Here is a 57,671-nt window from a genome sequence, read left to right as displayed (position 1 = left end):
ATGTTGATGAAGCATCACGAGTTTATTTTTTAACGGCCGAGAATGCGGCCTTAAAGGCACAATTGAAAGCTTTCCAGACCTTAGACGATAGTAATACATTCAACGACGAATGGATTCTACAAGAGTCAGGAATTTACCGCTACCACCATCCTTTAGAGAACGCTGCTGCCTACCAAGGCCGTCTTCAGGAATTGAGTGCCCAGATTGCTGAAATAGTGAAATCGGGTAGAGCAATCGAGAAATCTGAAACATTTACTTTTGACAATTCTCTGGCGAAAGGGAGGAAGATGACAAACGACCTCGCTAAACTGATGCTAAGAGCCTACAACGCTGAAGCAGATAATAGTATCAGGGCGCTAAGAGCTGGAAACGTGCTGGCGGCCAAGAAGCGGATGGAACGCTCGAGAGAAGCTATCGCTAAATACGGCAACCTTATGCAGATGCACATAAGCGATGCTTTTCATATGCTTCGCCTGCAGGAAGTTGAGCTGACTGCGGATTTTCTTATGAAGAAGCAGGAAGAGAAAGAGGCAGCACGTGAAGAAAGAGAAAGACTCCGAGAGGAGAGAAAAGTTGCGGCAGAACTGGCTGCAGAACGACAGCGTCTGGATAAGGAACGTAACCATATCCTCAATGCGCTAGCAGCTTTGAGGGCGTGCGGAGGGCAGGATATAGAGTTAGAAAATAAACTCGCTCAGATTGATGAAGTAATTCAGCACAATGATTACCGGATTGCAAATATCAGAGCAGGTTATGTTTACGTCATTTCTAATCGTGGGGCTTTTGGTGAGGGCGTTGTCAAAATCGGTTTAACCAGAAGACTTGAGCCTCGCGACAGGGTAACAGAACTCGGTGGAGCTTCAGTGCCATTCAGGTTCGACATCCATGCACTTTTCTTCTCTGAAGATGCCGTTAGCCTAGAGGCTAATCTTCACACTCACTTTACAAGCAAGCGAGTAAATATGGTTAACGAACGAAAGGAGTTCTTTTTTGCGAGTCCAGCTGAGGTTCGTGAGGCTCTTCTTTCTAAGGTTGGGAATCTGTTGGAGTTTACTGAGAATAGCGAATCTGTGGAATTCCTTCAAAGTCGCCATTACTGGCCTGAAAGCTTAGTTGTTGGGCCTAGCTGAGTAAACTGTATTAGCTATGAGCAGGTATTGCAGTTAATAGTTCCTGAATTCAGATAATAACCGCAACACTCATGTAAGGGGATAGGTCGAAGGGAGGTCAGCTACCGACTTCATACGGAAGGCTTGCTTTTCAACCAAAAAACAGGTTTCAACATGAGTTATCGGCAGCTTACCGAGGGACAACGATACCAGATTTCGGCGTTCCTCCCACAGGAATTTTCACAACAACAAATTGCGAGAAGGCTGAATGTTGCACCTTCGACCAACCATGTGGAATTGCGACGTAATAAAGATAAAACGCAGTCGTATGAGCCTGGAGTGGCTCAGCAGCGCACGTTATCGCGCTGTTTAAAGCCAATGCTGAGGCGCATTTGTGACAACACCGTATGCGCGGTTGAGTTCATGCTCCAGCTCAATTGGAGCCCTGAGCAGATTTTAGCAATTTGCACCAGACTGGGTTACTCGGTCAGTCACGAATGGATTTATAACTATGTCCGGGCTGACTTTAATAATGGTGGCTCGTTGTTTGAACACCTAAGGCACAAGCTAAAGCGCTATAAACGCCGCTTTGATAAGCAACGTGGCCGCATACTGAATAGACGCTCTATTCACGACCGACCATCGATTATTGAGCAGCGTGGTCGTTACGGCGACTGGGAAATCGATACTATCATTGGTAAACAAGGCACAGGCGCGATGGTCACCTTGTTGGAGCGAAAAAGTAGCTTTTATCTTGTTAAAAAGGTGTCCAGTAAGCAGGCCGACGTCGTGGCAGACGCCACGATAGACATGGTGCAGCCGTTTAAATCGCTGGTACACAGCATTACGAGCGACAACGGTAAAGAATTCGCCGAGCATCAACGCATCGCTCGCGAGCTTGATACCGATGTCTACTTCGTTGACCCATATGCATCATATCAGCGGGGTGCCAACGAGAACGCAAATGGCTTGCTAAGGCAGTATGTGCCTAAAGGCACCGACTTGCGGACAGTAACGCACAGACAAATTGAGGCGTATAAAGCCCGGCTGAACGAAAGACCCAGATAAAAGCATGGGTACCTTCAGCCGGTGAATATTTCTACAGAGCAATTGCAATTAGCTATGAGCGGGTGTTGCAGTTAATAGTTGAATTCGGGCAATAAATTATGCATGTGATAGGATTGCTGTATTTTTTAAGAAAGTGGTCAGAAAATATAATTTTGTGGATAATAAGGATTTTCAATGAATAAGTATGAAAGCTTAGTAAATATACTGGATCGACTGAGATATGAAGCTCCTCTTGAGTTTAAGCGGTATAGACCAAGCGATTCAAGTGAAGAAGCTTTGAATCAAGCTAGATCAAGAACCCTCATTCACCTTTATTTAAAAGTGAACTTCGGGATATTGGATTTTAAATCACGAGAAAGATTGATAACTGATAAATCTCATGATGCAGGAATAGATGCGTATTATATTGACACTGAGAACAAGCGCGTTATTTTGCTTCAGGCAAAATTTAGGACGTCTCGTGAAAATTTTGAGAATAAAAATATTTCGTTCGATGAACTTCTTAAAATGGAAGTATCCAGAGTAATTGATGGAGAATCGAACGATGAGGAGGGCCAAGAGTACAATGGAAAAATAAAGCAGCTACAGCGTGAAATTAGTGAGTTGCCTGATGTTGGTCGGTATAAATATGAGGTTGTCATTCTTGCAAACGTTAAAGCTTTGAAACTAAGTCAGTTAACAAGACTTACAGGTGGCTTTCCAGCGGAAATATTTGATAATGAAAGAGTATATAAGGAACTCGTATTTCCCGTGGTTACAGGCACATTTTATAATAGTGCAGAGCTTTCAATCTCTCTTAATCTAGTAAATAAAAGTACCTCAGCTGCACGGATAAGTTACAGTGTGGAAACTGAATACGAAGATTGTGATATCACCGTGGTATTCGTCCCTACTGAAGAGATAGGGAGGATACTTCACACATATCAAAATTCTATCTTGAAATATAATCCAAGGTGTTATCTTGAAATGAAAACGAGCTCCGTTAACAAGGGTATTTATGACACAATTAAAACGAAAAAAACCAACGAATTTGCACTTTTTAATAACGGCTTAACTATGCTTTCTGATGACACTGCGTTTAACGAAAGAATAGGGCAAAAAGATCGAGCTCAAATAATAATTAATAACCCTCAGCTTATCAATGGTGGGCAAACGTCGTATACCCTGAGTCGTATTTTTTCAGAGTGTCTTGATAATACGGAGTGCAGCTCCGTTTTTCAGGGTAAGGAAGTTTTGCTGAAGATTGTCACTTTTGGGGAGTCGACTTCAGGTAATGAATCAAACAAAAGAAAACTCATTGAAGATATATCAAAAGCAACTAACCGTCAAAGTGTTGTATCTGATGCAGATAGACGCTCGAATGATAAAGTTCAAGTTGATCTTCAAGAAATTCTATTTGACGAATTTGGTTGCTATTATGAAAGAAAGAAAGGTGAATTTTCGAACGGAATAAGGGAAAAGTACATTAGCAGGAAACAAATTGTTGATAGAGATACAATACTAAGAGTAGCAGTATGTTTACACCTTCAACCTTCAATTACGAGAACTAGCATCAACAAGCTTTACACTGATGAGAATTTTTCAAAATATATGCCGAATGCTTCACGGTCGTCCGAATTATATTATGGATATTTGGTATTGGAAGGTGTTAGAGATATGCTAAAAAAAACAAATCAAGATAGTAACGATAGGCATGGTATTTCTTCTTATGGTTACGCACTCCGCTATGGACACTATTCTTTAGTTACGGTTTGTATAGCTAAATACTTTGAGGATAAAAATTCTATTCATCATGTTAGCGAGCATCTGAGAGAGGTTCTTGGAGTTTGGGCTAAATTTGAAGAAACGATTATGAAAAAGACGAGAAATAGTGCTTACTTTAGATATTACGAAGATCCGGAAACTCTAGAGAAGAGATCAGAAGTAAATTTCGAAGGATATTATAAGGGCAAGACATTAAATTCTGATTTAATTGAATACTTTAAATTAAACAAGACTTTTTAGTGGCGTATTACAATACTTACTTTCGACTTTCGATTTGAACAGGCACTCTTTATTTAAGCGATAGGTTTAAGCCTATTCTTAGTGAGTGCCCGTGGAGTGTTCGGGACTTTATTAGCTATACAAGTTGGTCTTTCTTGTATCACCCAACCAACCTAACCACCAACCCCTTCAAATACAACCCCTCAGGGTAGGGTAGTGACACAGGGTGGTCGGCGGCTTGGAATGTACGCTCGATGATTTGCATCTCGCGGCCTGCGTCCAACACGCCGTCGGCGACGACTTTCTGGAACAGTTCTGCGCTTAACAGACCTGAACACGAGAAGGTCATTAATATGCCGCCTGGATTGAGCAGTTTTGCGGCCAAGCGGTTAATGTCTTTATAGCCACGACATGCGCGGGTTAGGCTGGCTTTGGAGTCGACGAACTTGGGCGGGTCGAGCACGATGACGTCAAACTTTTCGCCGCTTTGGTAGTCGCGTAATAACTGAAACACGTCGCCTTGCACGTGCTCAACGTTGTCGCTGTTCAAACCATTGAGCTCAAGGTTGCGCGCTGCGATGTCCAGTGCCGGTTGTGACATATCCAAATTGCGTACAAAGCTTGCGCCTGCGCTGGCGGCATACAGACCAAAACCGCCGGTGTAACTAAAGCAGTTCAGTACGCGTTTGCCTTTGGCGTATTTCTTAATCGCCTGGCGTGCGTCGCGTTGGTCAAGGTAGTAACCGGTTTTGTGACCGGACACGATATCCACGTATAGCTTCAAACCGTTTTCTTCAATCACCAAATCTGCCGGTGGCTCAGTAGGGCCATGCAACACGCCGGTTACTTGCTCCAAACCTTCTTTTTTACGCACATCGACGTCTGAACGCTCGTATACATTGTGCTCTGGGAACACGCTGCGTAGGGCTTCAACAATTACACCACGTTGCAATTCGGCACCGGCAGACAATAGCTGGCACACAATCCAATTGGCATAGATGTCGATCGTAATGCCAGGTAAACCATCGGATTCACCGGCAATCAGGCGATAACCTGTGGTGCCTTCGGGCAACACCGCTTGGCGCATACGCAGGGCGCGTTCGAAGCGGCCTTGAAAGAATGCGAAGTCGATCTGTTCGTTGGCATCGAAGGTCCAAACCCGCGCGCATATTTGCGAGTGTGGCGAATAGGCGGCACGGCCTAGAAAGCTGCCGCGTGTGTCGAGCACGTCGACGGTATCACCCAAGCCTGGCTTGCCTTTAATTTTTGCCACAGCGCCGGTGAATACCCACGGGTGCTTTCGTAGCAGGGCTTTTTCTTTGCCCTGCTTAATGATGATTTGTCCGGCCATTAACTAACTCGCATGCCTGGCTCTGCGCCATCGTGTGGGTTCAAAATATAGATTTCTTTGCCACCTGGGCCTGCGGCCATCACCATGCCTTCTGACATGCCGAAGCGCATTTTGCGTGGCTTCAGGTTCGCGACCATTACGGTAAGCTGACCGATTAAATCGTCTGGGTTGTACGCAGATTTAATGCCGGCAAACACTTGGCGGGTTTCGCCGCCTAAGTCTAGGGTCAATTTAATTAGCTTATCGGCGCCTTCAACGTGTTCGGCGTTGGCAATTTTCGCCACGCGTAAGTCAATTTTGGCAAAGTCGTTAAACTCAATTTCTTCGCTAATTGGGTCGTTCGCCAAATGCGGGTTCGCAGGTGCTTGCTGTGCTTGCATTGCGTCTTTTGAGTCTTCGATCATCGCTTCAATGTTCTCCATAGGTACACGCTGTAACAGCGCTTTGAACTTGCTAATTTTGTGTCCGGTCAGCACTTGCTTGGCGCTGTCCCAGGTAAAGTCGTCGTTTAAGAATGCTTGAGCTTGTTTTGACAGCTCTGGCACCACTGGGGTGAGGTAAATCATCAGCGTGCGGAACATATGAATGCCCATTGAGCAGACGTCTTGCACGTCTTGTGCTTTGCTGTCGTCTTTGGCTAACTGCCACGGCTCTTTGACTGCGATATATTCGTTGGCGCGGTCGGCCAAGGTCATGATGTCGCGCATGGCACGGCTAAATTCACGCTTTTCAAACGCTTCAGCCATGGCATCAGCGGCGTCGGTAAATTGGGCTAACAACTCGGGTTCTGCCACGGTGTCAGACAATTGGCCGTCAAATTTCTTGGCGATAAAGCCTGCACAGCGGCTGGCAATATTCACTACCTTGCCGACTAAGTCCGAATTCACGCGCTGGGCGAAGTCGGTGAGGTTGAGGTCTAAATCGTCAATGCGCGAGGTTAACTTCGCCGCGAAGTAGTAACGCAGGTACTCAGGGTTAAGATGGTCTAAGTACGTGCGCGCCATAATGAAGGTGCCTTTTGACTTCGACATCTTGGTGCCATTGACGGTAATAAAACCGTGCGCCCACACGTTCGTTGGCTGGCGGAACTGCGCGCCTTTTAACATGGCAGGCCAAAATAGGCTGTGGAAGTAAATGATGTCTTTACCGATGAAGTGGTAGACCTCGGCTTCGCTATCAACTTTCCAGTAATCGTCGAAGTTCAGGCCGTTCTTCGCGCAGTACGCTTTAAAGCTACTCATGTAACCGATTGGCGCGTCGAGCCAAACATAGAAATACTTGCCCGGTGCGTCTGGAATTTCAAAGCCGAAGTAGGGCGCGTCACGGCTAATATCCCACTGCTGCAAACCTTGCTCGAACCATTCGTTGAGCTTGTTGGCCATTTCGTCTTGCAGTGAACCTGAGCGGGTCCATTCTTTGAGCATGTCGCCAAACGCAGGCAAATCAAAGAAGTAATGCTCTGATTCGCGCAATACAGGGGTAGCGCCTGAGACCGCAGATTTCGGGTTTTTCAAATCAGTCGGTGCATAGGTGGCGCCGCATACGTCGCAGTTGTCGCCATACTGATCTTCGGCACCGCAATCTGGGCAGGTGCCTTTAACGAAACGGTCAGGTAAGAACATTTCGCGTTCTGGGTCGAATAGCTGCTCGATGGTTTTGGTGTTAATAAAACCGCCGTCACGTAAGCGCGTGTAAATCAACGACGCTAACTCGCGGTTTTCTTCTGAATGGGTTGAGTGGTAGTGGTCGAAACGCACGCCAAAGTCGGCGAAGTCGGCCTGATGTTCCAGGCTCATTTGCGCTATCATGGCTTCAGGTGTCATGCCCAATTGCTGGGATTTCAGCATAATTGGCGTGCCGTGCGCATCGTCAGCACAGACAAAGTGACAATCGTGACCACGCATTTTTTGAAAGCGGACCCAGATATCGGCTTGAATATAGCCAAGCATGTGGCCGATATGGATAGGGCCATTGGCATAAGGAAGCGCATTGGTGACCAAAATTTGTCGTGTAGTTTGTGCCATAGGGTGTGCTCGTATTCTGGTTAACGATAAGTAATTTCGAATTGCGCACATAGTAGCGAAATTCATGCGGGGTTTCTATGTCTCATCCTCTGACAAATGCATTTAAAGCGCATTGTAGTGCGCTTCGTAGCGACATTTTTGACCAAGGCTTGTTGCCGCAATGGTTACAAGTGTCAGGGCCGAAGGTCACCCTAAGCTTGCCATTCGCGGCGGCGATTGAAGCGCGGCGTCTGATTGCCAGCGATCCGTTGCTCAAAGGCTACCAGTGGCAGATTGAACAGCGCATTGAGGCGCTGCCACGCAGCCAAGCGCTGCAAGTGCCTGCGGCGGCGCGTAATGTGATTGCGGTGGCGTCGGGTAAAGGCGGTGTGGGTAAATCGTCGGTGTGTGTCAATTTGGCATTGGGCTTGGCGGCGACGGGGGCGCGCGTGGGTATTTTAGATGCCGATATTTATGGCCCGTCGTTGCCGTTAATGCTGGGTAATGAAGGCGAAAAGCTGATCTTTGATGAGCAGCGCAACATGCAGCCGCTTAAGCAAAAAGGTTTGCAGGTCAATTCGTTAGGTTATTTGGTGGATAAAGACGACGCGACGGTGTGGCGCGGCCCGATGGCCAGTGGCGCGTTGCAGCAACTTTATAACGATACCTTGTGGCAAGATCTCGACTATCTGCTGATTGATATGCCGCCTGGCACCGGCGATATTCAGCTGACGTTGGCACAAAAGCTTCCATTAACCGGCGCGCTGATTGTTACTACGCCGCAAACCGTGGCTTTGCGCGACGCTCAGAAGGGCATTGCGATGTTTCGCAAAGTGAATGTACCTATTGTCGGTGTGCTGGAAAACATGAGTGGCTTTATGTGTAGTAATTGCGGCCACGAAGACGATATTTTTGGCCGCGATGGTGCGGTTGACGTGGCCGATAAACAGGCGGTGCCGCTGATTGGTCAATGGCCTTTGGCAACCGCATTGCGTGAAAGTATGGACGCTGGTGAGCCATTGGTGCACGCGCAGCCTGATCACCCGTATAGCAAACTAGTGCTTGAAAGTGCGCAGCTGTTGGCGATGAATGCCTGGGCGCTATTAACGGAATCGAGCACCGATTAAGCTGTTGCAGTGTAATTTCGCATTGCCTCAGGCGTTTGAGCCTGACAAACTAATGATATCCATGTAATTTCGTCGCTTGTAGACGTAATTTGAAAGCCTTATGACGGAGCACGCATGCGTTTAACCGATGCACAGATTGAAAAAGAACTAGCCGCTGGCACCATTGCCATTGAACCCGCGCCAGATACCAACAACATTAGCGGCGTGACGGTCGATATCCATTTGGGGCATTCGTTTCGAGTGTTGCAAGACCATGCTGCGGCCTACATTGATTTAAGCGGCACGCGGGATGAAATTAACCACGCCATTGCTCGCGTGACTGGCGATGAAATATTGCTGACCGAGAAAGACCAGTTTTTTATTCACCCAGGTGAGTTTGCCATTGCGGTTACCCATGAATCGGTGACATTGCCTGCTGACATGGTGGGTTGGTTAGACGGCCGTTCGTCACTGGCACGCTTGGGTTTGATGGTGCATGTGACGGCGCACCGGATTGATCCGGGTTGGTCTGGGCAAATTGTGCTGGAGCTGTTTAATAGCGGTAAATTACCGTTGGCATTGCGCCCATTGATGAAAATTGGTGCACTGAGCTTTGAAACCTTGAGCGAGCCATGCGCACGCCCATATAGCGCGCGTAAAGACGCCAAATACAAAGATCAGCGCGGCGCCGTCGCCAGCCGCATCAGCGCCGACGGTTCATAACCACCAGCGGTTGCACGCCGTGCGTTGGTTCGGCGTTGAATTTGGGGTTTGCGGTGCGGCATGCACGGCATGCCCTGTTAAATAATATTTAAGGGACTAATGATGAAAACATGGATTGTAGGATGCATAACTTTACTTGGTTTAATGGGTTGCGCGACAACCGCGCAGCAGCCTGCTGAAGAAATATACCAACATCGTGAAATCTTGCGGACAATGTGGCCAGGGTACGACCCAGTTGCGCGTGGCGTAGGTTTTTACAACAGCAGCGATGGTTACGTTACGATCGCGCTAGAAGCCGACACGCCGCCATCCCACTTTAGTCCACTTAGCCCCGGTGTGTGGCGCAGTCATGATGTGTTTCCACAGTTGCGTCAAAGTTTCTACATTAATACTTTTATACAAGACACTCGTGCAACCTTAGTTGCTTACCCTCTTTCAGACCCTGACCCGTTCACGCTGTTATTTCATGAAGACTTTCATGGCTATCAGTTGGACAGCTTTGCAACTCGAGAAGGCAACACTTTGGCACGCTTCGAAGCGGGTGAAATGCCTATCAATACTTTGGTGGCAGCCGTGCGCATGGAACGGTCACTACTTATCGCGGCGCTGGAAGCTGAAACTCAACAAAGTCGTGAGCAAGCACTACGCAATTATGCAGGATTACGCGTATGGCGAGAGGCACAGTTGCCAGCTAGTACAGTTATGATCGAGCGGAACAATGAAACCCATGAGGGGACGGCTAGCTGGATTGGACATCGAGCTGCAAAGTTGCTGTTAGGTCGAACCGAGGATGCTTTTTTGGAACAACGAAAAAGTGTATTGGAGTTTGATTATGAGGCTATGGAAGCAAGTACCTCAATCCGTTTGATGACTGCAAGGGTCTATAGCACGGGCGCTGCCTTAACCGAATTGTTGCCGCAAGTGACTAATTTGGAATGGCACACGCTTATAGAAGACCGTTCGACCACACTTTTCGAGATGTTGATACTCGCTTTTGATTGGTCATCAGACTTCTTGGAGGGAGTTGGACAGGAAATATCAAATTCACAAGAGTTTGCTCGTGCCATTAACACTGCATCGACATTAAGTTGGCCAGAGAGTGACGAGGCTGTATTGGCGCGAGTAGAAAGTGAGCACCGCTGGAAACTCAGTATCGATATGCCTGCTGGATCTGAAGGAGGGTTTAGCGCCGTGGGTGGAACGATTACGCAACTCACCGACCATGCGCTGTTATTGCACCCGGTGCAACAATACGATGTTGAAACGGACAACTTAAGTGTGGCGCTCAGAAACCGGTACATTGTGCTTAAAAATAGTGCGCACTTGCGCACCAGCGACAACGAAGAGAACGGTGAAGCAAGTGGTCGCGTCTTGACGCTGTATCTGAACGAAATGAATGATTCGTTGCGCTGTGCCGATGGCGAGACGGTTTGCGAAGGAAGCCTGACTGAGCTCACGCAGCGCGGTGTCGACATTCAAAGCGAAACCCAGTTGCCATATCGATTAGAGCGCATAAACCAATAGCCAACACCATCGGTGGGTATGTAAACAAGGGCAGGCTTTGCCTGCCGCGCCACATTATTGGTTGTAACGGTCGAACCAATCGACGATGCGATTAAGGCGTTCGACGAGGTTAATTGGACGGCCGCTGCGTGACAGGCCGTGGCCCTCTCCGCGAAACACCGCCATTTCGGTTTCGACGCTATTGGCTTTTAGGGCGTAAAACCATTCTTCACCCTGACCAATCGGGGTGATGTGGTCGTCGGTGCTGTGTATGATTAGCGTCGGGGTGGTGACTTGATCCGCATATTTGAGCGGCGAACGCCCCCAATAATAATCAAAGTTGTCCCAAATAGTGCCACCAAACTCTACGCGCATGGAAGCAGGCGGGAACGCTTGGGTGCCAGCTTCGCTAATCCAGTTACTGACACTGCGCTGGGTCACCGCTGCTCTGAACATATTTGTTTGGCTGGTAATCCAGTTGGTTAAGAAGCCACCATGGCTGCCACCGGTAATAAACAAACGGTCGCTGTCTATCCAGTCAAAGTTTTCCAGCACGTACTCCACCGCAAGCATGTTGTCTTGGTAATCAGCACCGCCGTAATCAAGGCGAACCTGGCTGCTAAAATCATGACCTGACCCTGAACTGCCGCGATAATTCACAAATACCACGGCGTAACCACGCGCCGACATCAATTGCATTTCCTGCATAAATTGATGCCCCCACATGCCACCTGGGCCACCCTTGATATTCAAAATGAGCGGGTAACTTTGACCGCGCTGACGATTCATCGGCTCCAGGAAAAAGCCATCGGTGGTATGTCCGCTGTCACCGCTAACGGTGAAGCGCTGATAGCGTTGCATGTCCAATGCATTCGCTAACCCACGGTTAAAATCGCTAATACGTAAAGGGCTCTCACCAAACGCATGAAAGTAAAGCTCTGGCATCATGGCTTCATGTTCACGGGTGGCAACAAAACCATGCTGATTGATATCGAGCTGGCCTAAACTATAGCCTTCGCCGTCAACACGGCTGATTTCAAGCGTATCCAGGTTCAAGCGTTGCAATGGGCGGCTGCCACGTTCATCAGCAACAAAGTACAAGGCACCATCGACCACATGAAGACCCGCTGGCTCTAATTCCATCTGGGCAATCAATTCTTCGGTATCACCCGAGTCAACATTCATACGCTGTAAGCTAGTCGGTGCGTAGGCTTCAGCCGTATGCAAATACACCACGCTGCTGTCATTCAGCCAACGCGCTTGGCTGGCACGGCCATCAGCGGTATCTAACGTAGTTTCATTGCCTTGCAAATCGACTACAAACAAACTTTGTGAATAAGCGCCTTCTAAAGCGTCAGGGTGACGATTACTGGCAAACAACACACGGCTGCCGTCTGGTGATATTTGTGCATCATTCGCGTCATAGCCGTCGCCGTGGGTGAGGGCACGTAACTCAGCGTTGGCAATGTCATACACCCACAAACTGCGTTCGCTGCTGTGGTCGATGTAGCGCCCTTGGGTTTTGTACACCGCGTGACGGGCTTCCATCACATCAGGCTCGTCGTCTTTGTCGTCAGCTTTCACCATCGGGTCTTCGACATCGGTGTCTAAGCTAATGGTGAGCAGCAAATGTTCGCCTGATGGAAGCCACTGGTAATCACTAATACTACCTTGCTCAAGTTTGAGTACCGGCTGGGCTTCGCCACCGCGCATGCGCAGCTGGTATAAACCGGAGCCGTCTCCGCGGCCGCTGTTAATTAATAAGCGGTCGCCATTTGGGCTCCATTTGGCTTGGTAGTCAGCGTTCGAATAGGTAAATTGGCGCAGTGAACTGGGGTCATTGACGTTCGCGACCCAAATATTGCTGTTGAATCCACGTTTGTCGTCTTTCACGCTGCGCTGAGTCAGTACCACGTAATCGCCATTTGGCGACAGTTGCGGGCTACTGATCTGCACCATCGCATAGTAGTCATTCGCCTCAATGCCGCGTGTATCTGAGGCATTGGTCGTAGCACAAGCGCTGGTAATCAGCGCCAAGCCAGTCAAGCTTAAGGTATACGGTGTTTTCATCGAATAGTCCTAATTCTTTGCTAATTAACGCACTGGTTGGGCTTGGGCTGCACCACGGAAAATCGCATTCATTAAGAACACGTGCATGCCATCCACATAGGCGCGATAGTTTGGCTCCTGGGTGAAGCTAATCACCATACCGCGACCTTGCGGTTGCACCATAACCAAAGGTTTGTAAGCGATTTGATGGCGGTTATCTTCCCACAGGTAGCCACTTGCTAATACTTCGTCGGCGGCGGCGAAGTTGGCGACGTTACGCCCGTGGTTAATCGTTAATGGGGTATAAATATCGCGGCCGATAAACATGCTATGCACACGCTCAGGAACCCCAGCGGTCAACCAATGTTCTTGATCAACATTCACGCGCGCAATCACGCCGCTCACCCAATCAGGGTCAGCACTCGCGTCCTGAATACGATGGTTGTACTGGGCATCCGACGTGATAATTTCAGCCACCGAGGTGTCACGCCCACTGACTTCAGACGGCTGCGCTTTGGGCTCTAAGCTTGATTGCAGCAGAGGTTGCTCACCTTCAACTACAAAGCGGGTAGCATTACCTAGGGTAATCAACACCCCACCGCGCTGTACCCATTGGCGCAAGTTTTCGCGGCCACTTTCGCCTAGCGCTTGGCTGTAACTGCCACCCGCAGTCGCAGGAAGTAACAACACTTGGTATTGGCTTAAGTCAGCACTGCGCAGCTGGGCAGGGCGGATTGCGGTCACTGGATAGTTCGCTTCGCGTTCAATCACGAAGCGCGTGCTTCCGGCGGCGAGTACGTTGGCAGGCTCGTCCCATAACATCGCAACATTCGGGCGATGCATGGTTTGCACGTTGGCTGAACCGACGTTCGGGCCGCTGCGCATCCAACTGGAGTCTACCCCTTGGACATGCGCGCCACTGGCTTCAGCAATACGCTGAACCTGTGCGGTTAAATCATCCGGGTTGCCAGCGCGGCTGACAATTAAGCTACCGGCTGGATACTGGATTTCATCGTCATGGGTAAATGGCAGATCACTGGAGCGTACATGTAAACCTGCTTGTAACGCGGCACTTAAGAAGCGCACGCCGGCCATGTCACCCCAAGGCACAATGTACCCGAAGCTAGCGTCAGGTGCTGCGACTGACCCTCGGGCAATGCGTTCACCTTCAAAGCGCTCAAGCGCCACGCGTGGTGCGCGATTACAGGTGTTCATATCGAGGTTAAACATTAATGGCAACGACCACGCGGTAACATCGTAGATTTGGTCCGGCAGGTTATTGGCGCGCAGACGTTCCTGTTCGGCAATAAAGTCATCGTCCATCGGTACATTGTCGTCTAACAAGGTGCGAATTAAATGGTAGGTCGGCTGCGCCGCATTGACTACAAACGCGCCTTCACTGTAGTCATTGCCACAGGCGCTAAAGTTGGCAGTGGCGCGGTGTACTTCAATGCCTTGTTCACTTAATACCGCGGCTAGCTTTTGGTGCCCAGCGGCGTCGCGTGTGGCAGGGAACAGATAGCTACGTACATCACCACGGCTGCCTTGTTCAACTGCATTCTTGCGATAGTCATAAAAACGCTGCTTTAATTCATTACCACGCTCAGCGGCCAGCTCAATGGTCGACATAAAGGCGACAAAGTTTTGCTGAACAGTGTCGGCATAGGTTAATACTTTGCCATCGCGGGTACGGAATTGGTGGCCTCGAGACGACCCCATTTCGTAGGTCATCGAAATCGAGCCATGGTACAGAGGCCAGCTTGCGCCATAACCTGGGTAGAAGGCATCGAATATTTCACGGGTAAAGTAGTCATAGCCGAAGCGGTCGAACCAACCGGCGTTATTACGTCCAACCCATTCCAAGACTTCGCGTTGCGGCTGGGTAATGTGCGGGTTAAACGGGTGTGCTTCGGGGCTAAAGTAATAAGGTAAATCGCCACCCATTTCGTGTGAATCGACGAAAATAAGCGGAAAGCTTTGTTGTAAGGCGGCAATGCGGCCGCGCGTTTCTGGTTGCGTCAACGCCAGCCAGTCACGGTTCATGTCGAACAAATAATGGTTGGTGCGCCCATTTGGCCATGGCTCGTTCTGCTCGGCTGATAAGCGATCTGCCGAGTGATCGAGGCCAACGGTCGCGTAATAGCGGCTGACGAAGCGCGCGCGGCCATCAGGGTTTTGTAGTGGGTCAATGTACACCACGGTATTTTCAAGCAACTGCTGAGTTTTGCTGCTGCGGTCAGCAAGTAAATGGTATGCCAACGCCATCGATGATTCTGCGGGGCTAATTTCATTGCCATGCACGCTATTGGCAATCCAGACACTGGCAGGGGTGTCGCGCATTAATTCGCGGGCACGGTTATCGTTAATCTCACGCGGATCGGCCAGCGCACGCATGTTGCTTTCAATGCTATCTAAGCGTGCCAAGTTTTGTGGGCTTGAAATCACCACATAATACAGTTCGCGACCTTGCCAGCTTTCGCCATATGGCACTAGGCGAATGGACTGCGAGTGGGCAGAGGCTAAGTAATCGTAATACCGGCGAATTTGCTCAGGGCTTGAAATACGCGTACCTAACGGATAACCAAGAATATCTTCGACACTTGCCACGCGGGCTTGATAATCGCTGTCAGGAAAGTCTGGCACTATTTGGTTGGCTGCCGCTGTGGTGCAAAGCGTGAGCGCAGCAGTGACTGCCACCCAAGCGGATGACTTACGAAAAACAGACTTACGTGAAAGGCGAGGTTGCATAACAGTGTCCTATGGTCGAGGTGCTATTTCTAATTGTTCGAGTGCCCGTTCAATGGCGTGCAGCAAACTATTACTCTCGTGTCGGTGTGGCATACCAGGTTCGGCGACCACACCACTAATCACTGGCAGTGGGCCGGTGTAAGCTTGTTTATCTGCGGTAATGACCAGATCAACAAGCTGGGTATTTAACTGCTTAGCCATCCAACTCAGCTTCTGCTCTACACTTAAGTTGCCTGCAGGGCTTTGTTCTTTCAGCAGATTATCGATAAAAATTACTTTTGCGGAGCTTTCCGCGATAGTTTGCGTGATTTCTGTGACCAAAAGCGGCGGCATGATTGAAGTGAGGAAGCTTCCTGGGCCAATAATGACCACGTCACTTTGACGAATATGGCGGATAGCCTCGGGTGTCGCTTTGACTGGCGGCGATAGCATCAAGCGTTTGGGCATGTTTGGCAGCTCATCGACACATAACTCACCTAAGCAATCAAAGGCTTCATTGCTGGCTCCAGCCAAGTCGGTTGGCGATTCACTCATGGGTAGCACCCGAGATTCGACTTTAAGTAAGCGACTTAGGAGTTGAATGCCGTCTATGGGGCGCGCGCTGAGCTCATCTAAAGTGTACAGCAGCAAATTGCCTAGGTTATGGCCATGCAGTGCAGAGTCGGAGTTGAACCTATAGTTCAACACCTCTTTCGCCAATGGTTGATTGGCAAGTTGTGACAGGCAATTGCGAATGTCGCCCCAAGCAATGCATTGGTGCGCGTCGCGTAACAGGCCAGTCGCGCCACCATTGTCGGTGGTCGCCACGATACCAATCAGGCGATGGCGTAAAAATGAGAGTGTCGCCATCAGGCGGCCAAGGCCGTGGCCCCCGCCAATCGCGGTCACTTTGCGTAATTGTTGTAGTTGCATGACCGCATTGTACGGTTTTAAACGTAGAATGCATAGAATTGCTGTGCGGCCTTTGGCATCATAGGCGCAGCAAGGTTTTAGCGGGCGCAGATACGTGCTGTGTGAAAACCAAAGTTCAGGAACAGGTGGTATTGGTGACGACAAGACATTTATCAGGCGGCTGGCTACGTGCGTTGTATAGCGCACTCATAACCTGTGCGGTGCCCTTTATATATGCCTATTTATGGTGGCATGGGCGCAACAACCAAGCTTACCGTAAGCGCTGGGCGGAGCGAGGCGCTTGGCAATCGGTGCCGGCCAATGTGCGCCGTTGTGTCGTTTTTCACTGTGTCTCAGTAGGTGAGTTGATGGCAGCAAGGCCATTGATTGAACAGTTTATTCAGCTAAACCCGCACCAACCAGTTGCCATCACCACAACCACGCCAACCGGCTCGGATTTAGTCCGCTCTATTTTTGGTGAACGGGTATACCATTGTTATCTGCCCTTTGACACGCCTTTAGCAGTGCGCCGGTTTATTAACCGTTTACGCCCGCGGGCGATCATTATTCTTGAAACTGAGTTGTGGCCCAACTTAATTAGCCAATGCTACCAAGCCAATATACGTTTGATGCTACTGAATGCCCGCATGTCGGAGCGCTCTGCACGCGGTTATCAACGTGCGCGGGCATTAATGCGCCCAATTTGGCAGGCGCTGGATGGTGTCGTAGCGCAAGATAATGCCAGTGCTGAACGCTTTATCCAGCTTGGGTGTCTGGCCGAGCGTGTGCATGTGCCGGGGAATATTAAGTTTGACGTGCAAGTGAATAGCAGCACAAAGCAAGCCATTGATGGCTTCAAGCCGCTGTTGAACGGTCGGCAGGTGATTACCTTTGGGAGCACCCACGAGGGTGAAGAAACCATTGCACTGGCAGCTTTTAAACAAGTACTGAAATCAAAACCACAAGCGTTGCTGATTTTGGTGCCTCGTCACCGCGAGCGTTTTGACAGTGTAGCTCTAATGGTCGAAGACTCGGGTTTGAGCATGGTACGGCGCAGTAGTGGTCGCCCCGTGACCCCTGACACACAAGTGCTGTTAGCCGATTCAATGGGTGAAATGTTGCTATGGTTTGGTGTCTCCACCCTTGCTACTATCGGGGGAAGCTTAATTGAGCGCGGTGGCCATAACCCACTGGAAGCGATGGCTTTTGGCCTGCCGATTGTGTCGGGCCGCCATGTGTTTAATTTTGAAGATGTCTACCGCCAGTTGGATGCACGCCAGGCGGTGCGCTGGGTCAGCAATGAAGACCAGCTGCGCGATACTTGGCTGGGTTTGTTGGTTGAAACTGGCACTGCACAGCGTATTGGTGCGCAGGCACAGCAACTATTTGCGCGCCATCGCGGCGCGACCCAACGTACCCTAACATTGATAGCTCAAACTATGGCCGCGGGGTCGTCTGGGCGTACACAAGGAGAGCTCGCAACGATGCGATTTGATCAAGCGCTGGTTACCCAGCAGCCACAGCAACAACACTTTAATGTCGAGTTTTGGCAGCGATTAGGCCAACAGCACGGGCATGCCGGTGGTCGTAACCTGGCTTATTTTATTCAGGCCGAGAATGCATTGAGCCCGCTGCCTATGGTACTGCGTCATTATTATCGTGGCGGTTTAGTGGGTAAAGTGAATCGCGATTGGTTTTTGCATGCCGGTTCAAAGCCCGCGCGTAGCATTGCTGAATTCGAGCTTTTGCAATGGATGTACCAGCAAGGCTTGCCAGTGCCGCGTCCGATTGCTGCGCGGGTACATAAGGTTGCGCTTTGGTACCGCGCTGATATTTTGATTGAGCGTTTGCCCTGTGACGACGACGTATTTGGGCGTTTGAAGCAAGCGCCATTGCAAGAGGCTGTGTGGTTTAAAATCGGCCAAACGATTCGCCAGATGCATGATCACGGGGTTTACCATTCGGATCTGAATTGCCACAACATTTTGGTGCGCGAAGCAACGCAGGACGTATGGCTGATAGATTTTGATAAATGCGAACGCCGTAATAAAGACCAAAGTGCAGGCGAATGGCAACAAAGTAACTTAGACAGGCTAAGACGTTCATTTGACAAAGAGTCAGGCTTGCACCAAGGTTTTCACTTTAGTGACCAAGATTGGAAGCAACTGATGCAAGGGTATCAGACGGGTAAAGCCAGCACATCGCAGCAACCGCCAATCCAGCCAGAAGGTAGCGCATGAAAACTATGGGTATCTTACCGTTTAAACTGACCGCATTAACAGTGGTTAGCCTGCTGATGGCAGGCTGTGCTCAGGTAACACCTGCCCAAGCAAGTGAGTTGCCAACTCAAGCCAACCTGTGTCTGGCGTCTGCGCCTGGTGCTGATGCTGTGGCGATGATTGATAGTGAACTGGCGTTAACTGATGAAACTCGGGCGCGCGGCTTAATGCATCGCCAGCATTTGGCGCCAGACGCGGGCATGCTGTTTTACTATCCAAACACCCATTATCGCAGTTTTTGGATGTTTAATACTTTGATACCGCTAGATATCGCTTACTTAAGTGATGAGGGCGAAATTACCCAAATTATTACCATGGAGCCTTGCTTGCATGACAACCCAGGGCGTTGCCAAAGCTATCCGTCTGATCGCCGTGCCCGCGCCGCGTTAGAGTTAAATGCCGGCGCATTTGAACAGCTCGGTGTGAGTATCGGTGACTATGTACTCGAGCAAAGTTGTCGCCAGGCACCTTGGGCAACTGGTTGGTAAACTGACGAAAGAGGGGGAATAAGATGGCTCTTCGAAGCGTTCGCTGTGCGGTTTGTCTGGGAGCGTGCATCCTGATACTTACCGGTTGCACCACAACAACGCGCAGCGTCAATGAATCGCCGCGCGACCCCCAAGCGCAGCGTACTACGTCATCGACTCCCTCAGCGCCACGCCAACGCAACACCAGTCGTACTAGTCCAGTGCAGGCGCTGACTGCAGCGCAAATGGACACGTTGAGCCAAGCCGATGTGGACAGTTTGCTGGTACGTGAACGTACCAGTAGCACCCAGGTGGCGCAAATATTCGGTCGCCCCCATTCCACAACACGCAGCGGCGACGAGTTATACTGGAATTATACCCATCAGTTTCGTGATGAGCGCCGTCGTGTCGGTGGGCTCAAGAGCCTCACTATCTTGTTTGACCGCGCCGGTCGCGTGCTCGATTACGACTTTCAGGACAATACTTTTGACCTTCCGTAAGGCTTAACTTGGAATACGCAGCGTATTTATTCGGCGCGTTAGCGCTTATCACCAATTTTATTGGCTATCGCCAAAACACGATTAATCGCTACCGTTTGGTCGCGGCGTTTGCATTGGCGTTTTTAAGTGTGCACTTTTTTATTCTTGGCGCGATGGCTGCGGGCATTAGTTTAGCGCTGGGCGCAGTGCGCAATATTGTTGCCATGCGCTATCGCCAACGCTGGATCTTGTACTTTTTTATCGCACTGAATATCGGTTTTTGCTTATTTGAATGGTTCGTGCTGCAAAACAGTGCGTGGCTGTTTGTCGCCTATACCTCTGCGCTTATTTTTACCGTCGGTTCGATTGTGCTGGAAAGCGCGCAAAGCATTCGCCGTTGGTTTATCGCTGCCGAATTGCTAGGTATGGTGTACGCATTAAGTGTTGGTAGCGTATTCGGCGTGCTATTTAACATCAGCAACCTGACCAGTATCGGCCTAAAACTTCTCAGTGAACGCCGCCGCGCTGCTGCGACGAAGAAGGGGCCAGTCGCCAGTGCTCAGGACTGGCAATGACGTTGGTCGCAACGAATAGGGGCATGGTCGTGGGTTAACTCGACATTGGTGGTTTTTAGTGGTTAAGTGTCCGCACTTATAAGCAAAAATAATCACAGGGGAAACCATGATCCGCACTTCACTTTTGGCAGTTAGCGTCGCGATGGCGCTGGGGACTGTCGCTTGTTCTGATTCCAATCAGTCATCTTCCGCACCATCCGCTGCATCAAATGAGCAAACTTCACAGCAACAATATGCCGTATCCGGTGTTGAAGTCGGCAACATGGACACCAGTGTGCGCCCGCAAGATAACTTTTTCCGTTATATGAATGGGCAATGGCTCGAGCGCACCGAAATTCCAGCAGACCGTGCGCGTTGGGGCAGCTTTGATGAATTGCGTGAGCGAGCTGAGCAACAAGTCTTAGATATCGTGCACGAGTTTGCGGCGAAAGACGCAGAAGCAGGTTCAGACGAGCAAAAAATTGGTGATTTATACCGTTCGTATATGGACGAAGACACCATTGAAGCGCGCGGATTAAGCCCATTAAATGAAGCCTTGGCGCAAATCGATGCCCTGCAAAGCCATGACCAATTGGCAAGTTTCTGGGGACAACAGCAGCGTCGCCGCGCAGGCGTGCCTGTCGGTATGTTTGTTGGCCAAGACCAAATGCAGTCTGACCAACATATTACCAGCATTAGCCAATCTGGCTTAGGCCTACCTGATCGTGATTACTATGTGAGTGATAGCGAGAGCAACCAAACCTTACGCCAGCAGTACAGCAGCTTTATTGAAGCACTGTATGACGCTGCCCAATGGGAAAATGGCGCTGAAGCGGCCGCCACGATTTTGGCGATTGAAACGCAATTGGCACAATCACAGTGGACACGCATTCAAAACCGCGACCGCCAGGCCAGCTACAACAAAATGAGCATCGACGAGTTATCTGAAGCAGCTGCTGGTTTTGACTGGCAAGCATTTTTTGTAAGCGCTGGTGTCGAGATTGACGACGTTGTCGTGCGCCAACCAAGTTATATGTCTGACTTTGCGGCGATGTATCAAGATATTAGTATCGAAGACTGGCAAACCTATTTGCGTTATCACACCTTGCGCCAAGCGGCGAACTACCTGCCTAGTGCGATTGCTGAAGTCAGCTTTGATTTTTACGGCCGCACGCTACAAGGTTTAGAGCAGCAGCGTGAACGTGAAAAACGCGCGGTATCAACGGTTGAAAGTGTGCTTGGTTTCATGGTTGGGCGTGAATATGTCAATCGTCATTATCAGCCTGAAGCAGCTGAGCGCATGGAAACCATGATCGACAACCTGATGGTGGCGTTCGAGGAAGCTATTGACGATTTAGAGTGGATGAGCGACGACACGAAGCAAGAAGCGCAGGCAAAGTTAGCCACCTTCACTACTAAAATTGGTTATCCAGCGGTTTGGCGTGATTATGATTGCGTCGAAATTGCGGCGGATGATTTGGCCGGTAACTTGGCACGTTCTGCGTCCTGCGAATATGACCGCATGATTGCGCGCTTAGGTGAAGAAGTCGATGCGGAAGATTGGGGCATGACACCGCAAACGGTGAATGCCTATTATCGTTCGACGATGAACGAAATCGTGTTCCCTGCAGCAATTTTGCAACCACCATTTTTCAACGTGGAAGCGGACGATGCGGTCAACTACGGTGCCATTGGTGGCGTAATTGGACATGAGATCACGCACGGCTTTGATGACCAAGGTCGCCGCTCTGACGGTGAAGGCAATTTGCGTGACTGGTGGACTGCAGAGGACGAAAGTCAGTTCCAGGAGCGTGCCCAGCGCATGATCGACCAGTTCAGCAGCTTTAACCCGATTGATGACTTGTACTTACAGGGCGCATTGGGCTTAGGCGAGAACATTGCGGATTTAGGTGGCCTAACGGTGTCTTACCGCGCGTACCAGAACTCATTGGGCGGTGAAGCTGCACCTGTGATGGATGGCATGACCGGTGAGCAGCGTTTCTTTGCCGGTTGGGGCCAGATTTGGCGGATTAAATTCCGTGATGAAGCCTTACGTCGCCAAGTGATCCAAGGGCCGCATTCGCCAGGTAAATACCGTGTGTTGGGCACTTTGTCGAATATGCCTGAATTCTATCAAGCATTTGATGTGGAACCAGGTGACGGCATGTATCGTGATGAAGACGTGCGAGTGAAAATCTGGTAAGCGGATTTAGCACACATGAAAAAGCCGGGCTCAAGCCCGGCTTTTTAAATCAACAACTTAGAATTTATCCGTTTTTGTGCTGACTGACTGAAAATGCAGCCCAAATCGCAGCGGGTGCCCAGCCAATTACGGTAAGCTGCAAAATAAGGCAAATGATGCCTGAAAATGGGCGTCCAATGGTAAAAAATGCAAGCCAAGGTAATAAAATCGCGATAAATAAGCGCATGCTTAGTCCTCTTAATCGTAGTCAGTGTATAACTACAAGATAGTACATATTGGCAAAACTGCATATTTACACCACTGTTTTAACGAAAGAATTACAAGGAGCTTACGTGGAAGTGATTGATTTTCGCTCAGACACCCTGACTAAACCGACCCCGGACATGCGCGCCGCTATGGCAAGTGCTGAGGTTGGCGACGACGTTTACGGGGAAGATCCGACAATTAACGCCCTCGAGCAACGGGTTGCGGCCATGCTGGGCAAGCCAGCTGCCTTGCTATGCACGAGTGGTACGCAAAGTAATTTACTAGGTATTTTGAGTCATTGTCAGCGCGGCGAAGAGTATATTGTGGGCGCGCCTTACCATACGTATAAGTATGAAGCGGGTGGGGCAGCCGTACTTGGTGGCGTGGTGCCGCATACGGTGTCCTTAGAAGCCGATGGTAGTGTTGCTGCGGCTACTTTGCGTGGCGCGGTGAAAGCTGATGACCCACATTTCCCGATTTCTCGTCTAATTGCATTAGAGAACACGCATTTAGGTCGCGTGATAAGCCAAGCACAGATGTGGCAGGCTCGTGAGGTCGCCGATGAATTCGGTTTGCGTTTGCACCTCGACGGCGCACGTTTAGCCAATGCCAGCGTGGCGACAGGCTTATCACTCGCAGAGCTCGCGCAACCTTTTGATTCAGTGTCTTTGTGTTGCTCAAAAGGCTTAGGTGCACCTGTAGGTTCGTTGCTGATTGGCTCAGAAGAACTGATTGGACGCGCCCGACGTTGGCGAAAAATGCTCGGTGGCGGTATGCGCCAAGCGGGTGTAATCGCAGCCGCGATTGATTATGCGCTGACCCACCATATGGCGAGATTAGCCGATGACCATACCCATGCAGAGGGTTTATCCCAGCAGTTGGGTACCAGGCTAGCGTCGTTGGCCGAACACGTGCAGGTTGCGCCGGCGCATACCAACATGGTGTATTTAAATTTTGCGGACCCGCAAGTGGCACAACAGGTAAGCACAGCTGCTCGTGAGGCCGGTATTTTGGTGCCAGCGAGTGCCGCCATGCGCTTAGTCACCCATCTTGACATAACTTCACAGATGATTGAAAAAACAGTAGATATACTGACTAAAGTGATAACTGAAACTGTCCAAGCGCGTTAAAGCTGCTAACCTTAAATGACTTAACTGACCAAGGATAGAACGTGACCGACCGCCCGACATTGCATATCGAACGACAAGCTGAGATGACACAAGTGCAATTGCAGGGCGATTGGACACTGGCTTTCTATCACGATGCAAAAGCTGCGTTGGCTGAGTTTGACCATGCGCCTGACGAGGTCACAGTGGATGCCAGTGGGCTAAGCCGCCTAGACAGTTCTGGTGCGTTCCTTCTGCACAAAAAGCTTGGCGCCAAAGCGCTCGATAACGACAGCTTTAGCGCCCAACAAAGTAAACTGATTCAACTAGTCACCCAAGCATGCGAACGTAAAGTCCCAGCGGCACCCAAATCTGCGCATGGGGTGACAGAAGTCGTGGCGCAAGTAGGGGCATTTTGTACCAATGCATGGCAGCAACAAAAGAAGCTATTAGGTTTTACCGGCCAGGTGCTACTTGAAATAGTCAAGGTTGGGGTGAATCCGCGGCGTTGGCGTTTTACTGCATTAACTGCGCAAGTCGAGCAAATAGGCTTAAACGCGATTCCAATTGTGGCTTTACTGACGTTTTTAGTCGGTGCGGTGGTTGCTTTTCTCGGTGCCACCGTGTTGGCAGAGTTTGGAGCTGACATATACACCGTTAATTTAGTCGGCTTTTCTTTCCTGCGAGAATTTGGCGTGCTGCTCGCGGCTATCTTATTGGCTGGGCGCACGGCATCCGCGTTTACTGCCCAACTTGGTTCAATGAAAGCCAACGAAGAAGTCGACGCGTTGCGCGCTCAAGGCCTTAACCCAATCGAGGTGCTGGTGGTGCCGCGCGTGGTTGCGATGGTGATTAGCTTACCCGCATTGACCATCTTAGCTATGGCATCGGGTGTGGCGGGCGGCCTCATGGTGTGCTGGCTCGCTCTGGATATTTCACCACAATTGTTTTTACACATTTTTACCCGCGACATTTCGATTACACATTTTTGGGTGGGGTTAATCAAAGCCCCTGTATTTGCCATCGTGATTGCGCTGATTGGGTGTTTGGAAGGTTTCAAAGTATCCGGAAGTGCGCAGTCAGTGGGTGAGCACACCACTTCAGCCGTGGTGCAGTCTATTTTTATGGTGATTTTGCTTGATGCATTGTTTGCCTTGTTCTTCATGGAGATTAACTGGTGAGCGAATGGATGATTGAAGTCAGTGCGTTGCGTAACCAGTTTGGCGACCATGTGGTACATCAAGACTTAGGCCTTAAAGTACGCAAAGGTGAAGTGCTTTGCGTTGTCGGCGGTTCAGGCTCTGGTAAGTCGGTACTGATGCGCAGCATTATTGGGCTGCACCGTCCCAGTGCTGGGCAAGTGACCATTGACGGGGTCGATCTATTGCATGCTGACGATACCACTCGCCAAAGTATTGAACGGCGGATGGGAGTTTTGTTTCAAAAGGGCGCGCTGTATTCGTCACTGAATGTGCTGGAAAACGTCATGTTCCCGCTAAAAGAGTACACCGACTTAAGCCAGGACGATATGACTGAGTTGGCGATGTCCAAATTAGCCTTGGTCGGGCTACAGCCGCAGGTAGCGTTTAATAGCGTGCAGTCGTTGTCAGGGGGAATGATTAAGCGCGTTGCGTTAGCCCGTGCTTTGGTGCTCGAACCCGAACTGCTGTTTTTAGATGAACCTACGGCGGGCTTAGACCCAGTTGGCGCTGATGATTTCGATGAACTGCTGCTGACTGTGCAGCAAGCCCTTGGGCTAACGGTGTTTTTGGTCACCCACGACCTTGATAGCCTGCATAAAATAAGCGACCGCATTGCGGTGCTGGCGCAAAAAAAAGTATTGGTGGTGGATACCCCGCAACGTGTTGCTGAGTATGACGACCCGTGGATTCAAGATTATTTCAATGGCCCGCGTGGGCGTGCAGCGCAAGCGACACAGCGTGAGCATATAACAGAGCGAGGTGAAGGCAATGGAAACTAAAGCCCATCATGTCATGGTTGGCACATTTGTACTCGCTGCGGTAGCAGTGCTGATTGGCGCCATTTTATGGCTAGGCCATGGTGCGGCCGACCGTGATATGCAATTTTATGAAATTGTATTTGACGATGAAGTCAGTGGTCTAACACCTGGCAGTCCGGTTGAATATAGCGGCATTACTGTGGGGGATGTGCAGAACCTGCGTTTAGATGAGAACGACCCGCGGGTGGTGCGCGTGCGGATTCGAGTCAATGCCGATACGCCAGTACGTGAAGATACCGGCGCGCGGCTTGGTCTTGCCAATATCACGGGGTCGTCATTAATTCGTTTGTATGGTGGTAGTCCCGACAGTCCTCGGCTTAGCAGTGACCCGAACGACCCCGCAGTGATTCGTGCTGATCGCAGCGGTATTAATCGCTTGTTAGCGAACAGTGAAAGCTTGTTGGGCGACGTGAATTCATTGGTGCAAAACATTAACAATTTGTTTTCCGATGAAAATACCACCCGAGTTGGCAACACCTTGGACAACGTTGAGCAAATCACCGCAATGTTGGCTGAGCAGCGCGATGATTTCGACCTGTTGGTCAAAGAGATGCGCGAAGGCTTACGTAGTTTTAGTCAGTTGGCAGAGCAAAGTGCGCGGCTGATAGAGCAAGAGGGTACGCAATCCCTGACGCAGGTGCGCCAAACCATGGCCGCGTTCGAGCAAACCAGTCGTGAGTTGACCGATATGCTGCGCACTAACGCACCTGCGATTGAACGTAGCGTAGAAGGATTGCAGGGCGTAGGGCCTGTGACTGATGAATTGCGCCTAACTTTGCAAACCATGCAGCGTTTAGCGCGTAAGTTAGAGCAAGATCCGCAAAGTTTATTTTTACGCCGTGAAAGCATTGAAGAGGTGAACCCAGAATGAGAATCCGTTATCAAATCAGTGTTATTGCGGCCGTGTTGTGGCTAAGTGCCTGCAATGTGATTCCTGAACCCGAACAAACACGGGTGTACCCATTACCGCAGGTGTTAGCGCCTATGCAGTTAGACACTTATGCTGGCACTTTGCGGGTTGCACAGCCAAGCGCGCTGCAGGCCCTTGACTTGCCTCGGGTGGCGGTGATTCAAAGTGACGGCCGTCAAGCTTACTGGCAAAGTCTGCGCTTACAAGATAGGTTACCGCTTGTGGTGCAGGATGCCTTGGTGCGGGGCATGCAAGATAGCCAAATCGCTACGCATGTGGTGCGGGATAGCTCAGCCAGTGCGTTTCACGTTGAGCTACAAACACACATTGAACAATTTGCGATTATCAATGCTTCGTCACCGCAAGCGCGTAGTGCTGCGGTAGTGATACGCGCGCAATTGCGCCGTGCCAATGATCGCCAAGTGATAGCGACGCAACGCTTTGAAGCACAATATGAAGGTCTAGGTAGCGGTGAGGCGGCTGCCTTGGCGGGGTTGGCCGAGGCGTTGGCCAAGGTGCAGCGCGATATGATGATGTGGGCGAACCTGGCATTGCAGGATAAATAATGGATGAGTAGTTGCGCGGCAAACGCCCCCGGGTGTACACCGCGCAATTTTACATGCACGCGTTGGTTTAAATCGCGTCTAACACCACTTGGTGGTGATCTTTGGTTTTGAACTTATCAAATACGTGGCTGATGGTGCCGTCTTGCTCAACTAGAAAACTAATCCGATGAATGCCGTCGTATTCACGGCCCATGAATTTCTTTAAGCCCCACACCCCAAACGCCTCGGCGACTTGATGGTCTTCATCACCCAATAAGATAAAGTTCAATTCGTCACGCTCTGTAAACTTGGCTAGACGCTTGGGCGCGTCGGGGCTAATGCCGACAGCGATTGTATTTTTGTCGGCGAGCGCTGCTTTATGATCACGCAGTTGTTGTGCCTGTACGGTACAGCCTGGCGTCATAGCTTTGGGATAAAAGTAAACTAGTACACGGTGCTTTTTCAGCAAATCCGCTAAAGCAACCGAGCTGCCGTTTTGGTCAGGTAAGGTAAAGTGCGGCGCTTTATCGCCAACTTGTAGGGTCTTCATACGAACTCCTCAATGAAATTTTCCAGCACGGGTGTTATCTAAACATAAGGTAAAGCGTTCTGCCAGTTTCCTTTGCAACCCTTGTGTTTAAGCGGCTTGCCAAGTAAGATTGAGCACTTAAAAAAAGCTGGGAGAGATTATGCTTACAGGTAGTATGGTTGCCTTGGTGACCCCATTCACCAAGCACGGTAACGTCGATTATAGTTTGCTCGCCGAATTGATTGAATTACACATCAAACAAGGCACCGATGCCATTGTTGCAGTTGGTACAACGGGCGAGTCACCTACTTTAAGCCATGATGAGCATGTTGATGTGGTGCGAGCCACCGTTGAAATTGCCAATAAACGTATCAAAGTTGTTGCCGGTAATGGTTCGAATGCAACGGCTGAATGCGTGCAATTGACAGAGCGCATGGCCAACTTGGGTGTTGACGGCTTTTTAAATGTTACGCCTTACTACAATAAGCCTAGCCGCGCTGGCTTAATTGCCCATTACACTGCCGCTGCTCAAGCCAGCGATGTGCCGCAAATCTTATACAATGTGCCAGGTCGCACATGCTGTGATTTGTCGACCGAGATGGTCGCAGAATTAGCTAAAATTCCCAACGTTGTCGGTATTAAAGAAGCTACGGGCGATGTGTCGCGGGTGAAAAAGCTGAAAGACGCTTGCGGCCCGGATTTCATTTTGCTCAGCGGTGATGACCCGACCGCGTGTGAGTTTTTACTCCAAGGCGGTGACGGTGTGATTAGCGTCACGGCTAACTTAGCCCCGAAAGCGATCAAAACGTTGGTCGATGTCGCGCGTCGCGGAGATCGTGAACAAGCTGAATCCATCGACGCGCCACTACGCGGTTTACATGACAAATTATTTATTGAAGCAAACCCAATTCCAGTCAAATGGGCAATGGCGCGTTTGGGCTGGATTAATGAATTTTATCGTTTACCGCTGACTTCTCCGGAACTTGCGAGTCAAAATGCCATCGAAACAGCGTTAAAGAATGCTGGATTATTAAAATAACGGAGTTTGCATGAAGTTTTGGCGAGGCTTTGCCATTGCGGCAACAGTAGCTGCAGTGGCTGGATGCGCATCACAGCGTGACCAAGCACAAGGTGGCTTTGATTACCTGGAAATTGACGAACGTCCACCTTTGTTGGTGCCTGAGGGGATGACTGCAGTTGCGCAGAACCCTAATTTTCGAATCCCAGAAGCGGCAAGAACCGATGGGCCTTTAGGTCCGTCAGCCACGATTCGGTCACCACGCCAAGTTATGCCGTTGGTGCCTGGTAGCCGGGTAGAAGAGGGTAGCCGTGCAGCCCGTATTTGGTTTGATGCGATAGAAGACATGAATAATGTCGCAGACTGGGTATGGGAAGAGCTGTTAGCCTTGGTAGAAGATCAAGGTTATGGCATCGAAGACATGCAAGAGAAAGATTACCTGCGCACGCAAATGATTGAGCGTGACCAAGGTTCACGTGCCAGAGCTGGGTTTTTCAACCGCTTACGCCGTGACCGCATTGATTTTAGTGCGGAATATAGTTTGTTTGTAAATATGCAAGCTCCAACCCATGGCCGCAGCGCTATGTTAGAAGTGGATGCGAGTAATATTCGCTATTTCGAAGACGGCAGTGAGCGCACCCTACCTATGTTTTTGCAACGCGAGCTTGAAGCGTCATTTTTAAATGATTTAAGCATTCGCATGCAACGTAACTTCGAGCGTCAACGCGTTGCTCAGGTGCGTTCAACTCGCGCATTGCGTCATGCTGAAAGCCCGCAAGGTGACCCAGCTTTCGCCCTTGATACAAGTTTTGAAGCGGGCTGGGTGATGATGCCTGGGGTGTTTGAATACCTTGGTTTTATTGTTGAAGACTTGAACCAAACTGACGGTGTTTACATGGTGAATTATCAGCCAGGTGGCCGTCGTGGTTTCTTCAGTCGTTTAGCATTTTGGCGTTCAAGTGACCGTGGTATGCTAGACCTGCCACGCGGTGATGATTACGAATTCCAGCTGGATGCGCGTGATGGCGTACTGTATGTCGTGATTCGTTATCGTGACGAGGTATTAGACGAAGAAACAATGGACCGTATATTCCCTGTGCTTGCTGAGGCTTTCAGCGAGTACGCTGACTAACCCAAGCAGTGAGACCAACGACGACCATGGAAAAACGTGAAGAGCTGTACCGCGGCAAAGCTAAAACTGTGTTCACCACTGACGATGCTGACCGCTTAATTTTGCAATTTCGCAACGACACTTCGGCCTTTGATGGTGAGAAAATCGACCAGCTTGAGCGTAAAGGGATGGTGAACAATAAGTTCAACCACTTCATTATGCAAAAACTCGAAGCCGCTGGGGTGCCGACGCAAGTTGACGCGTTGTTGTCTGACACCGAATCATTGGTGAAGAAGCTCGATATGATCCCGGTCGAATGTGTGGTGCGCAACCGTGCTGCAGGTTCGTTGGTTCGTCGCTTAGGGGTAAAAGAGGGCATTGAGCTTGACCCACCGACGTTTGAGTTCTTTTTAAAGAATGACGCGTTGCATGACCCTATGGTTAATGAATCCCATATCATTACCTTCGGTTGGGCCACGGAAGCGCAAATTGCACAAATGAAGCAATTAACTTTCAAGGTCAATCAGGTGCTAAAAGATGTGTTCGGCAATGCTGGTTTGGTGTTGGTGGATTACAAGTTGGAGTTTGGTGTATTTAATGGTGAAATCGTGCTGGGTGACGAATTTACGCCAGATGGATGCCGTCTATGGGACGCAGAAACCCTGACTAAGATGGATAAAGATCGTTTCCGTCAAGGTTTAGGTGGTGTAGTTGAAGCCTACGAAGAAGTAGCAAAACGCATTGGCGTTAGCTTGTAACCGAGCTATCACGACAAGACATCCAACAAAAAAGGTGACTCAGGTCACCTTTTTTTATGCTGCATACAATGGCTGACTAAGTCACTCGTTGCACATAGCGTTCAAGCAGCGAGTCAACATGTGTAACCAACCAGTCGTGGCGCGCAGGCGGCGATGCTTGCCACGCACCGAGCAAGACATCGCGATTCATTTGCGCTAAAAATGACTGCGCCAAAGGCCGGTAGCTTAAGTGCCAGGGTTCAACTGCAACCCCACCGAGATCACGCGCATATGGCCAGTCAAAACCAAAAGATTGCGCATGTTGCTGTAGCCACAGATAAAGGGGATGCATTGGCCCGTTAGCGGCATACTCCCATGGTTCTAATTGCAATGTGGCGTCACCTAATGCGCTGGGGTCGTATACATCCATGTCTGTGCCCCAGTGGTGACGGCTAGCCCCAGGCATCGCTGACCAACGCAAGATAGCGTGTAATGCGTCATCCAGCGCTTCACCAGCGAGTGTTTTAGTTGCTTCGCACTTACGCTGCCATATCGCCTGCTGGCGGGCATAGTCACGAAAGCCACTGGCAATCTTCAGATCAATCCCATCGTCAGCCGCTGCTTGTTGCATCGACATAAACGCGCCCAAGCACTGGGCATGAATGCGCGGTGCTTGGGGGTTTTCAACGTTAACCGGCAGCACATGCGTATCTGTCTGCCCAGTTAAAAACGCAGGGGTTAGGTCGTTTAGCAGTGGCTCATAAGTGCTCATGCACGGGTTACCAAGAGTTCAATCAAAGTTTGCTCGTACATATCGGTTAAGACAATTAAGTCGTCGTGGCTGACATGCTCGTTGACTTTATGAATAGATGCATTGACTGGCCCAAGCTCGATCACTTGGGCGCCTGTGGGCGCAATAAATCGGCCGTCTGATGTGCCACCAGCGGTCGACAGTACCGGCGCGTTGCCAACCACTCGAGTCACTGCGCTTTGCACGGCTTCCACCAAGCTACCGCTATCGGTTAAAAAAGGTTGGCCGTTGAAGGTCCAGTCAATCTTGTACTCAAGTTCGTGGCTATCTAATAATTGCGTAATCCGTTCAATCAGTGCTTGATCGGTGGTTTCGGTGCTAAAGCGCAGGTTAAATTGCACATTGAGTACGCCAGGAATGACGTTGCCCGCGCCGGTGCCTGCGTGAATATTCGAAATTTGAAAACTGGTGGGCGGAAAATAGTCATTACCTTGGTCCCATTGCGTTTGCGCAAGCTCGTGTAACGCAAGTGCAGCTTGATGCACAGGGTTGCGCGCCAAGTGGGGGTAGGCGACATGACCTTGAATACCTTCAACCACCAGATCACCAGTCAGGCTGCCGCGGCGACCGTTCTTAATAATATCGCCGCAATACTTGGTACTTGAAGGCTCACCAACGATGCACCAGGTAATTTTCTCGTTGCGTGCTTCAAGGGTATCAATGACTCGCGTGGTGCCATTAATAAAAGGTCCTTCTTCGTCACTGGTAATCAAAAAGCTGATACTCCCGGCATGCTCAGGGTACTGGGCAATGAAGCGTTCCGTGGCAACCACCATGGCCGCTAAGCTGCCTTTCATATCTGCTGCGCCACGACCGTATAACACACCGTCAATGTCTGTCGGCGTGAATGGCGGTGTCTGCCATTTGCTTAGGTCGCCAGCAGGCACCACATCCGTATGGCCCGCAAAACAGAATAAGCCGCCTGCTTGGCTATCACGACGCGCCCATAAATTGGTGGTGTCCTCAAATACCATGGATTCAAGGTTAAACCCTAAGGCACTGAGGCGCTCGCCAATCAGTTGCTGGCAACCTGCGTCTTCTGGCGTGACTGAAGGGCGTGCAATCAACTCACGGGTTAGCGCTATAGTTGGGTGATCAGACATTGAAAAGATCCTCATATACAGCAGGCTTAAACCCACAAGTCAAACGGCCGTCGTGCTTCAATAACGGGCGCTTAATTAATGTAGGTTGCTGCTCGATGAGCTCAACCCAAGTCTCAATATCTTGGGCTTGTTGTTGTTCTGGGGTAAGTTGACGAAAGGTGGTAGAGCGCTTATTGACCAAAGTGTCCAGGCCAACAATTTCAATCCAACTGTGAATGCGCTCGCGGTTTGGCTGCTCGTCACGAAAGTCTGAAAATTCGTAGGCAATATCATGTTGCTCTAACCAACGGCGCGCTTTTTTGACGCTGTCACAATTTTTTATCCCAAATACTACAGTGGTCATACTTCAATCCTGTTTCTACGGCAATAAGTATCTCTTGTGGCTTATCGCTCAAGGGGTTGATAGATTCGAATAATTCGGTCCTGGGCGGCGCTTAAATTGCCTATCATCGCACTCGCCGCATAACGCACAATGGCTTGCCCTGCAGCTTGCTCGACACAGGTCATCACGATGGGTTGTTGCCGCATAGCGCTGGTACTGATGCGCATCAGTTCAGTGCCGGCGTCAACGATATCGCCCGCACGTAGTGTCCAGCTAGCGCGCGGCAATGGGCTGTGAACATGAACAAATAGATGCATACGCAGATGTTTATTCAGTGCAAATTGCCAATGGCAGCCGTCCTCGCTGATAGCGATAATTTTGGCTCGAATAGGTGCCTGTACACGTTCCAAGCGCGGCGTTTGATATACACCCAGGCCATATAACTGCATGCGGTCAGTGGCGTTGGGACTGTCGGTAAGTGCACGCGCAATGCCGTGCACCGGTGCCATCAAGTCAAAGAGTGTGGTCGGCTGCACCTCAATTGGCACGGTTTCAAATGGCACTTGTAACCAATTGATAGTAGGCTGCTGCTGACGGCTGCTTTGATCTGTGGGTAACTCTGAATGCTGTGCCGATGTCTTAGCCAAAACCAACCTCATTAAGCCAAAGCCGCGATAATACGTGGGGTGTAGGACTTCGAGTGTGACAAAATTGAGATGATTTGGCAACTTTCCTCAATGTATTCAGGCTTGTCCCCAATTTCTGTGGATAACTTTGTTAATTAGCTGACCGCAAAAATGTAAGTTGATGTTTTTATTGGCTTTAATGGGGTGCGCGTTTAATCACCACTCGCTTGTACTTGGTGCCGTGCCCCGCGTACAATGAGGCGATGACAGCAGTAGGAGAACAACGTGGGTTTACTTCGCACATTCAAAGATGGCGCTCAATATTTAAAGCTGTGGCCGAATCATGCCGTGTTAGGTGGCCTACCGGAAGCGCAAGTGGTGCCGTTAACACGTTTGATTACCTGGGCATTACCGATTGCGGCAGTGGTGAATTTTGCAGTGCAGTGGACATGGCTTGGTAGCGAACACATGGCAAGTATTATTACCACGTCGTTATTTATCGCACTGTTACCACTGCAGGCCTACTACTGGCTAGGTAAACGCGCGATGAGTGAATTGCCGCTGAGTTTGCGGGCTTGGTACTTTGAATTACAGGGGAAACTATTGCAATCAGGTATGGATGTGCGTTTGCCGTCTCACCGCAAAGGCCCATGCTACATTGACTTAGCCGTAATGGTGCGTAAAGCCCTCAGCGTGTTACCGCCCGAGGACTACTAAGCGCAAACCCTTGGCTCAGGGCTTGCGCTCAGATAATACAAAGCCTTGGTCGCTATGCTTTCAAATCAAAAGTAGACCAAATAGGGGCGTGGTCAGAAGGTTTATCGATACCACGTAACTCGTAGTCGATACCACAATCGGTGCAATGTGGTGCCAACACTTTAGTGGCCAATACTAAATCAATGCGTAAGCCACGGTTGTCGTCAAAGCCGCGTGAACGGTAATCAAACCAGCTAAATTGATTGTCCACGTCAGGATTTGCCGCCCGGAAGGTGTCAGTAAAGCCCCAATCCATCAGCGTTTGCATCCATTCGCGCTCTTCAGGTAAGAAGCTGCATTTACCGGTACGTAGCCAGCGTTTAGCATTGGCCTCGCCAATACCGATGTCAGCGTCTGTACTGGAAATATTCATATCACCCATCAGAATAACCGGTTGCTCTGGGCTTAACTCGGTATTCAGGTAACTCATCAGGTCAGCATAGAACTTTTCTTTGGCCGGGAATTTGACCGGGTGGTCGCGGCTTTCACCTTGGGGAAAGTAACCGTTCATCACACGCACCAACTCGCCGTTGGCAGCAGTCACCGTGGCCATAATCATGCGACGCTGTGCGTCGTCATCGTCGCCAGGAAAGCCGTAGCTGACATCTTGCATCGGCAACTTGCTCATTAATGCCACGCCATAATGGCCTTTTTGGCCATGGAACACGACTTCGTAACCCATCGCTTCCACGTCGGCTAAAGGAAAGGCTTCGTCGTGAACTTTGGTTTCCTGCAGTCCAATGACGTCAGGTTGATGCTTATCAATCATTGCTTGTAACTGGTGAAGCCTGGCGCGCAAGCCGTTGATATTAAAACTTATAACTTTCATGCTGAGATCCGTTAATCATGCTGCTGGGAGCGCTGAACATTGAGCCCAAGGGCGCCTAATGAAAGGGGTATCATAGCATTGATAAATGCCCGAGGTTAACCCATAACGCCTAGTCGCAGCTGTTTAGCGCAGGTATACTGCGTTTTTTCCCCGTAACAAAGTTTGCTCAGCGGAGTTGGTTGATGTTTGAAAACTTTTTGATTCAGTCGAGCCAGTGGCTAAGACCGCATATCAGCACGATTGCGTTTATGTTGGTTGCGACCTTGTTGGTGTTGTATGGCAACAATATTAACGCTCTAGTGAAACGTAATATCGCCCATTTGCATGTGGTGGTGCGAGTCTGTATTTTCATTTTGCTATGCGCTTTCGGCTACGGCCTACTAACCAATCTCGCGACCCCTTTTGTGGCGTCCCAATTGGCAGGCCTTTCCAACCTTTACCTAGCCCCAGTGGTGGTGGTCGTTACCGTAACATTAGGTATTTTGGCCGAGCGTAAGCGCCAAGTATAAAACTAATAGGGACATTGCATGACAAAGTGGTTAGACATTAAGGCGGGTCAACAAGCGTATCTGCATATACAAGAGCAAGGCCTGCAGCAAGAAGATTTTAATTTGATGCTAGGTGCATCTGGCGGGCCGAAGTGGTTCGTGCTGCAAGGGCTTGATAACTATTTCTTTGGCGAATTTTTTAAGTCGCGTAAGACACCCTTGCAATTGCTCGGTACGTCGGCGGGGGCATGGCGCTTTGCTAGCTTGGGTCGACGTGAAGCGGCTGAAGCCAGTGCGCTATTTTGCCGTTTATACCAAGGCCAGGTGTATAGTGCGAAGCCCAGCGCCGCCGAAATATCTGCCAACGCCCGTGAATTGTTGGAAGCCTATGTCACCGAGGACGCGATTGACGAGATGTTGAGCCAGCGGATATTTCAGCACCACTTTATTGTTGCGCGGTGTCGTGGCTGGGCAGCGAAAGAGTCGCCGCGCCAACAAGCCATTGGCTTAGCACGTGCGGCCGCGGGCAATATCTTAAACCGACGTTCGTTGAAGTCCGCATTTGAGCGTGTGATTTTTCAACATCCTGCTGCTGGCGACGTATTGGGCGAGCATTGGGATGACTTACCCACCAGTCGAGTGGCATTAAGCCGCGATAATTTTCGCCAAGCTTTGCTTGCAACTGGTTCTATTCCCTTGGTGCTGGAAGGGGTGAGAGATATCCCCGGTGCGCCGCCTGGGGTATATCGCGATGGCGGTATTACTGATTATCACTTTGACGTCGATTTATCGCGCCAATCCGGGTTGGTACTGTACCCGCACTTTCATCATCAAGTGGTACCTGGTTGGTTCGATAAGCAATTAAAATGGCGTCGAACCACAGGCAAACACTGGCCTAACGTGGTGTTTATGCATCCGAGCCAAGCCTTCTTGGATGCACTGCCTTATGGCAAAATTCCCGACCGTAACGATTTTGCCAAACTCGATGTCGCAAGCCGCCAAGCTTACTGGAAAAAAGCGGTTGAACTAGGTTACCGAATGGCGGACCAATTTGCTGAGTGGCAGACCAAAGGTGAGCTTGGGCAGCATATCAGGCTGTGGAATGAGTAAGACGTTTCCACCCGACATACTGGCGTTATTTGGTGCCAGCGATGAAATCTGCCTGTTTGTTTGGGAGGTTGCCGAAGATTGGCCGGTGCGTGCCTGCACCAGTAACGTGCAAGCGCTGTTAGGTTACAGCAAGGAAGACTTTGAATCAGGTGCGGTTAAATTCCAACAGGTTTTGCACCCAGACGATGCAGAACGCGTTTCCAATGAGATTCTAAGCCAGCTTAGTGACATCAGTACACGCTCTGTGACCCATGAAGATTATCGCCTTATTACCCGCAGCGGTGATGTGATTTGGGTCGCAGACACCACCTTAATTGAGCGTCATGCCAACGGGCAAGTCTCGCAGCTTGTGGGTTACATGCAACATATCTCGGCGCGCAAGCATTTAGAATTGGCGCTACTTGCCGAACGCAGGCATTTGCAAATGGTGCTGGAAGGCACGCGCTTAGGAAGTTGGGATTGGCATCCGCAATCTGGCGTTTTAACCGTCAACTCGCGTTGGCTTAGTATGTACGGCTATGACGTCGAGCCAGTCGAAGTGTCAATGCGATTCTGGGAGTCGCTGATCCACCCTGATGACCGCCATGAATGGCATCAAGCGATTCAGGCACACCTATTTGCCAGCGTACCTTTTTACGAACATGTATATCGCATGCGCCATGCGCGTGGTCATTATGTACATACCCTCGACCGCGGCAAAGTGGTTGAATGGGACGATAACCAAAGCCCAGTGCGAATGACAGGGACCCATACGGACATTAGTAAGCAAAAACAGGCGGAACTGGAAGCCCGCGAAGCAGTTCGCACGCGTACAGTATTCTTAGCGAATATGTCCCATGAAATTCGCACGCCACTGCATGGTATTCTTGGCCTCGCTTCAGTGCTCGCGAACACGGAATTGAGCGCGGAGCAACGCGAATTGCTGCATACCATGCAAGAAAGCGGTGCACATTTACTGAATACATTGAACGATGCGATTGACATTAGTCGAGCTGACCAAGGCAAGCTTGAAATTAAAACCGCCAGTCACGAAACCGCAGCCTTGACCCGACATTTGCGTAGCTTATTTGTCGACCAAGCACGCCGACGCGGGATTGATTTTCAAGTCGCGACGGACGGGTCGCTGCCCACGTTCATTGAAATTGATAAATCACGCTTTCTGCAAATTGCCGTGAATTTAATCAATAACGCGTTTAAGTTTACCAAAATTGGTTATATTCGGGTCGGTTTAAGCTGGCAGCAGCAGCAACTAGTGCTGCAAGTGTCAGATTCTGGTGTCGGTATTGAAGACACGGAACGGGTTTGGCATGTGTTTGAGCAGGAAAGTGAAGGGTCGTTGTATCCGAAACCGGGTGGTGGTTTAGGCTTAGGTATCGTACGCAGTTTGGTTCAGCTTATGGGAGGCTACGCCACGGTAAAAAGCCAGGTTGGGCAGGGCAGTGTATTTAAAATCAGCTTACCCGCTGCTGCAGGGCATGCACCGGCGCCAAGTAACCATCACCCAATACGCTTGCCAATTTACCGTATCCTGGTGATAGACGATAATGACGTGAATCAGCTTATCCTGGGGGAAATGCTGAGCAAAATGGACCAAGTCTATGTGGCGACATCTTCCGCACATATGGGGCTGCAAGTATTACAGCAACAAGATTTCGACGTGGTGTTTATGGATGTCCATATGCCTGAATTCGACGGTATCGAAGCCACTCGGTTAATTCGGCAGCAAAGCTTACATCAGCCATTCATAATCGGCTTAACTGCGAATGCGATGCCAAGTATGCGCGACAAAGGGTTACAAGCTGGGATGAATGCCTTTCTTACCAAACCATTTCAGCTAAAAGACATTCAAATGGCGCTGCGTGAAGTTGAAGCGTTAAGTATTCGAAAAAACATTTAATTTGATTCGCTTTATTTAAGTCCTTGTTCTACGGTTAATAACGATAACTAAACAGGAGCTTTTTATGGATAAAGTCATCTCGATTGCAATTTTAGTGGTAGGCGTAATTTTACTGTATTTCGGCTATCAGGAATCTCAATCTGTCGCATCAGAAGTCAGTGAGGCTTTCACAGGTCAGCCAACGGATAATTCAATTTGGTTCTTGGTTGGCGGTGCGGTACTTGCGATTATCGGTTTAGGTGGTTTGGTCCGCGGCGCCACCCGCAAGTAAGCATTCAGATTTAAGGGGCATTTTGCCTCATATAAGAAACACCGACCTGTATGGCAGGCGGTGTTTTTTTTGCCATGTTTTCGTCCCGCCAGAGGTTTGGGGTTGGCGTAAGAAACGCGTATGATATTGCGAACAAAGCACGGGTTTGTGCTGTAACTAACCATTGAGGATTTTGACGTGGCAGTTTTTTCGAGTACTGATTCTTACATTGTGAGTGACGAGCTGGCTTTGGCAGTCAATGCGTGCGTTACGTTACAGAAGCCACTGTTGTTAAAAGGAGAACCAGGTACCGGTAAGACTCGCCTCGCCGAAGAGCTGGCTAGCGCTTTAGGTGCGCCGTTATTACAGTGGCAGATTAAATCCACCACCAAGGCGCAACAAGGGCTGTATGAGTATGATGCGGTGTCGCGATTACGTGATAGCCAGCTTGGTAGCGATAAAGTGCATGATATTGCCAATTATATTCGCCCCGGTAAGTTGTGGCAGGCATTTACCAGTGACACCCGGCCCGTGCTGCTGATTGATGAAATTGACAAAGCAGATATCGAGTTTCCGAATGACTTGCTGCATGAACTCGATCAGATGGCCTTTCATGTGTACGAAACTGGCGAGCAGATAAAAGCGATGCAGCGCCCGATCGTGATTATTACTTCAAATAATGAGAAAGAGCTGCCAGACGCTTTCTTGCGGCGCTGCTTTTTCCACTATATTCGCTTCCCAGATGAAGCGATGCTGCGTGATATCGTCAATGTTCATTTTCCTGCTATTCAGTCGCGTTTACTCACTACGGCATTAGAAGTATTTTTTGATGTGCGCGAGACCCCGAACTTGAAGAAAAAGCCGTCGACGTCGGAGTTGCTGGATTGGTTGAAGCTATTGCTAGCCGAAGACATGAGCGCTGAACAACTGCGCGACAGCCAACAAAAAGGTGGCTTGATGCCGATGTTTGGGGCGTTGCTCAAACATGAACAAGATATTGAGATGGTAGAAAAGCTGGCCTTTATGAGCCGTCGTCAGGGGCGCTAATGCTGGTTCAATTTTTTGAGTGCTTGCGCCGCTACGGGCTACCTTGTTCAATCACTGAGCTGCTGGATTTGAATGCAGCTTTAGAGCAGCAAGTGGTATTTGCCGATATCGATGCCTTCTATACTGTAGCCCGCATGATCATGGTAAAAGATGAGCGTCACTATGATAAATTCGACCGTGCGTTTGCGGATTATTTTGCCGGTGTCGAGCGCGTTGACATTGCGGATGCTATTCCTAAAGATTGGCTTGAAAATGCGCTAAAGCGAGACCTTAGCCAACAAGATCTGGAAGCGTTACAGGGCGAAGGTGACCTAGAGCGCCTGTTGGAAAAGTTCAAGGAACGCTTAGCTGAACAACAAAAGCGCCATCAAGGCGGTAATAAATGGATCGGCACTGGGGGCACATCACCCTTTGGCGCCTACGGTTATAATCCCGAGGGCATTCGCATTGGCCAAGAAGGGTCGCACGCCCGACGCGCGGTGAAAGTGTGGGATAAACGCGAGTTTAAAGACTTTGACGATGACGCCACCTTAGACAACCGCCATATGCAGCTGGCTTTGCGTAAGCTGCGTCGCTTTGCACGCTCTGGTGCTGCTTTAGAGCTGGATTTAGCCGGTACGATTCGTGAAACATCGCGTCAAGCGGGATTGCTTGACCTGCAATGGCAGGCTGAGCGTCATAACGCGGTTAAAGTGTTACTGTTCTTCGATGTTGGCGGCTCTATGGATGACTATATTATGGAGTGCCAGCAGTTATTCAGCGCCGCCCGCAGTGAGTTTAAGCACCTCGAGTTTTTCTACTTTCATAACTGCATCTATGAAGGGGTATGGCGAGATAATCGGCGCCGCTTTGACCAACAACTGCTATTGTTTGATCTACTACATACTTACGGTAGCGACTATAAGGTTATTATTGTCGGTGATGCCACTATGGGACCTTATGAGATTGCTTACCCTGGGGGTAGTGTCGAACATTGGAATGAAGAGCCAGGCGCGGTATGGCTGCAGCGGTTACTCGACCATTACCCAAAAGCGGTGTGGCTAAACCCGCAGCCTCGCGATAGATGGCGCTATTATCAGTCGATTCAGTTGATTAACGAAATCATGCAAGGGCGCATGTTTCGTTTAAGCCTCGATGGCGTGAGTGATGCCATAGCACACCTTTAGTCATTAGAGGCGCGTCGGTAACCCAGCCCATGTAAGGAATACAGCATGCGTTTAACTTTCTTAGGCGGCGCTGAGACCGTAACCGGCTCACGTTATTTACTTGAAACCGATACCACTCGGGTACTTATCGATTGCGGCTTGTTTCAAGGTTACAAATGGTTACGGCGACGCAACTGGCAGCCTATTGCATTGGGTATCGACGCGGTCGACGGCATCGTTCTGACCCACGCACACCTTGATCATTCCGGGTACGTTCCAGTGCTGTATAAGCATGGCTGCCGCGCCAAGGTATGGACGCATCCTGCCACAGCGGCATTGTGTTCGGTGTTGTGGCCTGATTCTGGCAGGATTCAAGAAGAGGACGCTAAGTATCTTAAAAAGCACCAAATGAGCCGACATGACAATCCTGAGCCGCTTTACGACGAGGAAACCGCTAAGAAAGCACTGCGACTGCTACAACCAGTAGAGTTCGAGCAGCGTTTCTCGATTGGTGATATTGAGTTTGAATTGCGCCCAGCAGGGCATATTTTAGGTGCCGCCAGTGTGATTGCCGAGCATGCAGGCAAGCGCATCGGTTTCTCTGGCGATGTCGGGCGGCCTGATGACACCTTGATGTATCCACCTAAACCGCTACCAGAGCTCGACTGTTTGTTGCTTGAATCCACCTATGGCGATCGACGCCATGCACAAACCGACCCATTCAACGATTTAGCCGATGTCGTCAATGACACCGCTAAAGCGGGCGGTGTTGTGTTGATCCCAAGCTTCGCAGTCGGACGTGCGCAGCTGATTCAGCATATGTTGGTTCGGTTAATGGACGCGGGGCGTATCCCCCGACTACCCATTTACTTAGATAGCCCGATGGCCATTCGGGTGTCGGATATGTATGCAGACTTTCATACCCAACACAAACTCAACGCCCAAGATTGCCAGCAGATGGAAGCTCGCATTACCTATACCCACAGCATCGAAGACTCAAAACAAATTGCCAATCAAGCAGGCCCGCATATCATCATCGCTGGCAGCGGCATGGCGACAGGCGGGCGTATTTTGCACCATTTTAAACATTGGCTGCGCGACCATCGCAGCACGGTACTGTTTACTGGTCATCAGGCGGGTGGCACGCGTGGCGCCAAAATGCTGCAAGGTGGCGAGCGCATCAAATTGCATGGAGAATGGGTCGATGTTCGTGCTAAGGTGCGTAATCTCGATGGTTTATCGGGTCACGCAGACTATCAGGAACTCACAGATTGGTTACAAGGCTCTGCCTTGAAAGCAGGAACGATGATACAATTAGTGCATGGCGAACCTGATGCACTTGAAGCATTGCGTGATCATTTATCCCAGCATACTCAGTATGTTGTCGATATTCCTGACCACATGAGCATTCTAAGGATATAAATTCATGGGTGTATTTATGCTTGTGGCTATTCCAGTCGCATTTATAGCGCTGTTAGCTGGCTTTCTAATTTGGACGATTCGCCAAGGCGAACAGGAGCGTAATAAGTAAGATGTGGCTCCGTCAATTTGGTTTGGTCGCACTCGTTTTTATTGGCGTAGTGGCGTGTTCCTCGTTACCCGATTTAAGTGCTCGCCACCCAAGTCAGGCATTAACGCCGCTCGCAACTGCAGACACCGCTTTAGGGCAGTTAATTACTCCTCTGACTGCTCATCACCCTGGAGACAGTGGAATCGTTACCTTAGCAGAGGCCAAAGATGCCTTTGCCGCGCGTATGATGCTGGCCAACGCGGCCGAGCAATCCCTCGATATTCAATACTACATATGGCGTGATGACAAAACTGGTCTGCTACTGATGCAGGCGCTTTATGATGCGGCGAACCGGGGCGTACGCGTACGTTTCTTAATGGACGATTTGAATACCGCGCCCATCGAGTCCAAGTTAATTGCATTGAATAAGCACCCAAATATCGAAGTTCGTTTATTTAACCCCTTCGTAATCCGTGGTCCACGCACCTTTGGTTTTATCACCGACTTCGGCCGTGCTAATCGCCGCATGCACAATAAATCGTTTACGGCTGACAACCAAGCCACCATTATTGGCGGGCGCAATGTAGGCGACGACTACTTTAGTGGTATGGACGGGGTTTTGTTTGCAGATTTGGATGCTCTCGCGATTGGTGAGGTTGTGGCAGATGTGTCCCGCGACTTTGATTTATTCTGGAATAGCGATTCATCATTTACCTTAGAAAGCTTAACCAGTGATATGGGTGAGGCGCGTCGACGCTCCACCATGGCGACTATCTTTGAAGAGCATGAAGCCACCGAATTGTTTATGCAAAGTGTGCAAGACAGAGAACTGGTGCGCGCTATGTTGACCGAAGAAGGTCCTTTACTGTGGGCACGCACGCGCATGGTCAGTGACCATCCGAGCAAAGGGTTAGGGTTAGCAGAGCCTGAACAGCTCATCACCCATGCGATACAAGAGGTGATTGGCCAGCCCGAACGTAGTTTGTATTTAGTATCGCCATACTTTGTACCGACCAAAGCGGGGGTGAGGGCGCTTGAAGCGATGGCAAATAGTGGTGTGGATATTCATATTCTAACCAACTCGTATGCCGCCACCGATGTAGCAATTGTGCATTCTGGCTACGCAAAATGGCGCAAGCGCTTGTTACGTGCGGGTATCCGTTTATATGAAATGCGTTCTAGCCCCGCTGACAGAATAGAGGTGGCGGATGACCAACTACCACGCTTTGCCAGTGCCGCTACCAGTTTGCATGCGAAAACCTTTGCGGTCGATGGTGAACGTGTATTTATTGGTTCGTTTAATTTTGACCCGCGTTCTGCGCAATTAAATACTGAATTAGGCTTTATTATCGAGAGCCCAGAATTGGCGCAGCAAACCGCCAGTATTTTTACTTATGATGTGCCATTCAACGCCTATGAACTGCGCTTATCACCGACAGGTCGTTTGTATTGGTTAGAGCGTAATGAAGGGCATTTTATTCGCCACGACACCGAGCCAAGAAGTCACTGGTGGCAACGAACTAAGGTTAGGTTTTTCTCACTACTACCGATTGATTGGTTACTGTAATGCCTTGCTATTGATGCATGTCATCTTTTTACTGGTAAATATTTGCTAAGCTAACTTAAAGCATTTTTTAGGGGCTCACCATGCGAGTATGTGGACCAGAACAGGCACTAGATATTCTACGAAACGATGACATTATCTGGTGTCATTCAATGGCTGCAACGCCTACTGTCCTTCTTGATGCGTTGCCCGACGTAGCGCTACAACGCAAAAACCTCACCTTATTGCAGCTTCATACTGAAGGGAGCGCGCATCTGGCTAACCCAAATTTAAGTGGGCATCTACGCCAGCGCGCATTTTTTATTGGCGGTACCACCCGCGACGCAGTGGCGAATGATCTAGCGGATTATGTGCCCATTTTCCTTTCTGAAATTCCCAAGTTAATGCGCGCTAGAGAACAACGCGTGGATGCGGTTCTAGTACAGGTCTCTGCTCCAGACGCCCATGGCTTCTGCAGCTTGGGTGTGTCAGTTGAGGCCACCAAAGCTGCACTGCAGGTGGCGCATCGAAAAATTGCTTGGGTTAACCCTTGTATGCCACGTACCCATGGCGATTCCTTTATTCATATTAGTGAATTTGATCGCTACTTTGAGCATGAGCAGCCAGTTTATCAACACGTGTTGGCGCCGCAAACCGAGGTCAGTGCAAGTATTGGGCGCCAGGTTGCGAACCTGATTGATGATGGTGATTGTCTTCAGCTCGGAATTGGAGCGATACCCGATGCGACATTAAGTTGCTTGCATAACCACCGTGAACTTGGTGTGCATACAGAGATGTTTTCTGACGGCATTTTACCTTTAATCGAATGTGGAGCAATTGATAATAGTCGCAAGCACCGACATCGAGGACGCACCGTAACCACCTTCGCGATGGGCAGTCAAAAGCTATACGATTTTATTGCTGATAATCCGAATGTCGCATTCTTGGATGTGGAGTATACGAATGATACCAGTGTGATCCGTAAAAATGAGCAAACGGTCGCAATTAATAGTGCATTACAAGTCGATTTGAGCGGTCAAGTGTGTGCGGATTCCGTAGGCACCGCGATTTACTCAGGCGTTGGTGGGCAAATGGATTTTGTGCGCGGCGCGGCATTAGCCAAAGGGGGTAAAGCCATCATTGCATTGCCGTCAACGGCGAGAGGTGGTTCGTTATCTCGCATCACAAGTCTGCTGGCACCGGGCGCTGGGGTAGTGACTACGCGTGCCCATGTTCACTATGTTGTGACCGAATATGGTGTGGCTAATTTACGGCTAAGAAGTATCAAAGAGCGCGCTCAAGCGCTGATTAATATTGCGCATCCGCGCTTTCAAGAGTCGCTCGCCCGTGATTTTTATAAGGATTGGGGGCTTAAGCTCTAAAAGGGACAGGTGATTACATGTCAGCAAAGTCGGTATCAGCACATGATGATAAACAGTTAGCGACTCCGCACGCACTGACGCCGATGGAGATTGCGGCAGCGCTTGGTAGTGATTGCGTCACTGGGTTATCCAACGAAGTAGCCGCTGAACGCTTGCAAATGGATGGTTTTAATCAATTACCTAGTAAAAAAATCGAGCCTGTGTGGGTGCGCTTTTTTAAGCAATTTAAAAATTTACTCATCATTATACTACTGATTGCTGCCGCCCTCGCTTTGGCCCTTCATGAATGGTTAGAGGCTGGTGTGATTATGGCAGTGGTGATGGTTAACGCCGTGATCGGCTTTTATCAAGAGGGTAAAGCCGAGCAAGCCTTACGCTCTATACAAAGCATGCTGGCTGAACACACTCGAGTTATTCGCAGTGGTCAGTTGAGCGAGCTTGAAAGCAAGCATGTGGTGAGGGGAGATTTAGTGAGTTTACAGGCAGGTGATCTTGTACCTGCCGACATCCGGCTCATTAAAGTGTCAAACTTCGCGGTTCAAGAAGCCGCATTAACGGGTGAATCTATTGCGGTAGACAAAACCGCATCAGCTTCAGCGACTAATGCCCCGCTTGCTGAACGCAAGGGGATGGCATTTGCAGGTACTTTGGTTACCCAAGGCCAAGCTCAGGGCATTGTCGTAGCAACCGCGAGCCAAACCGAGCTCGGCCGAGTGAATAGCTTACTGACCAATGTTGCGCAATTGACGACTCCGCTACTGCGTCAGATGGCGCAGTTTGCGAAGGCGTTAACGGTCGCCATTTTGATAGTAGCGGCGTTGGTGTTCATAGTTGGCCTAAGCCGTGGACATTCCATTGCTTATATGTTAATGGCAGTGGTGAGCTTAGTGGTTGCAGCAATACCTGAAGGGCTGCCAACTATATTGACCGTCGCACTGGCTATCGGCGTAACCCGCATGGCGTCTCGACATGCAATTATCAGACGGTTACCCGCGGTGGAAACCATTGGCGCTGTATCCGTTATTTGCTCGGATAAAACCGGCACTTTAACCCGCAATGAAATGACTGTGACGTCATTGGCGACCGCGGGGCAAGTATTCTCTGTTTCTGGAGACGGTTACGCACCGCAGGGTCATATCAATAGCTTTAATGAGTTAGGTTTCGAGCAGCTACGCACAGATATTGCCCGCGTTGCGTGTTTGTGTAATGAAAGTCGTCTAGTGAATGATAACGGGGACTATCGAGTTGAAGGCGACCCGATGGAAGGGGCCTTACTGACACTAGCCCATAAGACGGGCATCGATCTTGATGCTTTAGCTCAAGACTGGCCTCGCGTGAGCGAAATTCCGTTCGATAGTCGGTATAAATATATGGCGACCATGCATGCGTGTACCGAGCCTAAAAGTCCTGAACAACTTATTTTACTAAAAGGCGCGCCGGAAGCCATATTGGCACGCTGTGTTAGCGCCGCTAATTGCCAGGTATGGGACCCATCATTTTGGCTACAGCAGATCACCGACTTTGCACAGGGCGGCCATCGTGTACTGGCGTTAGCACACAAAAAGGTTGTCGTCAGTCAAGTAGAGCGCCAACCGCTAACTCACGACGATCTATATGATTTCGAACTTGTAGCGTTGCTTGCCATTATGGACCCACCTCGCGATGAAGCAATTGAGGCAATTGATGCCTGCCATCGTGCGGGCATCACAGTCAAAATGATTACTGGTGATCACGTACAGACCGCTCAAGCAATTGGTAAGTTGCTGCATCTACCGCAGACAGAGCAAGCGTTGACGGGTCAAGACGTTGACACACTTAGCGACACAGAACTAACCCACGCATTAGAAACTACCCATATTTTTGCACGCACCACACCCGAGCATAAGCTTCGTTTGGTTAGCCTGCTTCAGGCTCAGGGTAAAATAGTCGCAATGACTGGAGATGGTGTCAACGATGCGCCAGCGCTAAAGCGCGCAGACATTGGCATTGCGATGGGTAAGGGCGGTACTGCTGCGGCTCGCGAGGCGAGTGACATGGTATTAACCGATGACAATTTTGCGAGTATCGTTGACGCAGTCGGCGAAGGTCGAACTGTGTATGACAATTTGAAAAAGGCAATCACCTTCTTGCTGCCGGTGAATGGCGGGGAGTCCCTTGCTATTATGCTGGCCCTACTCATTGGCCTCGCTTTACCTATCATGCCACTGCAAATCTTATGGGTTAACATGGTGAGCTCAATAGCATTGGCATTAGCGCTAGCCTTCGAACCAAGTGAGTCGGACACCATGCAACGCCCGCCACGACGCGCAAATGAGCCCTGGATTACTCGCTTTGTGCTTTGGCGAATTATCTTTGTTTCCATACTGTTTACGGTGGGGATTTTTACTGCGTTTGAGTGGGCATTGGCCCAAGGCTATAGCGAAGAATATGCGCGAACCTTGGCGGTTAACGTGCTAGTCGCGATGGAAGTGTTTTACTTGTTCAGTGTCCGTTATTTACGCCGTAGTTCTTTATTTTTTAATGGATTAAAAGGCACACGGCATGTGTTACTGGCAGTTGGTTTAGTGTTTGGATTACAGCTACTATTCACCTACCAAGGTTGGCTGCAGGCATTATTTAACACAACGCCATTAAGTCTTACACATGGGCTGTTATGTGTGGTTGCTGGCTGCATTCTGTTTACAATTTTAGAGTTAGAGAAGTGGGCGCAACGCAGATGGCATCGTCACGCGCATTAACAGCCATGCCTGTTCAATGTGCAATATGCAGCAGCCAATTGCTGAGAGCGACGATAGGCAGCTCCAGCTCTTTATGCTTTGCAAAATAGCATTGTAAGCTGAGGCGGTGACGACTGCGAACTCGCGGGTTAGCATGATATGCCAGACCATTCGGTGTACCTTGAGCGATGAAGTCAGGCACCCAGGTGTAGCCATTCAGCCCTTGGGCTAATGCAAGTGCAGCTGACGTACTTTCGACATGGGTATAGTTAGCTGGCGCTTTGCTACCGATGCTCTCGAGGTCGTCACTGGGACTGACACGAATCAGCACGCCTTCAGGATTGCCGACTTGGCTGTAATATACTGGCCGCAAGTGCTGCGCTATTAGCTGCTTACCTTCCAGGTCGGCACAGGTTATCACCATATCCACATGATCGTGTAATAGCATGGTTCCGAGGCGCTGTTGAGTCTCACTGCCGCTATATTCTTCGCAGCTGCTAAACTCTATACGCAGGTGAGGGTACAGGGTATAGAATTCCTGAAGCCGCGGTGCAATGAAGTAGCTGAGTACCGCGTCCGGCAATGCGATGCGAAGTAGCCTGCGATCTGCCGCTTTGTTTTCAACTAAACTGCTGATAAGCTCATCTATCTGAGAAAAAATTCGATGCAATTCAGGTGCGAGCAGACTGCCTGCTGGGGTGAGATCGTGCATACGGTTGTCACGTTGGATAACGCGCATACCAAGCTGTTCTTCTAAGGTCTGTATTTGGCGACTGACCGCTGACTGAGTCACCCCGAGGCGTTGTGCCGCGAGCTTAAAACTTTGCGTTTGTGCGACAGTTGCCAGTACTCTAAGCGCGTTGAGTGAAACCCCTTTAGGCATGACTTTTTCTCAATTTAAAATAATTATTTATCAATACTAGGTTGTTTTCCTCAGGGGCTCAAGGTCGTTGTTATGTATTTTGCTGAATTTTTCACCATCGCTGTTGCGCACCTTTTAGCCGTCATGAGCCCCGGTCCCGACTTTGCGGTCACCAGCCGCTACGCGGTGCGCTTCGGTGCGCGTTTAGGCTGTTTTATTGCGATTGGTATCGGCACCGGCATATTAGTGCATATTACGTATTCGTTGCTTGGCGTCGCGCTGATTATTCATCGTACCGAATGGCTTTACCAAACCTTATTAGTGCTAGCCAGCCTATACTTTATTTGGCTTGGCTGGCAAGCAATGCGCTCGCCAGCAGTGGCTCAGCGTATTGACCTACAAGCAGTCACACAAACTTCGGTATCAAATCGCAAAGCATTCGTGATTGGGTTTATGACCAATGCGCTGAACCCGAAAGCCACGCTCTTTTTTCTAGCGTTGTTCACCACGATTATCGCACCGCAGACACCTACCTGGGTGAAAGGCATCTATGGCGTCTATATGGCGCTTGCGACCGCAGCTTGGTTTTGTTTGCTGGCATGGTTACTTGGTAATCCAGTTGTGCGCCAATGGCTGCTGGCAAAAGGGTATTGGTTTGATCGTGTCATGGGCGGTTTTTTGTGGCTACTGGCAGCGCACTTGCTGTGGCAATGGTGGCAGCGCTAAGAATCCTATATACTAAGCGCTTTCATCACTATTCATTATTGACCTCTCATTAAGGACTGCTCGCGGCATGCAATTATTCGTAAATGATCTCACGGTAATCGACTTCTCCTATTTGTGCCCGCAGCGCGGAGTAGTGGGTGAAAGCTGGATCGTTGATATCACTTTGGACGGCACCTTAAATGACCAATCTATGGTGCTCGACTTTGGTCGCGTGAAAAAGCAAATCAAGGCGATTATTGATAATTCCGTGGACCATAAGCTCGCGGTACCGGCTGAGCATCCTTATACCCATGTGACACGCCGTGATGACGATAGTGGCTATTGGGTCGACTTTATGCGCCCCGACGCACGCTCTATTCATTTGTTTTGTCCAGCGGATGCGTTTGCGTTTATCGATGCCGATGTGGTCGATATTGACAGCGTGAAAGCGTACCTGCATGCAGTGATTAAGCGCGAACTGCCGACTAATGTGGCAGGTCTTGAACTGACGTTGCGTGCAGAAGACATTAATGGTTTTTACTACCATTACACCCATGGCTTGAAAAAGCACGATGGTAATTGTCAGCGCATTGCCCACGGCCACCGTTCAGCCATTCAAATTTACCACAACGGTATGCGCACACCACGACTGGAAAAGCTTTGGGCAACCCGCTGGCAGGACATTTACGTAGGTTCCCAGGAAGACGTTGTGAGCGCTGAGCAAATGCAACTCTCAAGCCTTGCTCGCGAGGCGATAGCCGCTTCACCGGACGCTTATATTTGCTATAGTTACCAAGCCGATCAGGGGTTATTTGAATTAGCGTTGTCTGTTCAAGAAAACACAGTGATAGAGACCGACTCAACCGTCGAATGCATTAGCGAATACCTGGCTCAACGCATCAAGCAAGAAGAGGGTGCAGGGGACGTTAAAGTGATTGCATTTGAAGGTGTGGGCAAAGGAGCAATCGGGTATGCGTAAATTGACCGTTGCAGCATATGCTGCGTTGAGTTTAGCCTTGGGTGTCAGTGCCACGAGCACTATGGCACATGCAGCACAGCAAGTGAGTGTTGAGCATCAGCATGTCACTTTACATGGTGAGTTAGTGCAAGGGGCACTGGTAGTTGGAAAAACCTCGGCGGATAACCAAGTTAAGTTAAACGGTGAGTCTTTGACGGTGGGTGAATCGGGGTATTTTGTGATGGGTTTTGCCCGCGAAGCCGAGCCAAATCACGAATTAGAAATTGTCACCGCGAATGGTCAAGCGCATAAGATTCCTTTGACCGTTGCAAGTCGAGAGTTTGATATTCAGCGTATCGATGGTTTGCCGCAACAAACCGTCAGCCCGGATCCAGTGGCACAAGAGCGCATCCGCCGTGAAAATCGGCAAATAGCGCAAGCACGCCAAGTGCGCAGTGACATGACGTATTTTACTGGGCCCTATATTTGGCCAGCTGAAGGTCGAATTTCTGGAGTTTATGGCTCGCAGCGCATCTTAAATGGTGAACCTCGCGCGCCGCACTGGGGTATTGATATCGCCGCACCGACAGGCACCCCGGTCTATGCACCGATTGGTGGCATTGTCGTGTTAGCCCACAACGATATGTTGATGTCCGGAGGCACCTTAATTGTGGACCACGGTCATGGCGTATTCTCAAGCTTCTTGCATTTACACCGGATTGACGTTGCAGTGGGTGATGTAATTAGTCAGGGCGATAAAATCGCTGAGATAGGTGCGACAGGGCGGGCAACAGGCCCGCATTTAGACTGGCGCATGAATTGGGAAGCGTTGCGTGTTGACCCGCAGTTACTGTTGCCACCACGCTAGCACCTTCATTGTGGTTGAGCCTAAGTAGGGCTCAACCACCGTTTTGCTTGTTCACTATCGATCTCTTCCAGCACCCAATTGTAAGGCTCTGGCGCTTGCCATGTCAGGGTGCGAGCATGCAGCTCGTCACGCCGAAATGCATGCACTTGCATGCTATCTCCAGGCTGTAATCGGCTCATTGTTAATCCCAGATTTTGACTTGTGACTTGCAAATTATCCAGCGCTATCAGGCGGTCGCCTGCTGATAAACCCGCATGGTAAGCACTGCCGTCTTCGTACACCTGTACCAATTCCAACCCACCTAAGGGTGATTCCTTAAACTTAGCGCCGAGTGCCACCGCTAAGCGCACCATCGGTGCCTTACCAAAAGGTCCATTGTCACTTTGGGCAACCGTGAGCTGTGCATTGATACCGAAATCTGCCAGCAGTGCAGCGACGTCTAACGGTTCCGTGGTCATTAATGCACGATGTAGAAACGCTCTGATTTCGTCTTCACCTTCGGTACCACAAAGCTCAATGATGGTATCGAGTAAGCAATCCATTGTCGTGCCGCGCTCATCACGACCATAGCTAACCCATAATTGACGCATCACGTCATCCAGACCGCATTGTCCGCGGCTGTATTTGCGTAAAATTAGGTCGATACCCAGTGCAGTAACCGCACCTTTGCTGTAATAACTGGATATTGCGTTGACCGCATTTTCGTTTTGCTGATAAAACGTGGTCCACGCCAGCTTACTGGACAGGGTTAACGGTTGACGTTGTGGGCCTTTCCCCATAAGCGCTCGGGTCAAAGTGCTACCCAATACCTCTAAATACTGATTGCGCGAAGAAAGCCCAGTGCGATGCACGATGAGGTCGTCATAGTAGGACGTTACGCCTTCATAAAACCACAGTTGCTCGGTGTATTGCTCGCTTTGCAGATTGAACGGAATAAACTCCCGTGGGCGTAAACGTTTCACATTCCAGCTGTGAAAGTATTCGTGAGAACACAAACTTAAAAATGTACGATAGCCTTCATTGGAGCCCGAGTGCGACGCGTGAACGAGATCGTTACGCCCACACACGAGTGCGGTTGAATTTCGGTGCTCTAAGCCACCGAAGCCATCGCCAGTCACCATCACCATAAAGGTATAATCGTCAAAGGGGGCGTCATCATCAAACAGGGTAATTTGCGCCGCACAGATCTTGGCTAGGTCTGCACAGATACGTTCCATATCTGCATAGTGACGGCCAGCCACTGCAAGGCGGTGGCGAGTGCCGTGGACAATAAAATCTTCAACACTCAGGTCGCCCATCAGCACTGGAAAATCTATCAGTTGCTGGTAGTTGTCAGCGCTAAATACATGCGCTTTGGGCTCGCTGCCTTGTAATCGCGGCATACCGGTCACTAGCTGCCAATCTGGCTTGTGTTCGGGCAGGGTAATCGACACACTACATGGGCATTCGTCCTGCTCCATCACTTCCAGGCACAGCGCACTGTGGTTATAGAAACCAAATTGGTCGTCCAAATAGGCCGTTCTGACAGAAAGATCTTTAGCATACACGCGATACGCTATGGTGATCGGGCCATCGCTAGCCTGAATCTGCCATGTTTGCTTGTCGAGTTGCATGACCGCCAGGTGTTGGTCGTTGTGCCATGCTTTGAAGCTCACGATATGTTTGGCGAAATCGCGAATCATATAGCTGCCTGGTAACCAAGCGGGTAGGCGAAGGTGCTGGCCTTGGAGGTCTGGCTCCGCAATGCGCAAAGTGACGTCAAAATAATGACCGTTGCAATCGACGGCACTAATGTCATAGTGAATGGTATGAACTGAATCAGGCAATGCGGCCATAACTGGCATAGTGACTCCTTTGACGATGCTTGCAGCGCAAGCTTTAACAGGTGTTTTAGGCTGTCAGTGTAGCGAATGCGACAGAGAGCGACAATCACGAGATGAAGAGGCTCGGCTCTGGCGCGGAAGTTCGATATACTTTGTTAAATTTTTGTGTTGTTGTGTTAACTATTGAACTGGCGTCAACTTTTCGAAGATAGAAATCGCTTCTTTTGGGTGCTGCAGCTAACCGGCTGGATTGGCTATGCGCTCATTCAGTATATTGCGTCGCTGACTCAAGAAACCCGTGACATCTATGTCATTATAGTGGCATTAGGTGCTTATGCAGGTTTCTTGCTGACTATTCCTCTTAGATACTTATATCAACGCATCTGGAATGTTCGGCCGTGGTGGCTTGCCATTATCGTGTTGTTCGCTTCCTTATGTGTAGCCGCGCTTTGGGCAGTGATTGATAACGCGACGAATTGGGAGATATACCAATTTGGCTATCGTCCGATAAACCCCTTTATGTATTTCAACCATACTGTCGCCAAGTTATACATTATTCTGAGCTGGAGTGGCCTGTACTTTGTGATTAAATATTATCAAATGCTACAGGATGAAAAACAAAAGGCATTGACCGCCGTGTCGATGGCGCACCAGTCGCAACTGAAAATGCTGCGTTATCAGCTCAACCCGCACTTTTTATTTAATACCTTGAATGCAATTTCTACGCTGATATTGGTCGAGGAAAGTAAAGCTGCCAATAAGATGATGTCACGGCTCAGCGACTTCTTACGTTTTTCCCTCGACAATGAGCCGATTAAACGCATTACCTTAGCGCGTGAAATAGAAGTACTCATGTTGTACTTAGATATTGAAAAGGTGCGTTTTGAAGAGCGCTTACAGGTGCGTACCGACATTAGCGATGATGCGGCGAAAGCTCTCGTACCTAGCATGTTTTTGCAACCCATTATCGAAAATTCAATAAAATACGCGATAGCGAAGCTAGAAAGCCAAGGCATTATTGAGATTAAAGCTTGGGTTGCCAATGAGACGCTACATGTGCAAATTAGTGATAATGGACCGGAGGTATATACACCCGAAACCGAAACCAAAAGCGTACAACGTCAAAGTGGTGGGGTGGGCCTGAGTAATACCAAAGAACGATTAAAAGCCTTGTATGGTAAGCAGTACTATTTTAATCTGTCTGCTAATAACCCAACGGGCTGTATCGTTGACATTCAAATTCCTTGGCAAGTTGTATAGTGGCATGAGTGAAATAATTCGAACAATAGTAGTGGATGACGAGCCGTTAGCACGACGCGGATTATTAGTGAGACTGGCTCAGTTTGAGCATATTGAGGTGATTGCAGAATGTGCCAATGGCCGTGACGCCCTCGATGTCATTGTTGCGCAAAAGCCAGATCTGGTTTTTCTTGATATTCAAATGCCAGGCCTAAATGGCTTTGATGTACTACGCAAAGTTAGCCAAAGTGTTGAACAGATGCCTGTAGTGGTTTTTGTGACGGCGTATGATCAGTATGCGATTCGTGCGTTTGAAGTGCGTGCCCTTGATTACCTGTTAAAGCCAGTGGACGAAGACCGCTTGGCGCAGGCTTTAGAACGTATCAGCCAAGCCTTAACTGAGCAACGTGATAAACAACAGCAGTCAAAGCTTGTTGATTTAGTCGCTGAAATGACCGGCGAAGACTGCGAGGATATTTTAAAGCGGCTGGCAGAAGGGCAATCGTTGACCAGTGATCATTACCCTGAGCATATCGCGATTAAAGAAAGCGGTGAAATTACCCGTGTTGCGATTAGTGCGATTGAGTGGGTTGATGCTGCTGGGGATTACATGTGCATCCATGCGGGCAATGAAACCCATATTTTGCGCCGCACCATGAAAGAACTTGAAAAAGAATTGAACCCAAAGAACTTTCAGCGTATTCATCGTTCTGCAATCGTCAATATTAACCAAGTCGAAAAATTATGTAGCCGACAAAATGGTGAGTATCATTTGATTTTGCAAAACGGTGCTGAACTTAAAGTCAGCCGCAGTTACAAAGATAAGATTAAACAACTCATTTTAGGGCGCTAAAAGCACAGCGGCACCCATCCATTCGCTGCTTGCGCCCGTATTCAATGGGCGCCAACTGCCGCGTTGGCAATTTATTCAGGGGTGTCAGTATGTCGTTTCCACGTATAGGGCTGTGGGTTAAGTCCAGCGTTATCATTGTTCTTGTATTCGCACTAAGTAGCTGTAGCCGTAGCTTTGGATATCGATTTGCCGACACCTATGCTATGCGGCAGGTACGTGGCTACGTTTCTCTTGATCGCGAGCAACGCCGAGACTTGCGTGCTGAAATCAATGCGCTGCTGCAGTGGCATGCAGAACAAGAGATGCCGGAGTACCATGCCTTGCTTGCACAACTGCGCGATGACATCACTCACCAGCGCATCGAGACCGACGTTTATCAATCCTACCAAATCGCTGTCGACCAACGCTGGTCAGCAGTGCGACAGCAGTTGATGGCACCTGCACTCGGTTTATTACCTCGCCTGTCGGACGCTCAGGCCGATGAACTGGTTGCCAGTATTCGTGAACGAATTAGCGAACAAGAACAAGAGTCGTTAGATAAGAGCGCTGAGCAGCGCGCTCAAGATAATGCCGATAGTTTAGCCAAACAAGCTGAGCGCTGGCTCGGGCGTTTAAGTGATGAGCAACGCCAGCTGCTACAAGATTGGACCGCAGACGCGCCGTCAATGGCTTCTTATTGGTTTGAGTATCGCCGCCGATGGGCAGATGAATTCGCAGCCGCTTTAAGTTTGCGCAACAACCCAGCTGAATTCGAAGATACACTGCAAGTGTTAATTGTGAACCCTGAGCAATTACGCCCGCAGGCGTTAAACGATTTGCTTGAAGAGAGTGATGCGTTTAACCGCAATTATATGTTTGCTCTGGCCGATACATTATCAGCCCAGCAACGCGACCATTTGGTGCGCGCGCTGGGTGATATACAAACCGACTTGACGCGCATGGCGCGTACTCGTGGCGTAACGCTGGACTAAGACACCTGCATAACTTTAACGGTATTACTGGAACCAATCATGCCCATTAAATCGCCGTAGGTGACAATCACGTAGTCGCCTTTTTGTAAGTGACCACGTTGTTTCACGACATCAATGGCATCGGCAATCAAAGTGTCTAAACCACTTTCGCGGGTATCAAAGAAGACTGGATAAACGCCGCGATAAAGTGCGGCTTTTGCCAAGCTGGTCTGATGGCGAGATAACGCAAAAATCGGCAGCGCTGTAGTAATACGCGACATCAACTTCGCGGTATGCCCTGATTCGGTCAGTGCAATAATCGCTGTGACGCCTTCAAGGTGGTTGGCTGCATACATAGCAGACATCGCGGTTGATTCTGCAATCGTGTTAAATGTCTGGTCGAGGCGGTGATACGAAAAAGTGACGCTTGGATGCGTTTCAGCCCCTTTGCAAATCTCAGCCATTGCGGTCACTGTTTCTACAGGAAATTTACCCGCCGCGGTTTCCGCTGACAGCATGACCGCATCCGTACCATCTAGCACAGCATTGGCAACGTCCATGACTTCTGCGCGCGTTGGCATTGAATTGTCGATCATCGATTCCATCATTTGGGTCGCAGTAATAACAACTTTGTTTAAGCTGCGCGAGCGGTTAATGATAGTTTTTTGTTTACCGACTAATTGTGCATCACCAATTTCAACACCGAGATCGCCACGCGCGACCATCACAATGTCTGAAGCCTGAATAATGTCATCTAAAGCTGTGTCAGTGGCAACGGCTTCTGCACGTTCTATTTTTGCGCAAATGCCGCCTTGACCGCCTGCTTCGCGCAGTAAAGTGCGGGCACGGTTAATGTCATCACTGGAGCGTGGGAATGACACTGCGAGGTAATCAACACCAATCTCAGCGGCAGTTTTAATGTCACGTAAGTCTTTTTCGGTTAAGGCAGGGGCGCTTAAACCACCGCCTAAACGGTTAATACCTTTATTATTACTTAACTTACCACCAACCAACACCCGGGTGTGGACTTTGCTACCCTCAACACGGTTGACCTCAAGACGTAAGCGACCGTCGTCCAGTAACAGAATATCGCCTGAGGCGACATCTTTGGGTAGGGCATCATAGTCAATACCAACGAT

Annotated in this window: 50 protein-coding genes and 1 pseudogene (2 of these 51 running past the window's edge); 36 read left to right on the top strand and 15 right to left on the bottom strand. The window is 49.6% G+C overall.

The features are described from left to right. From CWE07_RS06575 to CWE07_RS06565, 3 genes and pseudogenes are all read left to right on the top strand, one after another. Window positions 1-1,130 carry the 3' portion of an SNIPE associated domain-containing protein gene (locus CWE07_RS06575; RefSeq protein WP_111569088.1) on the top strand. Its footprint begins 214 nt before the window's first position, so the window shows 1,130 of its 1,344 coding nt (coding positions 215-1,344); its start codon lies beyond the left edge, outside the window; it ends in the stop codon at window positions 1,128-1,130. Between the two features lie 153 nt (window positions 1,131-1,283). Next, window positions 1,284-2,174: pseudogene (locus CWE07_RS06570) on the top strand (IS30 family transposase); the annotation flags it as partial. A 177-nt stretch (window positions 2,175-2,351) separates the two neighbouring features. Beyond that, the gene (locus CWE07_RS06565; protein ID WP_111569086.1) at window positions 2,352-4,181 is read left to right on the top strand and encodes an AIPR family protein; all 1,830 of its coding nucleotides are present in this window, start codon (window positions 2,352-2,354) and stop codon (window positions 4,179-4,181) included. A gap of 139 nt (window positions 4,182-4,320) precedes the next feature. Here CWE07_RS06565 and CWE07_RS06560 read toward each other — a convergent pair whose 3' ends face one another. Next, entirely contained in the window at window positions 4,321-5,511 is a 1,191-nt protein-coding gene (locus CWE07_RS06560) for a class I SAM-dependent rRNA methyltransferase (protein ID WP_111569085.1), read from the bottom strand. Further along, window positions 5,511-7,535, bottom strand: coding sequence for a methionine--tRNA ligase (metG, locus tag CWE07_RS06555; protein ID WP_111569084.1), 2,025 nt, complete (start codon window positions 7,533-7,535; stop codon window positions 5,511-5,513). Before metG ends, CWE07_RS06560 begins: the two co-directional genes overlap by 1 nt. Window positions 7,536-7,612: 77 nt before the next feature. Between metG and apbC the strand changes: the two genes are divergently transcribed. From apbC to CWE07_RS06540, 3 genes are all read left to right on the top strand, one after another. Next, window positions 7,613-8,641 carry an iron-sulfur cluster carrier protein ApbC gene (gene apbC, locus CWE07_RS06550; RefSeq protein WP_111569083.1) on the top strand — a complete coding sequence of 343 codons (1,029 nt, stop codon included), beginning with the start codon at window positions 7,613-7,615 and terminating at the stop codon, window positions 8,639-8,641. 114 nt (window positions 8,642-8,755) lie between these two features. Beyond that, window positions 8,756-9,343 carry a dCTP deaminase gene (dcd, locus tag CWE07_RS06545; RefSeq protein ID WP_111569082.1) on the top strand — a complete coding sequence of 196 codons (588 nt, stop codon included), beginning with the start codon at window positions 8,756-8,758 and terminating at the stop codon, window positions 9,341-9,343. Window positions 9,344-9,445: 102 nt separating this feature from the next. Then, complete coding sequence (locus CWE07_RS06540) at window positions 9,446-10,867, top strand: hypothetical protein (protein WP_126818986.1); 1,422 nt, start codon at window positions 9,446-9,448, stop codon at window positions 10,865-10,867. 54 nt (window positions 10,868-10,921) lie between these two features. Here the strand turns inward: CWE07_RS06540 and CWE07_RS06535 are convergent, their stop codons facing one another. Genes CWE07_RS06535 through CWE07_RS06525 form a run of 3 tightly spaced genes read right to left on the bottom strand, consistent with a single transcriptional unit; the run spans window position 10,922 to window position 16,555 of the window. Beyond that, complete coding sequence (locus tag CWE07_RS06535) at window positions 10,922-12,916, bottom strand: S9 family peptidase (protein WP_111569080.1); 1,995 nt, start codon at window positions 12,914-12,916, stop codon at window positions 10,922-10,924. Between the two features lie 24 nt (window positions 12,917-12,940). After that, window positions 12,941-15,643 (bottom strand): M14 family metallopeptidase, encoded by a 2,703-nt coding sequence (locus CWE07_RS06530; RefSeq protein WP_111569079.1) that lies wholly within the window; start codon window positions 15,641-15,643, stop codon window positions 12,941-12,943. Between the two features lie 9 nt (window positions 15,644-15,652). Beyond that, window positions 15,653-16,555 (bottom strand): gluconeogenesis factor YvcK family protein, encoded by a 903-nt coding sequence (locus tag CWE07_RS06525; RefSeq protein WP_111569078.1) that lies wholly within the window; start codon window positions 16,553-16,555, stop codon window positions 15,653-15,655. Between the two features lie 134 nt (window positions 16,556-16,689). Between CWE07_RS06525 and waaA the strand changes: the two genes are divergently transcribed. The 5 genes from waaA to CWE07_RS06500 all read left to right on the top strand — a co-directional run bounded on the left by waaA (window position 16,690) and on the right by CWE07_RS06500 (window position 22,516). Continuing rightward, the gene (gene waaA, locus CWE07_RS06520; RefSeq protein ID WP_126818985.1) at window positions 16,690-18,774 is read left to right on the top strand and encodes a lipid IV(A) 3-deoxy-D-manno-octulosonic acid transferase; all 2,085 of its coding nucleotides are present in this window, start codon (window positions 16,690-16,692) and stop codon (window positions 18,772-18,774) included. After that, a complete protein-coding gene (locus CWE07_RS06515) occupies window positions 18,771-19,301 on the top strand; it encodes a DUF192 domain-containing protein (protein ID WP_111569076.1) in 531 nt (176 codons plus the stop codon). Before waaA ends, CWE07_RS06515 begins: the two co-directional genes overlap by 4 nt. Window positions 19,302-19,324: 23 nt before the next feature. Then, window positions 19,325-19,780: an outer membrane protein assembly factor BamE domain-containing protein gene (gene bamE / locus CWE07_RS06510; RefSeq protein WP_111569075.1), complete on the top strand. Its 456-nt coding sequence runs from the start codon at window positions 19,325-19,327 to the stop codon at window positions 19,778-19,780. A gap of 8 nt (window positions 19,781-19,788) precedes the next feature. Then, the gene (locus tag CWE07_RS06505; RefSeq protein ID WP_111569074.1) at window positions 19,789-20,334 is read left to right on the top strand and encodes a YgjV family protein; all 546 of its coding nucleotides are present in this window, start codon (window positions 19,789-19,791) and stop codon (window positions 20,332-20,334) included. Window positions 20,335-20,440: 106 nt separating this feature from the next. Beyond that, window positions 20,441-22,516, top strand: coding sequence for a M13 family metallopeptidase (locus CWE07_RS06500; protein WP_111569073.1), 2,076 nt, complete (start codon window positions 20,441-20,443; stop codon window positions 22,514-22,516). A gap of 64 nt (window positions 22,517-22,580) precedes the next feature. Here the strand turns inward: CWE07_RS06500 and CWE07_RS06495 are convergent, their stop codons facing one another. Continuing rightward, window positions 22,581-22,742, bottom strand: coding sequence for a YqaE/Pmp3 family membrane protein (locus tag CWE07_RS06495; protein ID WP_111569072.1), 162 nt, complete (start codon window positions 22,740-22,742; stop codon window positions 22,581-22,583). A gap of 112 nt (window positions 22,743-22,854) precedes the next feature. On the opposite strand from CWE07_RS06495, the gene ltaE reads away from it, so the two are divergent. From ltaE to CWE07_RS06470, 5 genes are read left to right on the top strand one after another with little or no spacing between them, the layout of a single operon-like run. Continuing rightward, window positions 22,855-23,892, top strand: a complete 1,038-nt coding sequence (ltaE, locus tag CWE07_RS06490) for a low-specificity L-threonine aldolase (protein WP_111569105.1) — start codon at window positions 22,855-22,857, stop codon at window positions 23,890-23,892. 41 nt (window positions 23,893-23,933) lie between these two features. Then, complete coding sequence (locus CWE07_RS06485; RefSeq protein WP_241974083.1) at window positions 23,934-25,049, top strand: ABC transporter permease; 1,116 nt, start codon at window positions 23,934-23,936, stop codon at window positions 25,047-25,049. Beyond that, a complete protein-coding gene (locus CWE07_RS06480) occupies window positions 25,046-25,849 on the top strand; it encodes an ABC transporter ATP-binding protein (RefSeq protein WP_241974082.1) in 804 nt (267 codons plus the stop codon). Before CWE07_RS06485 ends, CWE07_RS06480 begins: the two co-directional genes overlap by 4 nt. Beyond that, window positions 25,839-26,759 (top strand): MlaD family protein, encoded by a 921-nt coding sequence (locus CWE07_RS06475; protein WP_111569071.1) that lies wholly within the window; start codon window positions 25,839-25,841, stop codon window positions 26,757-26,759. The genes CWE07_RS06480 and CWE07_RS06475 overlap by 11 nt, the downstream gene beginning before the upstream one ends. Further along, window positions 26,756-27,364, top strand: coding sequence for an ABC-type transport auxiliary lipoprotein family protein (locus CWE07_RS06470; protein WP_111569070.1), 609 nt, complete (start codon window positions 26,756-26,758; stop codon window positions 27,362-27,364). Before CWE07_RS06475 ends, CWE07_RS06470 begins: the two co-directional genes overlap by 4 nt. Window positions 27,365-27,431: 67 nt before the next feature. Here the strand turns inward: CWE07_RS06470 and bcp are convergent, their stop codons facing one another. After that, window positions 27,432-27,893 (bottom strand): thioredoxin-dependent thiol peroxidase, encoded by a 462-nt coding sequence (gene bcp / locus CWE07_RS06465; protein ID WP_111569069.1) that lies wholly within the window; start codon window positions 27,891-27,893, stop codon window positions 27,432-27,434. Between the two features lie 139 nt (window positions 27,894-28,032). Here bcp and dapA point away from each other — a divergent pair, with 139 nt between their 5' ends. Genes dapA through purC form a run of 3 tightly spaced genes read left to right on the top strand, consistent with a single transcriptional unit; the run spans window position 28,033 to window position 30,759 of the window. Then, window positions 28,033-28,911: a 4-hydroxy-tetrahydrodipicolinate synthase gene (gene dapA, locus CWE07_RS06460; protein WP_111569068.1), complete on the top strand. Its 879-nt coding sequence runs from the start codon at window positions 28,033-28,035 to the stop codon at window positions 28,909-28,911. A gap of 10 nt (window positions 28,912-28,921) precedes the next feature. Further along, complete coding sequence (bamC, locus tag CWE07_RS06455; RefSeq protein WP_111569067.1) at window positions 28,922-30,022, top strand: outer membrane protein assembly factor BamC; 1,101 nt, start codon at window positions 28,922-28,924, stop codon at window positions 30,020-30,022. Between the two features lie 26 nt (window positions 30,023-30,048). Then, a complete protein-coding gene (purC, locus tag CWE07_RS06450) occupies window positions 30,049-30,759 on the top strand; it encodes a phosphoribosylaminoimidazolesuccinocarboxamide synthase (protein WP_111569066.1) in 711 nt (236 codons plus the stop codon). Window positions 30,760-30,835: 76 nt separating this feature from the next. Here the strand turns inward: purC and CWE07_RS06445 are convergent, their stop codons facing one another. The 4 genes from CWE07_RS06445 to CWE07_RS06430 are packed head-to-tail and all read right to left on the bottom strand — an operon-like array spanning window position 30,836 to window position 33,621. Continuing rightward, window positions 30,836-31,510, bottom strand: coding sequence for a M15 family metallopeptidase (locus CWE07_RS06445; protein ID WP_111569065.1), 675 nt, complete (start codon window positions 31,508-31,510; stop codon window positions 30,836-30,838). Then, window positions 31,507-32,652: a succinyl-diaminopimelate desuccinylase gene (gene dapE / locus CWE07_RS06440; RefSeq protein WP_111569064.1), complete on the bottom strand. Its 1,146-nt coding sequence runs from the start codon at window positions 32,650-32,652 to the stop codon at window positions 31,507-31,509. Before dapE ends, CWE07_RS06445 begins: the two co-directional genes overlap by 4 nt. Next, on the bottom strand, window positions 32,645-32,995 hold the full coding sequence (locus CWE07_RS06435; protein ID WP_111569063.1) for an arsenate reductase: 351 nt from the start codon (window positions 32,993-32,995) through the stop codon (window positions 32,645-32,647). Before CWE07_RS06435 ends, dapE begins: the two co-directional genes overlap by 8 nt. A 41-nt stretch (window positions 32,996-33,036) precedes the next feature. Continuing rightward, on the bottom strand, window positions 33,037-33,621 hold the full coding sequence (locus CWE07_RS06430) for a hypothetical protein (protein ID WP_111569062.1): 585 nt from the start codon (window positions 33,619-33,621) through the stop codon (window positions 33,037-33,039). Window positions 33,622-33,885: 264 nt separating this feature from the next. Here CWE07_RS06430 and yfbV point away from each other — a divergent pair, with 264 nt between their 5' ends. Continuing rightward, on the top strand, window positions 33,886-34,317 hold the full coding sequence (gene yfbV / locus CWE07_RS06425) for a terminus macrodomain insulation protein YfbV (RefSeq protein WP_111569061.1): 432 nt from the start codon (window positions 33,886-33,888) through the stop codon (window positions 34,315-34,317). Between the two features lie 52 nt (window positions 34,318-34,369). Here the strand turns inward: yfbV and xthA are convergent, their stop codons facing one another. Then, window positions 34,370-35,185: an exodeoxyribonuclease III gene (gene xthA, locus CWE07_RS06420; protein WP_111569060.1), complete on the bottom strand. Its 816-nt coding sequence runs from the start codon at window positions 35,183-35,185 to the stop codon at window positions 34,370-34,372. A gap of 182 nt (window positions 35,186-35,367) precedes the next feature. On the opposite strand from xthA, the gene CWE07_RS06415 reads away from it, so the two are divergent. The 10 genes from CWE07_RS06415 (at window position 35,368) to CWE07_RS06370 (ending at window position 48,295) form a co-directional block, all read left to right on the top strand. Beyond that, window positions 35,368-35,694, top strand: a complete 327-nt coding sequence (locus CWE07_RS06415) for a DUF3392 domain-containing protein (protein ID WP_111569059.1) — start codon at window positions 35,368-35,370, stop codon at window positions 35,692-35,694. An 18-nt stretch (window positions 35,695-35,712) separates the two neighbouring features. Further along, on the top strand, window positions 35,713-36,783 hold the full coding sequence (locus tag CWE07_RS06410) for an alpha/beta hydrolase (RefSeq protein ID WP_111569058.1): 1,071 nt from the start codon (window positions 35,713-35,715) through the stop codon (window positions 36,781-36,783). Next, window positions 36,776-38,680: a PAS domain-containing hybrid sensor histidine kinase/response regulator gene (locus tag CWE07_RS06405; protein WP_111569057.1), complete on the top strand. Its 1,905-nt coding sequence runs from the start codon at window positions 36,776-36,778 to the stop codon at window positions 38,678-38,680. Before CWE07_RS06410 ends, CWE07_RS06405 begins: the two co-directional genes overlap by 8 nt. Before the next feature lie 64 nt (window positions 38,681-38,744). Then, a complete protein-coding gene (locus tag CWE07_RS06400; protein WP_111569056.1) occupies window positions 38,745-38,951 on the top strand; it encodes a DUF3185 family protein in 207 nt (68 codons plus the stop codon). 177 nt (window positions 38,952-39,128) lie between these two features. Continuing rightward, on the top strand, window positions 39,129-39,977 hold the full coding sequence (locus tag CWE07_RS06395; protein WP_111569055.1) for an AAA family ATPase: 849 nt from the start codon (window positions 39,129-39,131) through the stop codon (window positions 39,975-39,977). Beyond that, a complete protein-coding gene (locus tag CWE07_RS06390; RefSeq protein WP_111569054.1) occupies window positions 39,977-41,143 on the top strand; it encodes a vWA domain-containing protein in 1,167 nt (388 codons plus the stop codon). Before CWE07_RS06395 ends, CWE07_RS06390 begins: the two co-directional genes overlap by 1 nt. 45 nt (window positions 41,144-41,188) lie before the next feature. Then, window positions 41,189-42,544 (top strand): MBL fold metallo-hydrolase RNA specificity domain-containing protein, encoded by a 1,356-nt coding sequence (locus CWE07_RS06385; protein ID WP_111569053.1) that lies wholly within the window; start codon window positions 41,189-41,191, stop codon window positions 42,542-42,544. Window positions 42,545-42,654: 110 nt separating this feature from the next. Next, window positions 42,655-44,199: a phospholipase D family protein gene (locus tag CWE07_RS06380; protein WP_111569052.1), complete on the top strand. Its 1,545-nt coding sequence runs from the start codon at window positions 42,655-42,657 to the stop codon at window positions 44,197-44,199. Between the two features lie 80 nt (window positions 44,200-44,279). Next, a complete protein-coding gene (locus CWE07_RS06375) occupies window positions 44,280-45,557 on the top strand; it encodes an acetyl-CoA hydrolase/transferase family protein (protein ID WP_111569051.1) in 1,278 nt (425 codons plus the stop codon). Window positions 45,558-45,574: 17 nt separating this feature from the next. Continuing rightward, window positions 45,575-48,295, top strand: coding sequence for a cation-translocating P-type ATPase (locus tag CWE07_RS06370; protein ID WP_198679889.1), 2,721 nt, complete (start codon window positions 45,575-45,577; stop codon window positions 48,293-48,295). 13 nt (window positions 48,296-48,308) lie between these two features. Here the strand turns inward: CWE07_RS06370 and CWE07_RS06365 are convergent, their stop codons facing one another. Further along, the gene (locus CWE07_RS06365) at window positions 48,309-49,157 is read right to left on the bottom strand and encodes a LysR family transcriptional regulator (RefSeq protein WP_111569050.1); all 849 of its coding nucleotides are present in this window, start codon (window positions 49,155-49,157) and stop codon (window positions 48,309-48,311) included. Between the two features lie 72 nt (window positions 49,158-49,229). Here CWE07_RS06365 and CWE07_RS06360 point away from each other — a divergent pair, with 72 nt between their 5' ends. From CWE07_RS06360 to CWE07_RS06350, 3 genes are all read left to right on the top strand, one after another. Continuing rightward, the gene (locus CWE07_RS06360; protein ID WP_111569049.1) at window positions 49,230-49,862 is read left to right on the top strand and encodes a LysE family translocator; all 633 of its coding nucleotides are present in this window, start codon (window positions 49,230-49,232) and stop codon (window positions 49,860-49,862) included. A gap of 67 nt (window positions 49,863-49,929) precedes the next feature. Then, the gene (locus tag CWE07_RS06355) at window positions 49,930-50,820 is read left to right on the top strand and encodes a 6-carboxytetrahydropterin synthase (RefSeq protein ID WP_111569048.1); all 891 of its coding nucleotides are present in this window, start codon (window positions 49,930-49,932) and stop codon (window positions 50,818-50,820) included. Beyond that, window positions 50,813-51,667: a M23 family metallopeptidase gene (locus CWE07_RS06350; protein ID WP_111569047.1), complete on the top strand. Its 855-nt coding sequence runs from the start codon at window positions 50,813-50,815 to the stop codon at window positions 51,665-51,667. Before CWE07_RS06355 ends, CWE07_RS06350 begins: the two co-directional genes overlap by 8 nt. Before the next feature lie 20 nt (window positions 51,668-51,687). Here CWE07_RS06350 and CWE07_RS06345 read toward each other — a convergent pair whose 3' ends face one another. Continuing rightward, on the bottom strand, window positions 51,688-53,511 hold the full coding sequence (locus CWE07_RS06345) for a M61 family metallopeptidase (protein ID WP_241974081.1): 1,824 nt from the start codon (window positions 53,509-53,511) through the stop codon (window positions 51,688-51,690). Window positions 53,512-53,673: 162 nt separating this feature from the next. On the opposite strand from CWE07_RS06345, the gene CWE07_RS06340 reads away from it, so the two are divergent. From CWE07_RS06340 to CWE07_RS06330, 3 genes are all read left to right on the top strand, one after another. Further along, window positions 53,674-54,750 (top strand): sensor histidine kinase, encoded by a 1,077-nt coding sequence (locus CWE07_RS06340; protein WP_111569046.1) that lies wholly within the window; start codon window positions 53,674-53,676, stop codon window positions 54,748-54,750. A gap of 4 nt (window positions 54,751-54,754) precedes the next feature. Beyond that, a complete protein-coding gene (locus CWE07_RS06335; protein WP_111569045.1) occupies window positions 54,755-55,582 on the top strand; it encodes a LytR/AlgR family response regulator transcription factor in 828 nt (275 codons plus the stop codon). A gap of 89 nt (window positions 55,583-55,671) precedes the next feature. Next, window positions 55,672-56,553 (top strand): DUF6279 family lipoprotein, encoded by an 882-nt coding sequence (locus tag CWE07_RS06330; RefSeq protein ID WP_111569044.1) that lies wholly within the window; start codon window positions 55,672-55,674, stop codon window positions 56,551-56,553. On the opposite strand, the gene pyk is transcribed toward CWE07_RS06330, so the two are convergent. Continuing rightward, window positions 56,550-57,671 carry the 3' portion of a pyruvate kinase gene (gene pyk, locus CWE07_RS06325; protein WP_111569043.1) on the bottom strand. Its footprint extends 315 nt past the window's final position, so the window shows 1,122 of its 1,437 coding nt (coding positions 316-1,437); its start codon lies off the right edge, out of view; its stop codon occupies window positions 56,550-56,552. The two genes, CWE07_RS06330 and pyk, sit on opposite strands and share 4 nt — an antisense overlap.

Origin of the sequence: Aliidiomarina maris (assembly GCF_003987335.1) — a bacterium.
GTDB classification, from domain to species: Bacteria; Pseudomonadota; Gammaproteobacteria; order Enterobacterales; family Alteromonadaceae; genus Aliidiomarina; species Aliidiomarina maris.
The sequence above is the reverse complement of the archived record's forward strand: the minus strand, read 5'-3'. Positions and strand labels throughout refer to the sequence as shown.

Bases quoted from the DNA above. Each gene is read 5' to 3' on its own strand.
- CWE07_RS06535 (WP_111569080.1), bottom strand. From the start codon at position 12,916: ATGAAAACACCGTATACCTTAAGCTTGACTGGCTTGGCGCTGATTACC.
- CWE07_RS06475 (WP_111569071.1), top strand. From the start codon at position 25,839: ATGGAAACTAAAGCCCATCATGTCATGGTTGGCACATTTGTACTCGCT.
- CWE07_RS06415 (WP_111569059.1), top strand. From the start codon at position 35,368: ATGTTTGAAAACTTTTTGATTCAGTCGAGCCAGTGGCTAAGACCGCAT.
- xthA (WP_111569060.1), bottom strand. From the start codon at position 35,185: ATGAAAGTTATAAGTTTTAATATCAACGGCTTGCGCGCCAGGCTTCAC.
- metG (WP_111569084.1), bottom strand. From the start codon at position 7,535: ATGGCACAAACTACACGACAAATTTTGGTCACCAATGCGCTTCCTTAT.
- CWE07_RS06330 (WP_111569044.1), top strand. From the start codon at position 55,672: ATGTCGTTTCCACGTATAGGGCTGTGGGTTAAGTCCAGCGTTATCATT.
- CWE07_RS06370 (WP_198679889.1), top strand. From the start codon at position 45,575: ATGTCAGCAAAGTCGGTATCAGCACATGATGATAAACAGTTAGCGACT.
- CWE07_RS06380 (WP_111569052.1), top strand. From the start codon at position 42,655: ATGTGGCTCCGTCAATTTGGTTTGGTCGCACTCGTTTTTATTGGCGTA.
- bcp (WP_111569069.1), bottom strand. From the start codon at position 27,893: ATGAAGACCCTACAAGTTGGCGATAAAGCGCCGCACTTTACCTTACCT.
- CWE07_RS06500 (WP_111569073.1), top strand. From the start codon at position 20,441: ATGATCCGCACTTCACTTTTGGCAGTTAGCGTCGCGATGGCGCTGGGG.
- CWE07_RS06365 (WP_111569050.1), bottom strand. From the start codon at position 49,157: ATGCCTAAAGGGGTTTCACTCAACGCGCTTAGAGTACTGGCAACTGTC.
- CWE07_RS06390 (WP_111569054.1), top strand. From the start codon at position 39,977: ATGCTGGTTCAATTTTTTGAGTGCTTGCGCCGCTACGGGCTACCTTGT.
- CWE07_RS06405 (WP_111569057.1), top strand. From the start codon at position 36,776: ATGAGTAAGACGTTTCCACCCGACATACTGGCGTTATTTGGTGCCAGC.
- CWE07_RS06540 (WP_126818986.1), top strand. From the start codon at position 9,446: ATGAAAACATGGATTGTAGGATGCATAACTTTACTTGGTTTAATGGGT.
- CWE07_RS06410 (WP_111569058.1), top strand. From the start codon at position 35,713: ATGACAAAGTGGTTAGACATTAAGGCGGGTCAACAAGCGTATCTGCAT.
- CWE07_RS06385 (WP_111569053.1), top strand. From the start codon at position 41,189: ATGCGTTTAACTTTCTTAGGCGGCGCTGAGACCGTAACCGGCTCACGT.
- CWE07_RS06525 (WP_111569078.1), bottom strand. From the start codon at position 16,555: ATGCAACTACAACAATTACGCAAAGTGACCGCGATTGGCGGGGGCCAC.
- CWE07_RS06560 (WP_111569085.1), bottom strand. From the start codon at position 5,511: ATGGCCGGACAAATCATCATTAAGCAGGGCAAAGAAAAAGCCCTGCTA.
- CWE07_RS06435 (WP_111569063.1), bottom strand. From the start codon at position 32,995: ATGACCACTGTAGTATTTGGGATAAAAAATTGTGACAGCGTCAAAAAA.
- CWE07_RS06445 (WP_111569065.1), bottom strand. From the start codon at position 31,510: ATGAGCACTTATGAGCCACTGCTAAACGACCTAACCCCTGCGTTTTTA.
- CWE07_RS06470 (WP_111569070.1), top strand. From the start codon at position 26,756: ATGAGAATCCGTTATCAAATCAGTGTTATTGCGGCCGTGTTGTGGCTA.
- CWE07_RS06515 (WP_111569076.1), top strand. From the start codon at position 18,771: ATGAAAACTATGGGTATCTTACCGTTTAAACTGACCGCATTAACAGTG.
- CWE07_RS06360 (WP_111569049.1), top strand. From the start codon at position 49,230: ATGTATTTTGCTGAATTTTTCACCATCGCTGTTGCGCACCTTTTAGCC.
- dcd (WP_111569082.1), top strand. From the start codon at position 8,756: ATGCGTTTAACCGATGCACAGATTGAAAAAGAACTAGCCGCTGGCACC.
- CWE07_RS06355 (WP_111569048.1), top strand. From the start codon at position 49,930: ATGCAATTATTCGTAAATGATCTCACGGTAATCGACTTCTCCTATTTG.
- CWE07_RS06335 (WP_111569045.1), top strand. From the start codon at position 54,755: ATGAGTGAAATAATTCGAACAATAGTAGTGGATGACGAGCCGTTAGCA.
- bamE (WP_111569075.1), top strand. From the start codon at position 19,325: ATGGCTCTTCGAAGCGTTCGCTGTGCGGTTTGTCTGGGAGCGTGCATC.
- dapE (WP_111569064.1), bottom strand. From the start codon at position 32,652: ATGTCTGATCACCCAACTATAGCGCTAACCCGTGAGTTGATTGCACGC.
- CWE07_RS06345 (WP_241974081.1), bottom strand. From the start codon at position 53,511: ATGCCAGTTATGGCCGCATTGCCTGATTCAGTTCATACCATTCACTAT.
- apbC (WP_111569083.1), top strand. From the start codon at position 7,613: ATGTCTCATCCTCTGACAAATGCATTTAAAGCGCATTGTAGTGCGCTT.
- CWE07_RS06400 (WP_111569056.1), top strand. From the start codon at position 38,745: ATGGATAAAGTCATCTCGATTGCAATTTTAGTGGTAGGCGTAATTTTA.
- purC (WP_111569066.1), top strand. From the start codon at position 30,049: ATGGAAAAACGTGAAGAGCTGTACCGCGGCAAAGCTAAAACTGTGTTC.
- CWE07_RS06495 (WP_111569072.1), bottom strand. From the start codon at position 22,742: ATGCGCTTATTTATCGCGATTTTATTACCTTGGCTTGCATTTTTTACC.
- CWE07_RS06375 (WP_111569051.1), top strand. From the start codon at position 44,280: ATGCGAGTATGTGGACCAGAACAGGCACTAGATATTCTACGAAACGAT.
- CWE07_RS06350 (WP_111569047.1), top strand. From the start codon at position 50,813: ATGCGTAAATTGACCGTTGCAGCATATGCTGCGTTGAGTTTAGCCTTG.
- CWE07_RS06565 (WP_111569086.1), top strand. From the start codon at position 2,352: ATGAATAAGTATGAAAGCTTAGTAAATATACTGGATCGACTGAGATAT.
- CWE07_RS06530 (WP_111569079.1), bottom strand. From the start codon at position 15,643: ATGCAACCTCGCCTTTCACGTAAGTCTGTTTTTCGTAAGTCATCCGCT.
- dapA (WP_111569068.1), top strand. From the start codon at position 28,033: ATGCTTACAGGTAGTATGGTTGCCTTGGTGACCCCATTCACCAAGCAC.
- bamC (WP_111569067.1), top strand. From the start codon at position 28,922: ATGAAGTTTTGGCGAGGCTTTGCCATTGCGGCAACAGTAGCTGCAGTG.